The 57671-nt window shown below is 58.6% G+C and carries 47 protein-coding genes, 2 tRNA genes and 1 pseudogene (1 of these 50 only partly in view); 15 read left to right on the top strand and 35 right to left on the bottom strand.

Features of this window, described 5'->3' with window-relative positions:
- Window positions 1-54: 54 nt before the first annotated feature.
- From J1C59_RS07200 to J1C59_RS07140, 13 genes are all read right to left on the bottom strand, one after another.
- On the bottom strand, window positions 55-1719 hold the full coding sequence (locus J1C59_RS07200) for an ABC transporter ATP-binding protein (RefSeq protein WP_128084501.1): 1665 nt from the start codon (window positions 1717-1719) through the stop codon (window positions 55-57).
- Window positions 1716-2567: an ABC transporter permease gene (locus J1C59_RS07195; protein WP_128084502.1), complete on the bottom strand. Its 852-nt coding sequence runs from the start codon at window positions 2565-2567 to the stop codon at window positions 1716-1718. The genes J1C59_RS07200 and J1C59_RS07195 overlap by 4 nt, the downstream gene beginning before the upstream one ends.
- Window positions 2564-3520, bottom strand: a complete 957-nt coding sequence (locus J1C59_RS07190; protein ID WP_111140669.1) for an ABC transporter permease — start codon at window positions 3518-3520, stop codon at window positions 2564-2566. The genes J1C59_RS07195 and J1C59_RS07190 overlap by 4 nt, the downstream gene beginning before the upstream one ends.
- 41 nt (window positions 3521-3561) lie before the next feature.
- The gene (locus tag J1C59_RS07185; RefSeq protein ID WP_128084503.1) at window positions 3562-5169 is read right to left on the bottom strand and encodes an ABC transporter substrate-binding protein; all 1608 of its coding nucleotides are present in this window, start codon (window positions 5167-5169) and stop codon (window positions 3562-3564) included.
- Between the two features lie 81 nt (window positions 5170-5250).
- Window positions 5251-6528: an NAD(P)/FAD-dependent oxidoreductase gene (locus J1C59_RS07180; protein ID WP_128084504.1), complete on the bottom strand. Its 1278-nt coding sequence runs from the start codon at window positions 6526-6528 to the stop codon at window positions 5251-5253.
- Between the two features lie 10 nt (window positions 6529-6538).
- Complete coding sequence (locus tag J1C59_RS07175; RefSeq protein WP_128084505.1) at window positions 6539-7207, bottom strand: haloacid dehalogenase type II; 669 nt, start codon at window positions 7205-7207, stop codon at window positions 6539-6541.
- A gap of 27 nt (window positions 7208-7234) precedes the next feature.
- Window positions 7235-8704, bottom strand: coding sequence for an aldehyde dehydrogenase family protein (locus J1C59_RS07170; RefSeq protein ID WP_128084506.1), 1470 nt, complete (start codon window positions 8702-8704; stop codon window positions 7235-7237).
- Between the two features lie 447 nt (window positions 8705-9151).
- Window positions 9152-10609: an NAD-dependent succinate-semialdehyde dehydrogenase gene (locus tag J1C59_RS07165; RefSeq protein WP_128084507.1), complete on the bottom strand. Its 1458-nt coding sequence runs from the start codon at window positions 10607-10609 to the stop codon at window positions 9152-9154.
- Window positions 10610-10766: 157 nt separating this feature from the next.
- A complete protein-coding gene (gene cbl / locus J1C59_RS07160) occupies window positions 10767-11726 on the bottom strand; it encodes an HTH-type transcriptional regulator Cbl (protein WP_128084508.1) in 960 nt (319 codons plus the stop codon).
- 826 nt (window positions 11727-12552) lie between these two features.
- Complete coding sequence (gene nac / locus J1C59_RS07155) at window positions 12553-13470, bottom strand: nitrogen assimilation transcriptional regulator NAC (RefSeq protein WP_128084509.1); 918 nt, start codon at window positions 13468-13470, stop codon at window positions 12553-12555.
- A gap of 450 nt (window positions 13471-13920) precedes the next feature.
- Entirely contained in the window at window positions 13921-14946 is a 1026-nt protein-coding gene (locus J1C59_RS07150) for an ABC transporter permease (protein ID WP_208721843.1), read from the bottom strand.
- 23 nt (window positions 14947-14969) lie between these two features.
- Window positions 14970-16454, bottom strand: coding sequence for a sugar ABC transporter ATP-binding protein (locus tag J1C59_RS07145; RefSeq protein WP_128084511.1), 1485 nt, complete (start codon window positions 16452-16454; stop codon window positions 14970-14972).
- A 32-nt stretch (window positions 16455-16486) separates the two neighbouring features.
- Window positions 16487-17410, bottom strand: a complete 924-nt coding sequence (locus tag J1C59_RS07140) for a sugar ABC transporter substrate-binding protein (RefSeq protein ID WP_111140678.1) — start codon at window positions 17408-17410, stop codon at window positions 16487-16489.
- Window positions 17411-17913: 503 nt separating this feature from the next.
- Here J1C59_RS07140 and J1C59_RS07135 point away from each other — a divergent pair.
- Window positions 17914-17989, top strand: a tRNA-Asn gene (locus tag J1C59_RS07135).
- 75 nt (window positions 17990-18064) lie between these two features.
- On the opposite strand, the gene J1C59_RS07130 is transcribed toward J1C59_RS07135, so the two are convergent.
- From J1C59_RS07130 to J1C59_RS07110, 5 genes and pseudogenes are all read right to left on the bottom strand, one after another.
- On the bottom strand, window positions 18065-18367 hold the full coding sequence (locus J1C59_RS07130) for a transcriptional regulator (RefSeq protein WP_128084512.1): 303 nt from the start codon (window positions 18365-18367) through the stop codon (window positions 18065-18067).
- Window positions 18333-18723: pseudogene (locus J1C59_RS07125) on the bottom strand (type II toxin-antitoxin system RelE/ParE family toxin). The gene J1C59_RS07130 and the pseudogene J1C59_RS07125 overlap by 35 nt, the downstream one beginning before the upstream one ends.
- Window positions 18724-19057: 334 nt before the next feature.
- Window positions 19058-19291, bottom strand: coding sequence for a hypothetical protein (locus J1C59_RS07120; protein WP_339329381.1), 234 nt, complete (start codon window positions 19289-19291; stop codon window positions 19058-19060).
- 135 nt (window positions 19292-19426) lie between these two features.
- A complete protein-coding gene (locus tag J1C59_RS07115; RefSeq protein ID WP_128084514.1) occupies window positions 19427-20728 on the bottom strand; it encodes an LLM class flavin-dependent oxidoreductase in 1302 nt (433 codons plus the stop codon).
- Between the two features lie 36 nt (window positions 20729-20764).
- Window positions 20765-21844: an iron-containing alcohol dehydrogenase family protein gene (locus tag J1C59_RS07110; protein WP_128084515.1), complete on the bottom strand. Its 1080-nt coding sequence runs from the start codon at window positions 21842-21844 to the stop codon at window positions 20765-20767.
- A 254-nt stretch (window positions 21845-22098) separates the two neighbouring features.
- On the opposite strand from J1C59_RS07110, the gene J1C59_RS07105 reads away from it, so the two are divergent.
- From J1C59_RS07105 to J1C59_RS07095, 3 genes are read left to right on the top strand one after another with little or no spacing between them, the layout of a single operon-like run.
- A complete protein-coding gene (locus J1C59_RS07105) occupies window positions 22099-22644 on the top strand; it encodes a GNAT family N-acetyltransferase (protein ID WP_140916865.1) in 546 nt (181 codons plus the stop codon).
- On the top strand, window positions 22641-23795 hold the full coding sequence (locus tag J1C59_RS07100; protein ID WP_128084516.1) for an amidohydrolase: 1155 nt from the start codon (window positions 22641-22643) through the stop codon (window positions 23793-23795). Before J1C59_RS07105 ends, J1C59_RS07100 begins: the two co-directional genes overlap by 4 nt.
- The gene (locus J1C59_RS07095; RefSeq protein WP_128084517.1) at window positions 23792-25099 is read left to right on the top strand and encodes an MmgE/PrpD family protein; all 1308 of its coding nucleotides are present in this window, start codon (window positions 23792-23794) and stop codon (window positions 25097-25099) included. The genes J1C59_RS07100 and J1C59_RS07095 overlap by 4 nt, the downstream gene beginning before the upstream one ends.
- Before the next feature lie 4 nt (window positions 25100-25103).
- On the opposite strand, the gene J1C59_RS07090 is transcribed toward J1C59_RS07095, so the two are convergent.
- Genes J1C59_RS07090 through J1C59_RS07075 form a run of 4 tightly spaced genes read right to left on the bottom strand, consistent with a single transcriptional unit; the run spans window position 25104 to window position 29973 of the window.
- Entirely contained in the window at window positions 25104-27389 is a 2286-nt protein-coding gene (locus J1C59_RS07090) for a molybdopterin-dependent oxidoreductase (protein WP_140916866.1), read from the bottom strand.
- A gap of 31 nt (window positions 27390-27420) precedes the next feature.
- Window positions 27421-28182 (bottom strand): amino acid ABC transporter ATP-binding protein, encoded by a 762-nt coding sequence (locus J1C59_RS07085; RefSeq protein WP_128084518.1) that lies wholly within the window; start codon window positions 28180-28182, stop codon window positions 27421-27423.
- Window positions 28175-29098, bottom strand: a complete 924-nt coding sequence (locus tag J1C59_RS07080; protein ID WP_128084519.1) for an amino acid ABC transporter permease — start codon at window positions 29096-29098, stop codon at window positions 28175-28177. The genes J1C59_RS07085 and J1C59_RS07080 overlap by 8 nt, the downstream gene beginning before the upstream one ends.
- Window positions 29095-29973: an ABC transporter substrate-binding protein gene (locus tag J1C59_RS07075; RefSeq protein WP_242281389.1), complete on the bottom strand. Its 879-nt coding sequence runs from the start codon at window positions 29971-29973 to the stop codon at window positions 29095-29097. Before J1C59_RS07075 ends, J1C59_RS07080 begins: the two co-directional genes overlap by 4 nt.
- A 697-nt stretch (window positions 29974-30670) precedes the next feature.
- On the opposite strand from J1C59_RS07075, the gene J1C59_RS07070 reads away from it, so the two are divergent.
- Window positions 30671-32596, top strand: a complete 1926-nt coding sequence (locus J1C59_RS07070) for a methyl-accepting chemotaxis protein (protein ID WP_128084521.1) — start codon at window positions 30671-30673, stop codon at window positions 32594-32596.
- Window positions 32597-32944: 348 nt separating this feature from the next.
- Here J1C59_RS07070 and J1C59_RS07065 read toward each other — a convergent pair whose 3' ends face one another.
- Window positions 32945-33205, bottom strand: coding sequence for a hypothetical protein (locus tag J1C59_RS07065; protein ID WP_128084522.1), 261 nt, complete (start codon window positions 33203-33205; stop codon window positions 32945-32947).
- 404 nt (window positions 33206-33609) lie between these two features.
- Here J1C59_RS07065 and J1C59_RS07060 point away from each other — a divergent pair, with 404 nt between their 5' ends.
- Window positions 33610-34308, top strand: coding sequence for an RluA family pseudouridine synthase (locus J1C59_RS07060; protein ID WP_128084523.1), 699 nt, complete (start codon window positions 33610-33612; stop codon window positions 34306-34308).
- A gap of 12 nt (window positions 34309-34320) precedes the next feature.
- Here J1C59_RS07060 and J1C59_RS07055 read toward each other — a convergent pair whose 3' ends face one another.
- Window positions 34321-34860: a DUF2058 domain-containing protein gene (locus tag J1C59_RS07055; RefSeq protein ID WP_128084524.1), complete on the bottom strand. Its 540-nt coding sequence runs from the start codon at window positions 34858-34860 to the stop codon at window positions 34321-34323.
- A 151-nt stretch (window positions 34861-35011) separates the two neighbouring features.
- Here J1C59_RS07055 and J1C59_RS07050 point away from each other — a divergent pair, with 151 nt between their 5' ends.
- From J1C59_RS07050 to J1C59_RS07040, 3 genes are all read left to right on the top strand, one after another.
- On the top strand, window positions 35012-35644 hold the full coding sequence (locus J1C59_RS07050; RefSeq protein ID WP_128084525.1) for a TetR/AcrR family transcriptional regulator: 633 nt from the start codon (window positions 35012-35014) through the stop codon (window positions 35642-35644).
- A gap of 82 nt (window positions 35645-35726) precedes the next feature.
- Window positions 35727-37109, top strand: a complete 1383-nt coding sequence (locus tag J1C59_RS07045; RefSeq protein ID WP_140916867.1) for a D-arabinono-1,4-lactone oxidase — start codon at window positions 35727-35729, stop codon at window positions 37107-37109.
- 12 nt (window positions 37110-37121) lie between these two features.
- On the top strand, window positions 37122-37952 hold the full coding sequence (locus tag J1C59_RS07040; RefSeq protein ID WP_128084526.1) for a glycosyltransferase family 8 protein: 831 nt from the start codon (window positions 37122-37124) through the stop codon (window positions 37950-37952).
- 71 nt (window positions 37953-38023) lie between these two features.
- On the opposite strand, the gene J1C59_RS07035 is transcribed toward J1C59_RS07040, so the two are convergent.
- Entirely contained in the window at window positions 38024-39145 is a 1122-nt protein-coding gene (locus J1C59_RS07035) for a Gfo/Idh/MocA family protein (protein ID WP_140916868.1), read from the bottom strand.
- Between the two features lie 330 nt (window positions 39146-39475).
- Between J1C59_RS07035 and J1C59_RS07030 the strand changes: the two genes are divergently transcribed.
- Window positions 39476-39551, top strand: a tRNA-Asn gene (locus J1C59_RS07030).
- A gap of 300 nt (window positions 39552-39851) precedes the next feature.
- Here J1C59_RS07030 and katG read toward each other — a convergent pair.
- Complete coding sequence (gene katG, locus J1C59_RS07025) at window positions 39852-42071, bottom strand: catalase/peroxidase HPI (RefSeq protein ID WP_128084527.1); 2220 nt, start codon at window positions 42069-42071, stop codon at window positions 39852-39854.
- A 401-nt stretch (window positions 42072-42472) separates the two neighbouring features.
- The gene (locus J1C59_RS07020; protein ID WP_128084528.1) at window positions 42473-43495 is read right to left on the bottom strand and encodes an LLM class flavin-dependent oxidoreductase; all 1023 of its coding nucleotides are present in this window, start codon (window positions 43493-43495) and stop codon (window positions 42473-42475) included.
- Window positions 43496-43781: 286 nt separating this feature from the next.
- Between J1C59_RS07020 and J1C59_RS07015 the strand changes: the two genes are divergently transcribed.
- From J1C59_RS07015 to J1C59_RS07005, 3 genes are all read left to right on the top strand, one after another.
- Window positions 43782-44555 (top strand): phosphate/phosphite/phosphonate ABC transporter substrate-binding protein, encoded by a 774-nt coding sequence (locus J1C59_RS07015; protein WP_128084529.1) that lies wholly within the window; start codon window positions 43782-43784, stop codon window positions 44553-44555.
- A 104-nt stretch (window positions 44556-44659) separates the two neighbouring features.
- Window positions 44660-45574 (top strand): ketopantoate reductase family protein, encoded by a 915-nt coding sequence (locus J1C59_RS07010; protein ID WP_128084530.1) that lies wholly within the window; start codon window positions 44660-44662, stop codon window positions 45572-45574.
- A 134-nt stretch (window positions 45575-45708) separates the two neighbouring features.
- Window positions 45709-46770: a LacI family DNA-binding transcriptional regulator gene (locus tag J1C59_RS07005; protein ID WP_128084531.1), complete on the top strand. Its 1062-nt coding sequence runs from the start codon at window positions 45709-45711 to the stop codon at window positions 46768-46770.
- A gap of 94 nt (window positions 46771-46864) precedes the next feature.
- Here the strand turns inward: J1C59_RS07005 and tmaR are convergent, their stop codons facing one another.
- From tmaR to dacD, 3 genes are all read right to left on the bottom strand, one after another.
- Window positions 46865-47191 carry a PTS system regulator TmaR gene (tmaR, locus tag J1C59_RS07000; RefSeq protein WP_004571340.1) on the bottom strand — a complete coding sequence of 109 codons (327 nt, stop codon included), beginning with the start codon at window positions 47189-47191 and terminating at the stop codon, window positions 46865-46867.
- Between the two features lie 160 nt (window positions 47192-47351).
- Window positions 47352-48410, bottom strand: coding sequence for an FUSC family protein (locus tag J1C59_RS06995; RefSeq protein ID WP_128084532.1), 1059 nt, complete (start codon window positions 48408-48410; stop codon window positions 47352-47354).
- A 264-nt stretch (window positions 48411-48674) separates the two neighbouring features.
- Complete coding sequence (gene dacD / locus J1C59_RS06990; RefSeq protein ID WP_208721836.1) at window positions 48675-49838, bottom strand: serine-type D-Ala-D-Ala carboxypeptidase DacD; 1164 nt, start codon at window positions 49836-49838, stop codon at window positions 48675-48677.
- A gap of 623 nt (window positions 49839-50461) precedes the next feature.
- Here dacD and sbcB point away from each other — a divergent pair.
- Window positions 50462-51889 carry an exodeoxyribonuclease I gene (sbcB, locus tag J1C59_RS06985; protein WP_128084534.1) on the top strand — a complete coding sequence of 476 codons (1428 nt, stop codon included), beginning with the start codon at window positions 50462-50464 and terminating at the stop codon, window positions 51887-51889.
- Between the two features lie 66 nt (window positions 51890-51955).
- On the opposite strand, the gene J1C59_RS06980 is transcribed toward sbcB, so the two are convergent.
- The 5 genes from J1C59_RS06980 to ltnD all read right to left on the bottom strand — a co-directional run bounded on the left by J1C59_RS06980 (window position 51956) and on the right by ltnD (window position 57030).
- Complete coding sequence (locus J1C59_RS06980) at window positions 51956-53314, bottom strand: GntP family transporter (protein ID WP_140916869.1); 1359 nt, start codon at window positions 53312-53314, stop codon at window positions 51956-51958.
- 126 nt (window positions 53315-53440) lie between these two features.
- On the bottom strand, window positions 53441-54226 hold the full coding sequence (locus J1C59_RS06975; protein WP_128084535.1) for an HPr family phosphocarrier protein: 786 nt from the start codon (window positions 54224-54226) through the stop codon (window positions 53441-53443).
- Window positions 54226-54870, bottom strand: coding sequence for a 3-oxo-tetronate 4-phosphate decarboxylase (gene otnC / locus J1C59_RS06970; RefSeq protein ID WP_140916870.1), 645 nt, complete (start codon window positions 54868-54870; stop codon window positions 54226-54228). Before otnC ends, J1C59_RS06975 begins: the two co-directional genes overlap by 1 nt.
- A complete protein-coding gene (gene otnK / locus J1C59_RS06965; protein ID WP_140916872.1) occupies window positions 54863-56125 on the bottom strand; it encodes a 3-oxo-tetronate kinase in 1263 nt (420 codons plus the stop codon). Before otnK ends, otnC begins: the two co-directional genes overlap by 8 nt.
- Window positions 56125-57030 carry an L-threonate dehydrogenase gene (gene ltnD / locus J1C59_RS06960; RefSeq protein ID WP_128084209.1) on the bottom strand — a complete coding sequence of 302 codons (906 nt, stop codon included), beginning with the start codon at window positions 57028-57030 and terminating at the stop codon, window positions 56125-56127. The genes otnK and ltnD overlap by 1 nt, the downstream gene beginning before the upstream one ends.
- A gap of 266 nt (window positions 57031-57296) precedes the next feature.
- On the opposite strand from ltnD, the gene ygbI reads away from it, so the two are divergent.
- Window positions 57297-57671, top strand: the beginning of a protein-coding gene (gene ygbI, locus J1C59_RS06955) for a DNA-binding transcriptional repressor YgbI (RefSeq protein ID WP_128084208.1). It continues 387 nt past the right edge of the window; 375 of the gene's 762 nt are visible here — the first part of the coding sequence; it begins with the start codon at window positions 57297-57299; its stop codon lies beyond the right edge, outside the window.

Here is a 57671-nt window from a genome sequence, read left to right as displayed (position 1 = left end):
GGCGGCAGAGACGGGTAAATGTGGGCGCATTCAGTCTTGCTGAAGGGGTGCCGCTTACTCCGCTTTTAAAATCTCTTCGTGCTCGTCGAGCCATCCCTGACGCAGCTCCGGCACCGCCCGCTTCAGCCGCTCGAAATAGAGCTCGCGGGTCGGTTTATCGTAGTCCTGGCGTGCCAGCTGCGTGACGATGCGGCCGCTCTTCATGACCACAATCTCATCGCATACCGCACGCACCGCATGCATGTCATGGCTGATGAAGATCACGGCCAGCCCCAGCTCACGGCGCAGTTCACTGATTAAGTCGAGCACCGCGGCGGCGACCACGGTATCCAGCGCCGAGGTAACCTCATCGCACAGGATCAGATCCGGCTCTGCCGCCAGCGCCCGTGCCAGATTAACACGCTGTTTCTGTCCACCCGACAGCGCCCAGGGACGCCGCCACAGGACGCTGCGCGGCAGCTGCACCAGATCCAGCAGCTGCCAGAGCCGCTGCTGCCGGGCCGCCCCGCTCAGGCCGTGAAACAGCGTCAGCGGTCGCGACAGGATCCGCTCCACGCTGTGGGCCGGGTTCAGCGCCGTGTCTGCCATCTGAAACACATACTGAATACGCCGCAGCTCGTTATCCGGGCGTTTCTGCATATCGCCCGCGATGTAATGGCCGTTAAACAGAATATGTCCCTGACTCGGCGCATTCAGCCCGGCGATGGCGTGGGCCAGCGTGGTTTTGCCGGAGCCTGACTCACCAATAATGCCAATCGCCTGCCCTTTCCACAGCTGAAGATTGATTCCCGCCAGAATAGGGATTTTTGGCTGTCCGTCGCTGCCTCGCGGGCCATATCCTGCACTGAGGTCGCGCACTTCCAGCAACGGCTGGATATCGGCCGAGTCCGGGCACCAGTTGCTGGGCCGCTCTTTCTGCCGTGCGGCCTCCATCAGCTGACGGGTGTAGTCCGCCTGCGGCGCGCCCATCAGGTGTGCGGTCGAACCATACTCCGCCATTCTGCCCCGCAGCAGCACCAGGATCCGGTCAGCCATCTGCGCCACCACGGCCAGATCGTGGCTGACATAAATCGCAGTGACGCCACGCTGCAGGACCACGCGGCGAAACGCCTTCAGTACCTCCACCTGCGTCGTCACATCCAGCGCGGTGGTCGGTTCGTCCAGGATCACCACGTCCGGTTCACCGATCAGCGCCATCGCCGTCATCAGACGCTGTAACTGGCCGCCCGAGACCTGATGCGGATAGCGATCGCCAATAGTCTCCGGATCCGGCAGCGCCAGCTCACGGAACAGGCCGATCGCCCTGGCTTTTGCCTCCCTGCGGGTCAGCGTGCCGTGAATGACGACCGGCTCGATCACCTGATCCATTATTTTCATGCCCGGGTTAAACGACGCCGCCGCACTCTGCGCGATATAGGCGACTTTGTTGCCGCGAAAGGCGCGCAGCTGACCCGGCGTGAGGCTGTTAACGTCGGTGCCCGCTACGTGCACATGCCCTTCGGCTATGCGGCAGCCGCTGCGGGCATACCCCATCAACGCCATTGCGATGGTGGTTTTACCCGAACCGGATTCACCAATCAGTGCCAGTACCTCCCCTTTCTGCACCGTAAAGTGAATGTCAGAAACCAGGTCAATCTCCTCACCGCGATCGGTCTGCGCCGTCACGCGCAGTTTGTCGACGGAAATGACGGGCATTGCAGTATGTGGTGTCACGTTCATGCTCCCTCCTTCGCCAGAGTCATCGGACGCATCGCCTGCAGGCTGTCGATAAACAGATTGGCCCCGATAGTCAGGCTGGCGATGGCCAGCGCAGGCATCAGCACCGCAGGCGAGCCGTCAAACAGACCCTGCATATTTTCACGTACCAGCGTGCCCCAGTCGGCATAGGGCGGCTGCACACCCAGCCCGAGGAAACTCAGACCGCTCAGCAGCAGTACGATGTAGACAAAGCGCAGGCCAAAGTCAGTCAGCATCGGGTGCACCATGTTGGGCAGAATATCGTGGATTGCGATATACCAGCGGCTTTCACCGCGCAGCCGCGAGGCGCGCACGTAGTCCATGCTGCGCAGCGAGCTGGCCATGGCAAAGGCGATGCGGAAGGCACCTGGCCAGTAGGTAAAGACGGCGGTCAGAACCAGCATCGGCAGCGAGGAGCCAAACACCGCCACGATCATCAGCGACAGCACTTTGCCCGGCAGCACCAGCAGCGCGTCATTGATACGGCCCAGCAGCTCTTCCAGCCAGCGTCCGGTTACGGCGGCGAGCAACGCCAGCAGCGTGCCGACCAGACTGGCCAGCAGCGCGGCACTCAGCGCCAGACCGATGGAGAACTTCGCACCGTAGAGAATGCGGCTCAGCATGTCGCGTCCCAGGTAGTCGGTTCCCAGCAGGTTCTCGGTGGTCAGGCCCCCCATCAGCGGACCGCCGCCGATATCGTCAATGCTGTGCGGCGCCAGGGCGGTGCCGAACAGCGCCATCAGCAGCCAGAACAGCGACATCAGCAGCCCCAGCCGCCCTGACCAGGAGAGCGACTGCAGGAATCGCCACGGCAACAAGAGAGTATTCATGCGCTTCTCCATTTCGGGTTAAAGGCGATAGTCAGAATATCGGCCAGCAGCAGCAGCACCAGGTAACAGGCGGCAAACAGCATGACGCAGAGCTGCACCACGGGCAGGTCCCGGTTGCTGACCGCATCGACCAGCTGGCTGGCCAGACCGGGATAGCTGAAGATGGTTTCGATGATGATGACCCCGCCAAACAGATAGGAGAGGCTGAGCGAGATGGCATTGGCAATCGGCCCGACTGCGTTAGGCAGCGCGTGACGCAGAACGGCCCTGAGCGGCGAAACCCCTTTCAGCTGCGCCATCTCCAGATAGGGGCTGTCGAGCTGATTGATAATGGCGGCGCGTGTCATACGGGCCATCTGCGCCACCAGTACGCAGCAGAGCGTCAGCACCGGCAGCGCGTACGCTTTGAGGTAACTCAGCAGGTCGCTGTCCGGGCTGCCGAATGACATCGCCGACACCCAGTGCAGCCGGACGGCAAAGATCAGCACCGCCACCGTCGCCACCAGAAACTCCGGCACCGCCACCGTCGCCATCGTCGCGATGACCAGCGCACGATCGAGCCGGGAGCCGCGATTCATCGCGGCCAGAATGCCGATCAGCAGCGCCAGCGGCACGCAGATCAGCGTGGTGATAGCCGCCAGTTCAAAGGTCGCGGGGATGCGCTGCGCCACCAGCTGCGAGACCGGCAGATGACTGGCAAACGAGATGCCAAAATCACCCTGCACCAGCCCGGCCAGCCAGTGGAGATAGCGCATCAGCAACGGCTGGTCGAGGCCCAGTTGCTGCCGTAACGCCGCCACCGTTTCCGGCGTGGCGTTCTGGCCCAGGATCATCTGCGCCGCGTCACCGGGCAGCAGGCTGGTGATGAAAAACACCACCGCCGAGACGATAAGCAACGTCAGGATGCCGGCACCCGTGCGCCGGGCAATCAGAAACAGCATGTATCGGTTCATCGGCGAACTCCCTATAGGTAGCCTGATGGAGCAGGCGGAGATCAGGCGGACAGCCAGGCAAATTCATGGAAGCGATAGCCCATCATCATGCCTGACGGCCAGGGCTCGACGCCTTTGACCTTTTTGCTGTAACCATCGGTCGAGCTGATAAAGGTCGGGATGATGGTGCCGCAGTGGTCATAAATCAGCGTCTGCATGTCGCCATACATCTGCTTACGTCTGGCCTGATCGCGCTCGCCGCGCGCCGCGACCACCAGCTGATCGAACCGGGGATTTTTCCAGCCCGATTCGTTGTTCGGTGCGGTTGAGAGATAAAACTGCGAGAAGAGCATGTCCAGCGTCGGACGCGGGTTTATCGAGCCATATCCCAGCGGATCTTTCATCCAGTGCGAAGACCAGTAACCGTCATACGGCACGCGTCGCACTTTGACATTCAGCCCCGCCCCGCGCGCCATCTGCTGGATCAGCTGACCGCCTTCGTTCGCCCCTTCGATATTCGGGGTGGTAATGATCTCGACGGTGGAACCGGTCATGCCCGCTTTTTTGATATGAAACTTCGCTTTTTCCACATCCAGCGGACGCGGTTTGAGATCGGCGTTATAGAGTGGATGCCACGGCGGCACCGGGGTGTCATTACTGACGTCGCCGTAACCCTGCAGGACCGTTTTCACCAGCATTTCACGCGGCTGCAGATATTTCATCGCCAGCACGAAATCTTCGTTATTGCCCGGCTTCATGTCGGTGCGGATAATCAGGTTGGTGTACATCCCTGACTTACTCTCCAGTACGCCAAACTCCCCGCTGGCTTTGAGACGCTTACAGTCGGCGGCGGTGAGGGTTGACACCATCTGCAGATCGCCCGACATCAGGGCGTTGACGCGCGCCGCGCCGTCGGTGACGCCAATCAGCTCCACCTCATCCAGATGCGGCAGTCCCGGCTTATAGTAGTTGGGGTTCCGGGTGCCGATGGTGCGGGTTCCCGGCATAAAGGTTTTGCAGATAAACGGCCCGGTACCGATGCCTTTACTGAAATCGGTCGTGCCCTCTTTGACGATTAAAAACGGCGGCGTCGCCAGCATGTAAGGGACATCGAAGTTGGCACTGTTCAGCTCCAGCTGCACCTCGCTGTCGCTGACGGCGCTGAAGGCTTTAAACTGATCGGCCAGCTTAAAGGCGATAGAGGCGATGGCAGGATCTTTGTGGCGGCTGAGCGAGAAGATGACATCGCTGGCGGTCAGTGGTTTGCCATCGTGGAAGGTAACCCCTTTACGCAGCTTAATGTGCCAGGTAATGCCGTCGCTGGACTCCAGCGATTCCGCCAGCGCCGGTTGCGCCATCAGGTTTTTATCCAGCTCGGTCAGACCGCTGTAGAACATAAACTGGCGGGTGTAGTCGGCGCTGTTATTGCTCTTGGCCGGATCGAGCGTATCGGTGGCGGAGGCGTTCGACATCGCCGCGCGCAGTTTACCGCCCCTGACCGGCTTGTCGTCCGCCAGTGCAGCCCCGGAAAAACCGACCAGGCCACTGCTCATCACCGCACCGGCGGAGAGGATTTTCATCAGGCTGCGGCGGGACAGGGAACCCTCGGTGATCATGCGCGTCAGTGCCGGATTTACCGCATCAGCGTCGTTATTATCAAATTTACTCATCTCTCTACCCTCAATAGTCAGGCGAACCGGGAACAGGGTCTGGCGGTGCTGATGACCTGGCGACCAGCACCCGACGGGACGTTAAGAAAGGCGATCCTTTGCTTTGTAATAGAGTCCTGCGAGCGGTAAAAACCATGGCTTGCCGTGATAACCGGGCAGCGCGGGCCATGAGTCACGCTGCCAGGGATTTTCGTTGCGCTTTTCGGCCAGCAGATCGGCCATCACGCGCCCCATCCAGACCGACATCTGTGTGCCGTGTCCGCTGTAGCCCAGTGAATAGAAGATCCCCTCCTGTTCTCCCGCGTGTGGCAGACGGTCGGCGGTCATATCGACCATGCCGCCCCAGCAGTAGTCCACCCGCGCCTGGCGGAGCGGTGGCAGCATCTGCGTCAGTGCGTGATGCAGGATCTCGCCGCTGCGCGAATCGGAGGTCGGATTGCTGACCGCAAACCGCGCCCGCCCGCCGAAAACCAGCCGGTGATCGCGGGTGGTGCGAAAATAGTTGCCGATGTTGAGCGACGTCACGTAGGTCCGATCGTGAGGCAGCACCTGACGCAGCAGCGCCGGGTCGAGCGCTTCGGTCACGACAATAAAGCTGCCGACCGGCACGATGCGGCGCTGAAACCAGGGGAACGGGCCGACGTTGGAGCAGCCCGTCGCCATCAGTACTTTATCGGCCAGAATCGTGCCCTGCGCGGTGTGAATCCGATGCTGATAGCCCCTGAGGCGCTCCAGCTTCGTCACGGCGTGGTGCGGATAGATCTTCGCCCCGCTGCGGGCCGCCGCCTCCGCCAGGCCGACGCCAAATTTCCCCATGTGCATCTGACCGCCCCGCTTCTGCAGCAGGCCGCCGTGGAAATCGTCGCTGGCGATCTCGTCGCGCACCGCCGTTTTGTCGAGCAGTTCGATCTGCGGATCCACAGTGCGACGCATCAGTTCATATGCTTCCCGCAGACCGGCCATATGCGACGCTTTGCTGGCAAGTTTGAGCTTGCCGCACAGCCGGAAGTCACAATCGATCTGCTCCTCCTGAATCAGCTGCCAGACATAGCTCACCGCATCGTCAAATGCCCGGTAGAAGCGGCTGGCCTGCTCCAGACCCTGGCTCGCCACCAGCGAAGCGAAATTGTGGGCCACCCCGGTATTGCAGTGGCCGCCGTTGCGCGCCGACGCCTGGCTCATTACGTCGCCACTCTCCAGCACCACCACGCGGATACCGCTGCGCGCCAGACTGAGCGCGGCCGAGATACCGGTGAAACCGCCACCGATCACAACCACGTCCGCCTGAGCGGGCAGCGGTTCGCGGGCGGCGCCGGTAAACGCCGGGGCGGTGGCCTGCCAGAACGATTCCAGTTTCATGGGGAGTTCCTCAGAGTCCGACTACGCCGGGCAGGCCGCCGATATCGTTGATTTCGGTGTACTGGTAGTAAGGATTGGCCGGTTCATGACCGCGATTGACCCAGACTTTGTTTTTGATGCCGAGATCATGGGCGGTCATCAGGTCATAACGGAAGCTGGAAGAAACATGCAGGATCTCCTCCGGGCCGCAGCCGAGTCTGTCGAGCATGTACTCGAAGCCTTTCATCTGCGGTTTGTAGGCGCCCGCCTCTTCCGCCGTGATGGTCATGTGGATCGGTGCGCCCAGGCGAGGAATATGGTGCGGGATAAGATCCTTCATCGAGTTGGTCAGCAGCACCAGCGGAAACGCCGTGGCGACCTTCGCCAGCCCGGCGGGCACGTCGGGATGCGGTCCCCAGCTGGCGCAGTCGGTGTAGATAAAGTCACTGTCTGCTTTGTCCCAGCGGACACCCCACTTTTTGCAGGTGCGCTGAATCGCATTGCTGACCACGTCGTAATAGGGCTTCCACGCGCCCAGCACCTCATCCAGACGGTAGCTGGAAAAATCGGTGGTAAAGGCGTGCATGTCGTCCGGATCGACGCGGTCGCTAAAACAGCGCTGCGCAGCGCCCGCCATGTCGAAGCGAATCAGCGTGCCGTAACAGTCGAACGTGATAAATTTCGGTTTAAACAGTGCCATGTAACGCCCTCGTCTTGTCAGTTGCGCTTAGAAATCGATGAGTACACTCTTCTGCCGCTGGCAGGCCTGAAATGCCTGACGGCCCAGATCTTTACCAATGCCCGAGCCGAGAAACCCGCCGGTCGGAATGATAAAGTCGCCGGAGCGGCCATAGCGGTTGATCCAGACGGTGCCCGCCTCGATGGCGCGCATTGCACGCAATGCCCGCGGCAGGCTCAGGGTGTGGACACCGGCGCAGAGGCCATAGGTGTCGTGTGCCGCCATCGCCAGGCCCTGCTCCTCTTCATCAAACGTCTGCACCGTCAGCACCGGACCAAAAATCTCCTGCTGCACGGCCGGATTATCCTGGGTGAGCTGGCTCAGCAGGGTCGGCTGCCAGAACCAGCCTTCGTCGGTGCCGGCAAAACGTTCTCCGCCCACCAGCACTTCAGCGCCCTGCGCTTTCGCCGCCTCGATCACCGAGCTGACTTTCCGGCCCTGACGCTCGTCGATTAACGGCGCGTAGCGGCTCTCCTCCTGCCAGGTCACGCCCGGTTTGACGTCCCGACAGAGTTGTATCAGCCGCGCGATCAGCGGCTCAGCCATATTGCGCTGCACGATAAGCCGGGTGCCTGCCACACAGGCCTGGCCGCCGTTGGCCGTGAAGCCGCGCAGGATCCGCTGGGCCAGAATGTCCGGGTCGCCCGCATCATCAAATACCAGCTGCGGACTTTTACCGCCCAGCTCCAGCGTGACCGGCTTCATGCCGTGCTGCGCGGCATCGCTCATGATGCGTGCGCCGGTCAGGGTCGATCCGGTAAAGGAGACTTTGCGCACCAGCGGATGGGTCACCAGCGCGCTGCCGGTGACGGCACCGCTGCCCTGGACAATATTCAGCACGCCCGCTGGCAGGCCCGCCTGAATCGCCAGCTCCGCCATGCGCACCGTTGAGAACGGCGTCAGTTCAGAGGGTTTCAGCACCACCGCGTTGCCCGCCGCCAGCGCCGGGCCGCATTTCCACGACGCCATCGACAGCGGAAAATTCCACGGGGTAATGGCGGCGATGACGCCATAAGGTTCAGCAATCAGCATGCCGAGGCTGCTGTCGCGGGTCGGAAAAAGGTCGCCGCTGTATTTGTCGGCGCATTCGGCATAGAAGCGAATCGCTTCAGCGGTAAAGGGAATTTCATGCAGCACCACGTCGCTGATCGGCCGGGTCGAACCCAGCGCTTCCAGCCGGGCCAGCAGGGGATCCTGCTCAATCAGATCGGCCCAGCGCCGCAATACCCGGCCGCGTTCGCGGGGCGCGCAACCGGACCAGCCACTGGTTTTCAGCGCCTGATGGGCATCGGTCACCGCACGATCGACATCCTGCGGCGTGGCGTCCTGCAGCGTGGCATAGACCCGGCCATCAGAAGGCCGCTTTACCTGGAAAGTGGCGCCCTGACACTGACAGTGCTGACCGCCAATATAATGGCCGACGGGAAGAGAAACTTTTTCAGGGTCGAAACTTAACATGGAAGCATTCCTTATTTGTTACACCCATCAGTGGCCGGGTTATCACTTTTTATGACCACCCATTTCTGCGCTGTTAATTAACTAATGCAGAAAGTATGCCAGCCGGACAAAAAATAAAAATGCGTTTAAAACAGCGCAAAAAAATTTTCTGCCGTATTGTCCCGGGATTTTTTGCGGAATTGCCGAACCATTAAACAGATGATTTACTTCACAAAATTTATGCACCCTGCGGGTGCAACCTGCACGGAAATTGCACCAAAGCGGATATTCCGGCGAAGACGGCTCATTCCATCGCACGACACGCGGCGATTTACTGACCCGATTCACACCTCTGATAATTTTTTTACTTTTTTAAAAAAGACTATTTGACGCCGGGGAATTTCTGCTTTCCTACCGGCAAAAAAAAAGCCAGCCGGATTGACCGGCTGGCGCGCTATTATTTTTTTATTAAAGGCTGCCAATATGAAAGGTTTTCAGCTCCAGATATTCCTCTATTCCGTAACGGGAACCTTCGCGACCCAGACCCGAGTGTTTCACGCCACCAAAGGGCGCCACTTCCAGAGAGACCGCGCCGGTGTTAAAGCCTACCATGCCCGCCTCCAGCGCTTCCGCCACCCGCCACCCCCGGCGGATATTCTCGGTAAAGAAATAGGCCGCCAGGCCGTACGGGGTGTCATTCGCCATGGCGATCGCCTCCTCTTCCTCATCAAAGATAAACAAGGGTGCGACCGGGCCAAAGGTCTCTTCGTGGGCGATGCGCATCTTCACCGTAACATCACCGAGCACGGTGGGCTGAACGAAAGTTCCCCTCTCCTGGCTGATGCCGCCCGTCAGCAGCGTCGCACCCTGGCTGAGCGCATCGTCAATGTGACCCTTCACTTTTTCCACTGCACGGGCATTGATCAGCGGCCCAATCGTACTGCCAGGCGCAAAGCCATCCCCCACTTTCAGGGTGGCGACCGCCTCCAGCAGCCGTTCGGTGAAGCGGGGATAGATGTTGCGCTGGACCAGAATGCGGTTGGCGCAGACACAGGTCTGTCCGGCGTTGCGGAACTTGCTGAGCATGACGCCCGCAACCGCAATCTCAATATCGGCATCATCGAAGACGATCATCGGCGCGTTGCCCCCCAGCTCCAGGCTCAGACGCTTGAGGCTGTTGGCGCTCTGCTGCATCAGTAACTGCCCGATACGGGTCGAGCCGGTAAAGGAGATTTTGCGCACCGTCTGGCTGCGGGTCAGCGTCTCACCAATTTCCTCAGGCAGGCCGGTGAGCATCTGCAGCACGCCCGGCGGGAAACCGGCACGCTCCGCCAGCACTGCCAGCGCCAGCGCCGAGAGCGGCGTTAACTCAGAAGGCTTTACAATAATCGGACAGCCTGCCGCCAGCGCGGGCGCGACCTTGCGGGTGATCATCGCTATCGGGAAGTTCCACGGCGTGATGGCGGCAGCGACCCCGACCGGCTGTTTCAGGACCAGAATGCGGCGATCGTCGCTGGGCGCGGGAATGGTGTCACCGTAGATGCGGCGGGCCTCCTCCGCGAACCATTTTACGAAACTGGCGCCGTAGAGAACCTCGCCCCGGGCTTCTGCCAGCGGTTTACCCTGCTCGGCGGTCATGATCATCGCCAGGTCATCAGCATGATCCAGCATCAGCTGGTGCCATTTTTCCAGCAGCGCGGCGCGGCTGGCATGCGTCGTTCTGCCCCAGCTGATGCGCACGGATTCCGCGCAGGCTATCGCCTGCTCCGTCTCTGCCCCGCCCAGGGCCGGGATCGTGGCCAGGGTTTCGCCCGTCGACGGATCGTTGACCGGCAGCGTGGCGCCCTGATGGCCATCCTGCCAGCGTCCGGCAAACAGCGCCTGCTGGCGCAGCAGATCGCTGTCGTTGAGTTGTAGTCGCGACATAACATCCCCTTGTGGTAAGCAAATTCCACTTTATCGCGCCTGATGCGTGCAGGATGTTGTTGTGCCGGGTCAGAAAGGCGGGCCAGCGAGTTTTTGGCCCGGATTTGAAATTTTATGCCGTGCAGGCACCCGGCGGCTCTGCCGGGTGCGACTGAAATCAGATCTGGAAGTCGATAACCGGTTCATCGTCGCTGCTGTAGGAGAGCGCCTGACGTTTAATCTCCTCCAGCGAGAGGTTAGCATTGCAGAGTTCGAGGAACTGCCAGACATAGTTTCTTTGCAGCTGGCCGCGCTTGAGGCCAAGCCAGACCGTGCTGGGGTCGAACAGGTGCGTGGCGTCAATGCGGACCAGCTCTTCGCTCTCTTCGGTTTCACACGCCTGATCCGCCAGTATCCCGACGCCCAATCCCAGCTTAACGTAGGTTTTGACCACGTCGGAGTCCTGGGCGCTGAGCACGATATCCGGCTTCAGCCCCGCCGACTGGAAGGCCCGATCGACGCGCGACCGGCCGGTGATCCCCTGGCGATAGGTAATGAGTGGATAGCGGCTGAGCGTGCTGAGTGACACCGGCTGATTCTGCACCAGCTCATGCCCGGCGGGCACCAGCAGCGCGTGATGCCAGCTGAACCAGGGAAACGCCGCCAGGCTGCTGTTGTTGACCAGCATTTCACTGGCGATACCGATATCCGCCTCTCCCGCCAGCAGCATGGTGACGATTTCCTGCGGTGAACCCTGGTTGAGTTCGAGCCGGACGTTGGGATAGAGCTGGCGGAAGGCTTTAATCACTTTCGGCAGGCTGTAGCGCGCCTGGGTATGGGTGGTGGCAATGGTCAGGATACCGCTGGTTTCATTGGTAAAGACATCGGCCAGCCGTCGCACTTTTCCCGCTTCGTCCAGGATGCGCTCGGCAATCGTCAGCAGCGCTTTGCCCGGTTCCGTCATGCCCAGCAGACGCTTGCCGCGACGGATAAAGATCTCAACGCCCAGTTCATCTTCCAGATCGCGGATGTGACGACTGACGCCTGACTGGGACGTAAATAGCGTGTTAGCGACTTCCGTTAAGTTAAACTCACAGCGGGCCGCCTCGCGGATGATTTTAAGTTGCTGGAAATTCACGGTATTTACCTCCCTTTACATAATCTGATTCCCTGATGGTAAGAACTATTATTGATAACAGGAAATACTAAAAAATTTACCTTTATGAATTTAGGGAATAACGGGAGGAATAAGGTAGTCCTGTAAGAGGTTCAGTCAGTTCTGCTTGCCGGTGGAGATACGGCATTGATGCGTGAAACGACACCGAGCGGATTTCGTTCGCCTGGCAGGCCAGGCAGTTTCAGGCCGCCTTTGCTGGCGACCGACAAGGGAGCGCCAGTCGCCGCGCCCCCGGCTCCGGCCTGCATTACCGCCGCTTCGCGGTCCCTTCGCTTATTCCGGATTTCTCACGGACCGGCGGGACGCGACATCCCTGTCGCTCGTCCTGAAATCCCTCATACGCTCAGCGGCTCTGACGGCCTCCCTTCCCGCTGTAACGTCTTCTTTCTGTGTTAGATGCTATATCGCTTTAAGTTAACGGGCTGGCTCTGGCTTCAGGGCCAGCAGACAACACTGCATCGCAAAAAACAAAAGAACTTACAGGTGTAGGGGCGTGAGAGAAGTTTTCGCAGCGCCAGGGAAAAAACCGGAGGTATAAGGAGCCGACAGAAGATCGGCAAAGAGCCGGATCGTGAGCCACAGGGCAGAGAAGTAACCCCGCAAAGCGGGGCGCGAAGAGAACCAGAGGCCGGAATTGTCAGGAGGCGCCCGCCCGCTCGGGCAACCTGAAAGGCCCCGCTGCCTGGCGGACGAAGCCCGCTCAGTGCAAAGCCGTAGTGAAGTTCTCCCGCAACGCTCAACGGCTTTTCTGTGAACCCCCGCCACGCCTGCCCTCAACACAACGCCCTTACCCCACTAACATCAACTCACGCTCTTCACTCAGCGGCTTATTGAGTAGCGACAGCAGAATATTTTTCACGGCCTGCGCAGAAGGCGACAGTGGCAAACGGGCGGAGATATTCAGCGAAAGCGGCAGACTCAGCGATGGACTGTTGATGCGCGACATCCAGGCATCGGCTGAGCCCACCAGCGCGCGGGCGGCCGATTCCGGCAATACCGTTACGCCCATCCCGCTCGAAATGGCGGCGGTCAGCGTAGAGATCGATTCGATCTCGCCGATAATACGCGCACTCAGGCGGCGCAGTGAAAATGCCTCATCGACCCGCTTGCGCACCGCGCTGTAGTCGCGCGGTAAAAACAGGCTCATCTGCGCCACATCGGCCAGGTCAACGCTGGCGCCCGGATAGTCGGTCGCGCCCACCAGATAGAGATCTTCTTTCATCAGCGGCATGCTGCTGATTCCTGCCGTCGGCGCGCGATCGTACAGGACCGCCATATCCAGCTGACCGTTCATCACTTTCTCGTTCAGCACGCTGCCGCTGTTTTCATGCAGGTAGACCAGCACTTCCGGGAACTGATCGCGAACCGTCTGTAACAGCGGCATGGTCAGCGATGATGCCGCCGTACCCGGTGCCAGACCAATCGACACCTGACCGCTCAGCACCTGCCCGGCGTTGATGACCGCCGTCTGCGCCTGCTCACACTGGCGCAGAATCGTCCGCGCGTGACCATAAAGAATTTTGCCTGCCTCGGTCGGCGTCACACCACGCTTGGTGCGGATCAGCAGCTGCTGGTCCAGCTCACTCTCCAGCGTTGCCACCTGCTGACTGAGTGCAGGCTGGGCGATATGCAGCACTTCTGCTGCCTGCGTCAGACTGCCGATATCGACGATTTTCACAAAGTACTTCAGTCGTCTTAAATTCATCTTGCCTCCGTCACTCACCCCGAATAGCGAAAAAGGTCTTAGCCCTTCGCCCTGATAACAGAGATTTTGCAAGATGCAGGCCAGGTTTAAACATCGTCATGCGTGCAGGGCGAGGATGTTTTCTAACGGCCCGGAAAATAAGCGTTTCTGATTACCTCCTATGGGTTAATAAGGATCGTCGATAGCGCATTGCCGCGGGGAAAGCAATGGAACGCACTGTCACAGTGCAGACGCTGCGAGTCAGACGTGCAGAAAAGTGATGACGGAAATCATCACTTTCCGGGCAGTGCAAAGGTTGCACCTGCGGCCGGAGCCTGCCAGGCCTGAAAAGAGGGATGACAGCAGGGAAAAGAGTGTAAGCGCTATCAGCGCGATTACTTATTACTGACGGGAACTGATAAGAGCAAACGCTGCCCTCTTCCCGGTGCTGAAGAGGGCAACGCCTGCCGGTTAACGTTTTTTGCGGTTACGATGCATGTCGATAGAAACCGCTGCCACGATGATGATGCCTTTGATGATGTCCTGAATGTAGGCATCGACGCCGACGAAGGTGAATCCGCTTTTAATCAGCCCGAGAATGACCGCACCGATTAAGGTGCCGGTGATCCGGCCTACGCCACCCATCAGGCTGCTGCCGCCGATGACGGCTGCGGCAATCGCGTCCAGCTCGTAAGACATCCCCATGCTCGACTGGCCGCTGCTGACGCGCGCCGCCAGCACCACACCCGCCAGGCCAGAGAGCGCGCCGGCAATGGTGTAGACGATAATCAGATACTTATTAACGTTGATACCGGAGACCTTCGCCGAGGTCATGTTGCCGCCGATGGCGTAGACATATTTGCCGTAGCGGGTATGTTTCAGGGCGATGTGGAATAACAGCGCCACCACCAGGAAAATCACCACCGGCATGGCACCCTGGCCGATTGCGGTAAAGCCATCGGACAGGAAGCTGATGGGATTGCCCTGCGTGTAGTACTGCGCCAGACCGCGAGCCGACACCATCATGCCGAGCGTGGCGATAAAGGGTGGAATCCCGGTGCGGGTGATCAATACCCCGTTGACCACCCCGGCCAGCAGGCCGACGCCGATACCGGCCGCGATCGGGATAACCGCAGGCATATTCACCAGCGATGGATACATCGGCGAGAGGCTGTCAGAGGTCTGCGCCAGGCTCGCGGCCACGACCGCCGCCAGGGCAATCACAGACCCCGAGGAGAGATCGATACCGGTGGTGATAATGACCTGAGTCACCCCGACGGCGATGATCCCGATAATCGCCACCTGCAGCACAATCAGGATCAGACGGTTGGTGTTGAGCAGGAAAGACTGGTCGCGTACGTACCAGCCAAACATTTCAAAAATCAGGGCAATCCCGACCATCACCACGAAAATGCCGGTATCTTTCGGCAATTTATGACGCAGGCTGGCAAAAAAAGAGGGTTGCTGCGGGGCTGCCGGCGTGGCAGTAGCTTTCATATTGCTCATAGTGGTCTCGCGCCTCATTCGGATGCCAACGACAGAATGGTTTCCTGATCGGCGTCTTCTTTATCGAGGATGCCGGTTATACGCCCGCCGTGCATGACCATCACCCGGTCACTCATGCCGAGAATTTCCGGCAGTTCAGATGAGACCATGATGATTGCGACGCCACGGTTGGCCAGTTCACTAATTAAACGGTAGATTTCTGCTTTTGCACCAACGTCGATGCCGCGCGTTGGTTCATCCAGAATCAGGATCTTCGGTTGTGCCAGCAGCCAGCGGGCAATCAGCACCTTCTGCTGATTACCGCCACTGAGGTTGTTGATGATCTGATCCATGGTCGGGGTTTTGATATTGAGACGGCGAATCTGATCCATACAGTCCTGCGCCATCTTCACATGACTGACAAAGCCACTCTTGCCGCTGTATTCGGGCATATTGACGATGCTCATGTTTTCCATCACCGACAGCACCAGAAACAGTCCGGACTTTTTACGATCTTCGGTGAGAAAGGCCATGCCCTTCTCGATCGCGGTGGAGGGCGAGTCGATCGTCACCGGCACGCCATCAATTAAGATCTCGCCGCTGTCGAAGCTCTCCATCCCGAACAGGCTCTCCATCACCTCGCTGCGTCCCGCGCCCACCAGCCCGGCGACGCCGAGGATTTCTCCCCGCCGCACACTGAAACTGACGTCGGTAAAACGATCGCGACAGCTGAGATTGCGCACCGTCAGCACCTCATCGCCGATCGCACTGTTGAATTTCGGGAACAGCTGGGTCAGTTCGCGTCCCACCATCTGGGTGATCAGCGACTGGCGGGTATACTTCGCCGTCTGGTCGCTGGCGATCCAGCTGCCGTCGCGGAAGATGCTGACCTCGTCGGTGATGGTAAAAATCTCATCCATCTTATGGCTGATATAGATGATCGCTTTGCCCTGCTCGCGCAGGTCGCGAATGATGGTAAACAGATGCGCCACTTCGGTTTCCGTCAGTGCGGAGGTTGGCTCATCCATAATGACAATGTCAGAGTCCCAGGAGACCGCTTTGGCAATCTCGACCATCTGCTGCGACGCAATGCTCAGTTCTCCCACCATCCGTTCGGCTTTGAGCCGGATATTGAGGCGGTTCAGCAGTTCCTGTGTGACCTGATTCAGTCGGGCGTGGTCGACGAAGCCGAATTTCATCGGTTCGCGGCCCAGCCAGATATTCTCAGCGACGGTCATGTAGGGCACCAGGTTAAGCTCCTGGTGGATCATCGAAATGCCGGAACGCAACGCGTCCATGGTGTCCTGAAACTGCACCGGCTCCCCTTTAATTCTGATGGTGCCCTTATCGGGACGATACATCCCGATAAGGCACTTCATTAAAGTGGATTTGCCCGCGCCATTTTCGCCCATCAAGGCATGTACCGTTCCCGGACGCACCCGCAACGACACGTTGTCGAGGGCTTTAACGCCGGGGAAGAACTTGCTGATGCCTTCGGCTTCAAGCGCAAACGCGTTCATTTATCACCTCCGTACAGCTGGGTCGGGAACGATTATTTCAGGTTACGATTGGTAAACTGTTCCATGTTCTCTTTGGTAATCAGCTGGTAAGGGATATTGATCACTTTCTGAACCTGTTCGCCTTTTACCAGTTTGATGGCCGTCTGTACGGCACCCTCACCCTGACCCTTCGCATCCTGGAAGACCGTCGCGACCATCTTGCCCTGCTTCAGCATCTGCAGTGCATCAGGCGTACCATCCACCCCGGCGATCAGGATTTTATCCGGGTTTTTACCCAGCGCCTGCAGCGCACCAATCGCCATTTCATCGTTATTAGAGGCGATGGCGTTGATCTGATCGCCCGCCGTTAACCAGTTGCTCACCACATCTACCGCGTCGTTACGGGTAAATTTGGCGGTCTGCTTCTGCACGATCTTGATGCCAGGGAATTTCGCCGCAACCTGCTCGACACCTTTGGTACGGTCGCGGGTCGCTTCGTTCGCCAGATCCCCCATCAGGATGGCGACGTTACCTTTTCCGTTCATCGCCTTGGCCAGCGCTTCCATCTGTAAGCGTCCGGCCAGTTCAGAGTCGGAGCCGACATAGGCCATTTTGCCGGTCAGTTCCGCCTGCGGACGGCGGTTAACAAAGACCAGCGGGATGCCTGCTTTGCTCGCCTGATCCATAATCGGTTTCACCGCATTGGTGTCGACCGGGTTGACGATCAGGGCATCTACGCCCTGGCCGATAAAGTTCTGTACCTGCTGCAGCTGCTGTGAAACGTCACCCTTCGCATCTTCAACCTGCCCTTTGACGTTATCTTTCTGCATCTCTTTCTGCATTGAGTTGCGCAGAATGGTCAGGAAGTTGTCGTCAAACAGCGCCATCGAGACACCCACCGAAATATCTTTTGCCATAACCGCGGCAGGTAACATGCAGGCTAACAGTGAGGCGACAATCGTTTTTTTGATGTTCATAGGTACCCTTCTTATTTGTTAACTTGCTCAGCAGCGCTATGAGAATGAAAAATATCTTTTACATTCATCCAGTCTGACTGGCGTCTGTTTCGGGAAATTTGAGGTAAGACTTCAGGTTCTGACTATTTTTGTGATCGACCGCTCCTTTTCACAATCACTTGATCTACAGACAGTTAATTTCAGAATGCTGTTTCAGTTATGGCCGATAGTGACGACCGTGATGATAAGCAGTTTATTTGTTCCATCTAAAGTCGTTTTGAAATTTTTATCATAAAAGCACTGAAATGGTTGTTTTAACATCGGCAAACAGCAAAACTTTGACATGCCTCTAACATCTGCGGAGAAATGCCCGCAAAGTGAGATCCTGTTGGCAGTTTGAAAAGCCAGCAGATTTGGGGAAAAATCACCAATCCGCTGCTTTTACGAGCATCTGAACGCAATTCAGTAAACAGGGCTTTGACAAGCGGGATCCGTGCCGCTAATATTCGCCCCGTTCAAGCGATTCCTCTGTAGTTCAGTCGGTAGAACGGCGGACTGTTAATCCGTATGTCACTGGTTCGAGTCCAGTCAGAGGAGCCAGAATTAGAAAAGCCCGCTCAGGGAAACCTGAGCGGGCTTTTTGCTTTTGCGCGTCCGGGGTCTGCGCCCCTGTGATTACACCCGGAAACCGTCGTGCGAACCATCTGGCCGTTCTGCCGCCCGTTTCAGCTTCCCCCCTGCCGCATCGACATAGCGTTTCAGCGTGGAAAGTTTCAGGGCTCGTCCCGGCTTTTCCATGCCCGCCACGGCAGGCTGCGTGATACCCCGCGCTCCCGCCATTTCTGCCAGCCTCTTCTTCACTTTTTCACGCAGTTCAGCGAAGTGCATATTGAGCAGGATGTTTGTCGCCATAGCCTGCCCGTCGGCAACGACCTCCGGGTTTTCATCGGCAACAAGCGGTTCCAGCGTTCTGCCCATCACCTGACTCCTGGTGTTTAAGCGTCTTCAGCCAGTGTGTGCGTTCCCGATCGGCGACCAGAATCCTCTCCTGATAGCAACGCTGTTCATTGCCCGCCTTATTTCCGGCCCAAAGCAGGATCGCCGTTCGCTGTGGGTCAAATGCAAAGAACGCGCTGATCGGCTTGCCACCGCTCTGGATGCGTAACTCTTATATGTTCAGATAAACGGAGCCTCTGAGCGAATCCGCACACGGCCTGGAAAGACCGGCCCCTACTCCCGCCACATCATCAATGTTGCCAGCACGCAGTACGGTCGCTGTCATCAGGCAGAGAAAACCCGCGGTTAAATCGCTCCGTCGTTTTAATCGTCCACACAGGACATCCTCTGATACAGGTCAGGAGCTATGTAGCTGCACAGCGATAATCGAGTGTGCAGCAACGCCTCACCGGATGCCTGTGCGATGAACAGAAACGAAAAGAGGTGCCCGGCCTTTTCGGCGTGATTACATCAGGACGTCACTGTTTTGCGAGCAAGGGTGCAGTGAACGGAGCGCGGGTGAACCGGCGTGCTGCAACAAAAAGCCCGCTCAGGCATTACAGAGCGGGCTGATGAAGAAGATGGGGCCGCCGTAATGCATAGCGGTCGTAAATGTCAGCAATGTTCCTGACATGCCGGAGGCTAATGAGCGTGCCGCCATTCAGGCTGACGTTATCGCTTTTTTCGCCAGAACAGACAGGCCGCAAGCGCGGTCAGCACACCGATGAGTGGCATCGCAAACGCACCGGAAAGGAAGTTATGCTGATCGATAGCCTGTTCTTTCCGTATGTCGTTCAGTCGGGCAAGCGCCTGCTTTTCATCGGTCGCATCAATCTCTTCAGGCTCTCTCACGTAACCCTGCTCCGCCAGCTCTGCAGCACGCTTCCGTTCTGAGCTTCGCAGCACAACGGTCTCTTTGCCTCTGGTAAAAAAGCAGTGGTCTGACATCGCCTGTCCTCATCGTCCGTAGGGGAGATCACCACTATAGCGACCCGCTATCTTTTTTGGTAATTATCCACTGCGGCAGCCAGCAGGGCCCTTTTACACCGGCGGCAGCCCCAGATTCTCACGCAGGGTCGCAAACGCATACTCCTCGCGAAACAGTCCGCGACGGCGCAGTTCCGGGATCACCTGTTCCACAAACAGATCGAGCTGTTCCGGCATGATGGCGGGCATGATGTTAAAACCATCTGCACCGCCCTGCTCCAGCCATAGCTGGAAGTCATCGGCGATATCTTCAGCCGTGCCGACAATCACGCGGTGTCCGCGTGAACCGGCGGCAACGGCGGCCAGCTCGCGCAGCGTCAGGTTTTCGCGTTTTGCCATATCGGTCATCAGTCTGACACGGCTCTGGTTCCCCTCGCCCAGTGGCACCTCCGGCACCGGGCCATCCAGCGGATAGTGACTGAGATCCATGCTGAACCGCAGTGAGAGCTGGCTCAGCCCATTCTCAATATCCACCAGCGTGTTCAGCTCTTTCCAGAGTGCCTTCGCTTCTTCACGCGTGTGACCAATAATCGGCATGACGCCCGGCATGATCACCACCTGGTCCGGGCTGCGCCCCGCCGCCGCTACCTGCGCTTTTTGCGCACGATAGAAGGCCTGCGCCTCTTCCAGGCTGGCAGATGCGGTAAAGATCACTTCCGCCGTCTCCGCTGCAAGCTTCTGACCATCAGCAGAAGAACCTGCTTCGATAATTACCGGTCGGCCCTGCGGCGAACGGGTGATATTCAGCGGACCCTGAACCTGAAAATGTTCACCCTGATGATGAATTGGCTTAATCTTCTCATCGACGAAATAGCGCCCGGTCGCCTTGTCTGGCTGCAAGGCGCCCTCTTCCCAGCCCTCCCACAGTTTATTCGTTACGTCGAGAAACTCACGCGCACGAGCGTAGCGTGCAGCATGATCGGGCATATCGCTGCGGCTGAAGTTACGTGCAACGTCGGCGGAAAACGAGGTGACGACGTTCCACGCGGCACGACCCCGGCTGATGTGATCCAGCGATGAGAAGCTGCGCGCCAGCGTAAAGGGATCGCTGAAAGTAGTAGAGGCGGTCGCGGCCAGGCCGATATGCCGGGTATTGACCGCCAGCGCCGCCAGCATCGTCAGTGGTTCTAGACGCGCCATGGTCGATGGCAGACGATACATGCTGGTTGCCAGCGCATCACCGACAAAGAAGAGGTCGAATTTCCCTGCTTCGGCTTTTTTCGCCAGGGTGATCAGCCAGTCGATGTCGGTGGGATCGCCCAGCTGTTCCGTCAGGCGCCAGCCGCTGACGTGCTGGCCCACAGGTTGAACAAACAGGCCGAGGCGCAGGTGACGGGGTGAAGTGGCAGCATGCATATGTTATTCCTGATATGAAAAGTGAAAAAGCACGCCTCAGCGCGCCTGTAAAAGGGTGTCTGTTGCCCGCAGAGCCTGCTCGATTGCGCTGGCGGAGACGTTAAAAGGCAGGCGTTCTGCACTGGCTTTGGGGAATCTGACCTGCTGTGCAATATTGCGCAGTGCGGCCTGCCGATCGCCCGACAGCGCAGGCAGCACTAATGGCATGTCGTAATAGCGCAGAAGCGTAAGCAGTTCTGCATCGGGTTCTTCCGCCTGTTCCAGCAGCGACTGCACCAGCAGGCTGAACCCTACTTTTTCACCATGCAGCCAGTGATGCAGTTCTGGCTGATGTGTCAGGCGATTATGGATGGCATGCGCCAGCCCCGGCGTCGGCAGCGCATCACGCACGCTGTTTGCCAGACCGGCCAGCACGATTGAGGCATCAATAACTTTTACCAGCTCAGGCGTAACCTGCTGCTGCTGACAGGCGGCGATCGCGGCTTCGCCATAGCGCCTGAAAGCGTCCAGGGCCTGTCGCGCTGTCATTACCTTCAAATCCAGCGCCAGATCGTTCGGGTTATGCTTCTGGTAAGGCCGGAATTCATAATATTTTGCCAGCGCATCCACAATACCCGCTTTCAGAAAGCGCACATCGCTCCTGGCGATCACCTCACTGTCCACCAGCACCTGCTCTGGCATTTTTTCCAGCGGCTGACTGCGCAGATGCCCGCCCGTCTCGTCGTAAATAATCGCAAGCGGTGACCATGCCGCGCAGGTGGCGGCTTGAGTGGCGAAGTTGATTAGCGTCAGCCCCGGTAGCTGGCTGGCAGCGGCTTTGGCGGTATCCAGTACCCGTCCACCACCAATCGCCAGCAGCAACTCTGCACCCTGCTGTTCGGTTTGCTCTCTGACATGGGCAATAGCCGCTTCAGTACATTCACTCGTTAAAAAGTCCAGCTGCCAGCGAATATCAGACGCCGCCAGACTCTGGCTTAATTCGGGGTTAACCGCCTGCCACGCGCGCGGCGACGTTACTATCCGGATATGGCGGGAATAAGGCTTTATAAACTCACCGACGCGTGCACGCAGGCCCGCCTCATGTGCATAGGCTCGCGGAGAGGTAATTGCTAACACAGCGGTATCCTGATTATAAAAATTAGGCCAAAAAGGGATTCAAATACATTAAGTTGCTGACTGAAAATAGAGTTACTTCTTATTTAAATAGTACGGTAATCACTCATTTAAGCAATTGAAAACCCGCCATTCTTTATTCACAAATCTGCATGAGGTTAGTTATTTTTCACATATAGCAGTCTGACGCTTTACTGTTACTCTTCTCCTCCGGCTGAATTAATTCACTCTACGCAGCGCAATTTTCGGAAAATAACATGCAACTCGATTTTCGCCAGGTCAGAGAGGATGAAGCCGATGTTTATCTGGCTCTGATGCATGCTGCTTATGCGCCCGTTAAAGCGCTGGGCATTAAATTTGATGCCGCCACCGCTGACCGCGCGATGGCACTACACCATCTGCAGAGTCATGGCGTGTATGCGCTCTATGCAGACGAGAAGATGGTCTCTTCAGCCACCGTTCGCTATCCCTGGGGACCGCTGCCTGGCCCCTTTGGCCTGCCACATATTGGCTGGTTTGGCGCGCATCCTGACTATCCCGGCCAGCACTTTGGTCGCCAGGTGCTGGAGTGGATCGAACAGGAGATTCTGACGGGTCAGCTGCGCGCCCCGGCAGTCTCTCTGGGCACGGCCACCAGCCATCCGTGGCTGCAGGCGATGTACCTGAAGCGCGGTTTCCAGCCGATGCATACCCGCGATCTTGGCAAAGGCCATATCACCCTCTATATGAAAAAAATTCTGGATCCGGCGGCACATGATGTCTGGTTACGCCGTCAGACAGCAGAACAAGGGAGCGCACCATGAGCATCACTATTTCCGCCACATTAGACGATCAGCTAATCGCATTCCGTCATGAACTGCATCAGTTTCCGGAATTATCGAATCAGGAGTTCGACACCACAGCCCGCCTGCGCGCGCAGCTGGAAAAGCATCAGATACGTATTCTCAGTCTGCCGCTGAAAACCGGCCTGGTCGCAGAGATTGGCGCGTCAGCAGGCCCGCTGATTGTTCTGCGGGCCGATATCGACGCGCTGCCTGTTGAAGAGCAATCTGGCGTCAGCTATCGCTCACAGCGTCCTGGCGTGATGCACGCCTGCGGACACGATTTTCACAGCGCGGCGGCACTGGGCGCGGCGATCCTGTTAAAGCAAGAGGAAGAGAATCTGCCCGGTCGGGTACGGATCCTCTTTCAGGCCGCGGAGGAGACGGGCCAGGGTGCGCCGGAGGTGATTGCCAGCGGGGCATTAAACGATGCGCTGGCGATTTTCGGTATTCATAACGATCCGTCCCTGCCCGCTGGCGTCATTGGCTCAAAAGCCGGGCCGCTGACCGCCGCCGTCGACCGCTTTGAGATTGCGATTAGCGGCACTGGCAGTCATGCCGCTAAGCCGGATCAGGGTAATGATCCCATCGTTATTGCGGCCCAGATTGTTGCTGCTGCGCAGACGCTGATCAGCCGCAATGCCCCTTCTGCTGACAACGCCGTGGTCTCTGTCACCCAGATCCACAGCGGCAGCACCTGGAACGTCATCCCGGACAGCGCCTGGCTGGAGGGCACCGTTCGGACATTTTCACAATCAACCCGGCAGCGCCTTGAGCAACGCTTCCGGACGATTGTGGCGGGCATCGGGGCCGCCTTTGATGCACAGATCAGTTTTAACTGGCACGCCGGGCCACCTTCGGTGGTCAACGATGCGCACTGGGTGGACGTGGCTTTACAGCAGGCGGAGCGCAGTGGATTTGAAGCACGCGTGGTTGAGGCGAGTCCGATTGGAGAAGATTTTGCCTTCTACCAGCAGCGGCTGCCAGGCGCTTTTATGATGGTGGGTACCGGTGAACCCTATGCGCTGCATCACCCTGCTTTCCGGGTTAATGATGAGGTGCTGATCCCCACGGCGCGCTATCTGGCCAACCTTGCGCGGGCGGCACTCAGCTCAGCGGGGCGTCCCCAATGAACCTGACTGCGGCGCTGGCTGCCGCGATCCTCGACGGTCAGCCGGATGCCGCCGCGCACGAGCATGCACGCGAAGGCATCCGGGATTTTCTGGCAGTGAGCTGGCCGGTACTCCAGGGCAAGGTGCCGGATAGTGGCTTACCGGCTCTTCGTCACCTCTGGCAGGATCGTAGTTTGCGTTCGCAGGCGCTGCTGCTGGGCTATGCGGGACATGCGCTGGACTACGACGACTTTCATGCTGATTTCCGCGGTCATCCCAGCGTAGTGATCCTGCCTGCGCTCTTTGCCTGGCAGCAGTATCAGCCCAAACGCCCTGAGCAGTTTCTGGATGCCTACGTTACCGGTGTGGAGATGGCCGGTCGTCTTGGGCTGGCCGCCACTCAGCAGCACTATGCACAGGGGTATCACAATACAGCAACGCTGGGCACCCTTGCCGCGGCGGCGGCGCTGGCACGCCTGCTGGAGATGGAGAGAGAGGCTACGGCCACCCTGCTCGGCATTGCGGCGACCCAGGCCAGCGGTTTACGGGCGCAGTTTGGATCGGCGGTAAAACCGCTTCATGCAGGCTTCGCCGCTGAACGTGCCGTAACGGCGGCTCAGCTTACCCTGGCCGGATTCGATGGCCGCCAGCAGGGAGTTATTGAAGCCTTCCTTGCCGCCAGTAGCGCAGGTCAGGCGCAGCCGGAGACGGTAATTGAAAACTGGGGCAGCCCCTGGCGAATCATTACGCCAGGACTGGAGTTCAAACCCTTCCCGACCTGCGCGGGCACCCATAGCGCGGCAGAAGCCGCCCGCATTCTGCGTCAGCAGTGGCTGGCGGCGGGCAAATCTCTGGATGCCCTGCTCAGCCAGATCGTTGAGATCACCGTTGCCTTTCCACCGGGCGGTGATATTGCCGCCTCAATCCGGACGCCGGCTAACGGCATTGAAGCGCGATTCAGCCTGGAATATGTGATCGCCGCCATGCTGATTTATGGCGACCTGCGCCTGGAGGATTTCGCCGAAGGCAATCTCAATCAGCAGGTGATGCCGCTGGCCAGCCGCGTACGGCGGACGCCGGATGAGACTGCGCCGCCGGATGCCCTTAATCCTGCCCTGCGCTTTCATGTGGTCACGCTGAGGCTTTCGGATGGCACAACGCGGCATCAGCGGCGGACGCGACAGGCATCGCTGGCGGAAGGCGTGGATGTCAACAGCAAGCTCCACCGGGCGCTGGATGACGCGCCGCCCGAACTCCTTGCTGCTGTCAGTGCCCTGCGGTCAGCAGCCGACCTGCAGACGCTGACCGGAGCACTGAACCGCTAGTCTGCTATTGCGGGGGCGTGAACGCCTGAACGGGCGTAATCTCCCCGGCGAACTTTCTCACCTGGACGACGGTAATCTGTCCGCTGCATCCCTGTGTGAGCGAGGAGGTAGCGATATCCATCGTCAGCACATTAGGATTTCCGTGACGGCATAGCGGGCGGGCCGCGGTGGGATCCACCGGGTCGTACCAGGCGCCGGTGGGCAGCTGAACCACACCGGGCATAATGGTGTCGGTGAGACGGGCGCTGGCGAGCACATGACCCCGATCGTTAAAGAGTTCGATGATGTCCCCCTCCGCGATCGCCTGCGCGACCGCATCGGCCCGGTTCAGAGTGCAGACTTCACGACCGCTCCGCTTGGTGCTCTGGCTGTAATCGCCAAAATCGAGCTGACTGTGCAGCCGTGAAGCAGGCTGGTTAGCAATCAGCCAGAAAGGATAGCTGGCACTGGGCTTTTGCTGCGGCTCGCGCCATACGGGATGACCGGGACAGTCGTGATATCCAAAGCTGGCGATTACCGCGGAAAAGATCTCAATTTTTCCGTCTGGCGTTGGCAGCGGCGCGGCGTCGGGGTCGTCACGAAACGCCCTCATCATGCGGCCACCATCCTTTACCTGCGGTAGCTCCAGCACGCCCTGCTGCCAGAACTGGCTGAAGTCGGGCGTCTGTATCGCATGAGCCGCCAGTTTTTCCTGCAGCTGACCGTAGAGATGCTGTAGCCAGTCACGCGCATCGCGCCCTTCGCTGAACGCCGATTCCCTGCCCAGACGCCGGGCCAGGTCACGGAAAATCGTATAATCATCCCGGGCTTCGGCATAGGGCGCGGCCACGGGTTGCATGGCGACTAAATGGCGATCGGTCGGCGCACCACCGATATCCTCGCGCTCCAGCGTCATGGTGGCAGGCAGAACGATATCCGCATGGCGTGCCGTGGCAGTCCAGGCGCTCTCGTGAACGATCAGCGTGTCCAGCTGGCAGAATGCCTGGCGCAGCCGCGCCAGATCCTGATGATGGTGAAACGGATTGCCACCTGCCCAGTAGGCCAGCCGGACATGGGGATAGGTAAGCTGACGACCGTTGTAGTGAAATCGGGTACCGGGATGGAGTAGCATGTCGGCGATACGGGCCACCGGAATAAAGCGGTCGATGCCATTTTTACCCTGCGGCAGGGCTGGAAAACTGACCAGATTGTGATGCTTGCCATAGTGGCCGAGCGCCCCTAAGGCATAGGTGTATCCACCACCGGGCAGTCCCGGTTGTCCGAGCGCTGCCGCCAGCACCAGGCCAAGCCATACTGGCTGTTCACCATGCTCAGCACGTTGCAACGCATGAGCTACGGTGATGAGAACGCGCTTGCCGTGAAGCTGCCGCGCAAACTGACTGATGATGTCACTGCTGACGCCACAGATCGCGGCCGCCCACTGCGCGTCACGGACGATGCCATCCTCCTCACCGCGAAGGTAAGCGACCATCTGCGGCCAGCCGACACAGTAACGCGCCAGAAACGCCTCATCAGTCAGCGATTCCGCAATCAGCACGGCCAGCAGTCCGAGCATAAATGCCGCATCCGTGCCGGGCCGCAGTGCCAGCCACTCGCCCTGCGCCTCATCAGGCAGATCGCTTTTCAGCGGACTCACTGAGATAAAACGGGTTCCGCGCTGGGCGGCACGCTCTATAAAACCGCGCTCGGTATGCTCACTCAGGCCGCCGCTGGCGACCTGCGAATTCTTCAGCGCCAGACCGCCAAACGCCAGAACGACTTCACTGTGCCTGGCAATCTCTTCCCAGCTGACGCCACGTCGTGCGATCTCGTTCATGTCACCGATAATATGCGGCAGCAGGACCGAGGCCGCACCGGAACTGTAACTGTTGACCGAACGGACATATCCCCCCATCACCGTATTCAGGAAACGGTGCACCTGGCTTTGTGCGTGATGAAAGCGGCCTGCGCTTGACCAGCCGTAAGATCCACCAAAAATGCCTTCCGGACCATAAGACTCTCCGACCCGCTGAAGCTCCTGTGCCACCCGCTGACTGGCCTCTTCCCAGCTCACTGCGACATATTCGTCCGCTCCGCGACGCTCATCCGGACCTGGCCCGTTTTCCAGCCAGCCACGGCGTATCATCGGCTGCGCGACGCGAGCCGGATGATTCAGTGCCTGACGAAAGTTCTGCAATAGCGGACTGGGATCGGGATCGCCACGAAAGGGTTCAATCAGCAGTTGATCGTCACTGTTCTGGACGTGAAAAGCGCCCCAGTGAGCGCTGTGCATTACCGGTTTCTGCGTCATGCTGATTCCTGATTACCCTGAAAGACGGTGCTCAGCGCACCGTTGCAATGAAGTTTCTGACCCGTCCGTTGTCTGGATCGTCGAGAACCTGCTGCGTCGGGCCGGCTGCCACAATCCGGCCATTCTCCATAAACACAATGTTGTCGGCGACCTCACGGGCAAAGCCGATTTCATGGGTGACAACTACCATCGTGATACCGGAATGTGCCAGTTGCTTAATGACCTGCAGCACCTCCCCCACCAGCTCAGGATCAAGGGCGGAGGTCGGCTCATCAAACAGCATCACGCCGGGATCCATCGCCAGTGCGCGGGCAATCGCCACGCGCTGCTGCTGACCACCAGAGAGATTCTGTGGCCACTCATCTTCGCGGCCAGAGAGCCCCACCTGCTTCAGCAGCGCCAGCGCTTTGGTGGTGGCCTGATGGCGACTCTGCTTTTTCACCCGCATCGGCGCATCAGTGATGTTCTGCAAGACGGTACGGTGGGGAAACAGGTTGAACTGCTGAAACACCATGCCAATTTCTGCACGCTGACGGGCAATCGCACTGCTGCTGAGTTCATGCAGCGCCTGACCTTTTTGCCGGTATCCCACCATCTGGCCACCGATGCGGATTGTTCCGCCATCCAGCTTTTCGAGATGATTGATACAGCGCAGCAGCGTCGATTTACCGGAACCGGATGGCCCCAGGATTACCGTGACCGATCCGGCAGGGATATCGAGGTTAACCTCATCAAGAATGGTGACACCGGAGAAGCGTTTGGTGACTTTGCGCAGTGCGATTGCTTCAGCCATTGCTCACGCTCCTCTGGGTTTTGGGAAGTGGAGCACGCGCTAATGACGCAAACAGGCTTCGCCTCTCCCGTCGCGTCACACCGCGACCAAAGTAGCGTTCGACATAATACTGACCGACAGAGAGTACGGAAGTCATCAGCAGATACCACAGCGTGGCGACCAGCAGCAGCGGTATCACTTCATAGGTGCGCTGATAAATAATCTGCGCCGAAAACAGTACATCCTGCAGCGAGATGACCGAGACCACGGCGGTGGTTTTCAGCTGGCCGATAATCTCATTGCCCGCCGGGGGCAGGATGGCGCGCATCGCCTGAGGTAAGACGGTATGGCGGAAAATCTGCGCCGGGCGGTAACCCAGGGCGCGAGCGGCTTCAATCTGCCCGTTGCCCACGCTCTGGATACCGGCACGCACAATTTCAGCGGCATACGCAGACTGATGCATCACCAGCGCGATGACCGCCGCACTGAACGGACTGACCAGTGCATTAGACTGCGCACTCCAGATTTCCCCCCACCCCGGAATGGACAGCGCGATTCGGGGATAGAGGGCGGCAATGTTGTACCAGAGAAAGAGCTGCACCAGCATCGGCACACCCCGGAAGAACCAGGTGTAAGCCCAGCTCACCCCAGCCAGCACAGGGTTTGAGGAGAGGCGCATCAGCGCCAGCACCGTGCCAAAGGCGAACCCCAGCACCACCGATATCACGGTGAGCTGCAGCGTCATGATGACACCCTGCAGGATAGAGGGCGCCGTAAAATTTTCCGCAATCACCCCCCACTCAAAACGCGGGTTGTTAATCATCGAATGTGCCATCGCCACCACGCAGAACAGCACCACCAGCGCACTCAGCCAGCGTCCGTAGTAGCGTTTGCCCACGATTTTCAGGTCGTCAGTGTGGTCCGGAATCTCGCTCATTTAAAAATCTCTTCATTGCGCCGCGCTTCGGTTACGGCACCGAATCCGATTCCCCAGTTATCGAGGATTTTCCGGTAACTGCCATCTTTGATTAACGAATTCAGAGCCGCCTGCACGGCTGGTTCCAGCGGGGAGGCTTTTGGAAACGCTACAGAAACCGGTGCATCGCTGACGGTGATTTCGCCGCTCATGGTCAGCGGTTTGATCACTTTGGTCTGCCACAGCAGCCCCTCATAAGGGCCGAGGAAGAATGGAACCCGCCCGCTGACCACCGCCTGCACGCCAGCCGGACGATCCGGGAATATCGCGACCCTGATCGGTGGCTTACCCGCTGTCTCACAGGCTTTGCTGGCCTCTTCCAGCCGCATCACCTGGGTAGTGCCGGAGCCAGCGCCAACCTCTTTGCCGCACACATCGTTCAGGGATTTAAAAGGCGTTACACCCGCATCTTTGCGGGAGATAATGCCCAGCAGACTGGCGCTGTAGTAACCGACGAAGTCGATCTGTTTCAGGCGGGCTGGCGTGGCATTGATGTTTGACAGCGCGACGTCATAACGTCCGGTTTTCAGACCGGGAATAATATTGTCAAAGCCGCCGGTGTCGCGCCACTGCACGGCGATACCCAGACGCTCACCTACCGCATTCATGATGTCAATTTCACGACCGGCCAGCGTTTTATTATCTTCTTTATAGAAGGTCGTCGGCGGTGTGTTGGGATTGGTTCCTGCCACGATGTAACCCCGTTTGAGAATATCAGCAGGCAGCAGGCTCTTCAGCGCCGGATCCGCGTTAACATGCACGCTGCTCTCCGCAGGCACTGAGGGTTCGGCGGCAAAGCTGGCCTGTGCGCTGAGCGCCAGAGCTAACACGGACATTCCTTTTATAAATTTCACTGGAACCTTTCTCCTGATAGTTAAACTGTTCCCCCCAGAGGGAAAAATGATCGTGACCGTTCAGCGCTGAAAGTTTGATTAAACGAGGAATTCAGCACTTTTATCATTCTCGTAACCTTCGATTGTCATTCTCAGTGAAGACCGACGGCGATCACAAATGCTAAAAATGGCACTCCTTTGCTGAAATCCGGTAATAGCGAGGTGGCGCTGTTTTAAGCGGAGCGGACAGGCTGCAAATAAAGGCACAGATCCCGGCAATAAAGATCAAAAGAAACAATAACGGGTGCGGAGCTGGGGAGTTCACTGCATTAAAAGGCTAAAGATTAAGATCCTTATCATTATATTGATAAGTATCGCTGAAATCTTTTATCCCCTGCGCTCCATTTTTACACTTAATGTTGATTAAATTGATCATGATCAATGTTTTTAAAACGGTCTTAAAAATGTATTAACTTAGCTGTGCCACCCTTAAATAAATTATTATAAATCATAAATTTAAATAAAGAATGGATCCACTGGCAGACAGTTAACCTCGCCGTTAAACCCTGGGGATCTCATTAATAAATTTACCGGCTTAAAGGTAAATAAACTTAAAGGTTTTTTGATAGCGGACGATAAGAAGATCAGCCTTAAATTTAATCATTTTTCTGTTCTCTGCTTATCACTAAAGGTAAAACCTATGGGCCTCTCTCAACGCATCTCTGATATTAAAATCGGAAAAAAACTGGGCGCCGGATTTATTCTCGTCATCGCGGCTTCGCTTGCTATTACCTTTATGGCTTTCGACTGTTTCCGCAGTATCAAAGACAACTCCGCCCGGCGAACGGTGACGGTCGAGATGGTCAACACCCTCAGCAAGGCGCGCCTGAACCGCACCCTTTTCCAGTACACCAAAGATCCTAAGTTTGCCGCGCTGAACGTTCAGGCGCTGAACGAGCTGGAAACCCTCTATAAACGTCTTTCTGCCTTTGAATGGGATGAAACCGGCCAGCAGAAAGTCACCGCAATGGGGCAACTGCTCGATCAGTATCTGAAACAGCGCGAGAAGTTCGTGGCCTCCGCTCAGTCAACCAACCGCGATCTGGAATTAATTAAAACCGACCAGCTGAGTGCCGTGGCGCATCAGCTCGAATCGCTGGATCTGGCTCAGACGCCTGATGCCGCGCTCCCGGTTTTCCGCCTGGCCGCTGCGTTATTCGACGTGGTGAATACGGAAAAAACGTTTCTGGCACAACCCTCCGAGGCGGGCCGTGACGCGGTCATCGACAAATATACTGTCATCACCACCCTGAGTGAGCAGCTGAACGGCTTCAACCAGCCGGCGATCAACGATCTCACCCGCGCCGTCCTTACCATGCTGGCCCAGCAGCGCCAGCCGGTTACGCTCTACCTCGCAGCTGCAGAGAAAGAAAAAAGCGACTCCGCAGAACTGACCACCAGCGCAGAGCGACTTAACGCCGCGGTATCCGATATCTTTGCCTTCCAGTCCCACTCTTCCGCCGCCTTTATCAAGCTGGCCCAGTGGCGCATTGGTTTTGCGTCACTGATTTGTGTCGTGATGAGTCTGCTGATTGCGTGGCTGATTACCCGCAGCATTACACGTCCAATCAAAGAGACACTGAATGTGGCCCAGCGCATTGCCGAAGGGGATTTAACCACCTCGCTCAACAGCTCGCGGGGAGATGAGTTGGGCCAGCTGATGCAGGCCGTCGATGATATGAGCACCAGCCTGCAGACCATCATTACCAAAGTACGGGATGGCGTCAGCAGCGTGGCACGCGCCTCAGCCGAAATTGCGGCAGGCAATACCGACCTCTCCTCCCGCACCGAACAGCAGTCTGCCGCCGTGGTGCAGACGGCAGCCAGCATGGAAGAGCTCTCCTCTACCGTGAAGCAGAATGCGGAAAACGCCCATCATGCCAGCCAGCTGGCGACGGACGCGTCGGTTAATGCCGGACGCGGCGGGGAAATTATCCGCGACGTGATCACCACCATGAACAACATCAGTCAGAGCTCAGGCAAAATCGGCGAGATCATTAACGTCATCAACGGCATCTCTTTCCAGACCAACATCCTGGCGCTGAACGCCGCTGTTGAAGCCGCACGTGCCGGTGAACAGGGCCGCGGTTTTGCGGTAGTGGCCGGAGAAGTGCGTAACCTTGCCCAGCGCAGTTCGCTGGCTGCGAAAGAGATCGAAACGCTGATCCGCGAGTCACTCGATCGGGTGCATGATGGTTCTGACTATGTGGAACGCGCCGGAACGACCATGAATGACATCGTGCGTTCGGTCAGTCAGGTTAAGGATATTATGGGTGAGATTGCTGCGGCTTCGGATGAGCAGAACCGCGGTATTTCCCAGATCGCCACCGCCATGGCGGAGATGGATTCCACGACTCAGCAGAACGCTGCGCTGGTGGAGGAGTCATCCGCAGCCGCCACGTCTCTGGAATCTCAGGCCGATGAGCTGGAAAAAACGGTCGCGGTATTCCGCCTCTCGGCGGTGCAGCACAGCATCAGCCGGGCTGCGCCAGTCGTAACGCCACGCCTGGTGCCCGCCATGCCGGCAGCTAAAGCCTCGTCAGATGCCGGCTGGGAAAGCTTCTGACGGCAGGTCAGGCCGCTTTTTGCATCAGCCGCCCGCCAGCCCTGCAGAAATGCGGCTGGCCGGGATCGCTTCCCCGCCTGACACGTCTCTGATGAACAGGCACGTCTGCGAAGATGCAGTTGAAGTGAACGTAATGGTTGTTGGTGAGAGCTGAAACCGTCTGGCCAGCGTCTGAAGAGGTTCTGTGAGGGGCCAGGCTCAGGTAAGAAAAGGCAGTGTGGCTGGAGGAGTGTCGTCCCTGACAGTTTCTCCGGCCGGTATACGCTCTCGCGCAACCGATGAGGTCGTCCGCTTCGTCGTTTTCCGGCCGGAGCCGGACTACGTCCACTGGCGTCAGTTCAGTTGCTGCTAGTTCAGTTCGTCGTTCAGGCCTGCAAGTGTCTGCAGGTACGGCACCTGCTGTTGAGCAACCGTCGGTGACTTAAAACTACTCAGCCAGCTTCTGGCCTCGGAGATTTGCGCCAGCCGAGACGGGTTGCTTTCAGATTTCGCCATGTAACCCAGCTGAGTAAAGAGTGTTGCGATACTGATTTCTTTTTCACCCAGGGCAAGGCTAAGTGCCGCTTCACCAATAATGACGTGGCCTTTCTCGTCGTTTTGAATTAACACAGAAAATCCTCCATTAGGTACGAATTGATGACAACCTCACCAGAGACTGTAGTCGTAAAAAGAAGAACTGCCCGAATAAATCACTAATAATCGCGTAACCTGCTGAACAAATGTACTTAATGTTTTTTCCGGATTGTTCTGTTTGTCGCGCTCCGCTCTGCCTGTCAGACTTGCTGATTCTCCAGCTTGCGGGCACCCCCATGAAACTTTCTGTTCTTCTCACGCTGCTGGCGGCGACGGTCTGCTCCGTTGTGACAGCTTATGGCCACCTTGCCTCGCAGCCCGTGAGCGTCTCCGTGGTAACCGAAAGCGACGGATCCTGATCGGAGCGTCACGGCCTGACGGCATCGTCATGGGCCCGGCAATCGGGTATGATCCGCTGCCCTTTTCCTGCTGGTTGCCCGATGTCTGCCATTAACGATACGTTCATTGCCCCGCCCTGTGATGCGGCGATTACCCTGATTTTTGAGGATGCGCATCTGCTGGTTATCAATAAACCCAGCGGGCTGCTGAGCCTGTCCGGTAAAAATCCGCTTAATCTCGACTCCGTGCATCACCGGCTGGTGGCACGTTTTCCCGGCTGTACGCTGGTTCACCGGCTCGACTTTGGCACGTCCGGGCTGATGGTGGTGGCACGCAATAAGGCGATTAACGCAGCGCTCTGCCAGCAGTTCAGCCAGCGTGGCGTCAGCAAAAGCTATCAGGCCCTGCTGTGCGGCCATCTGGCCGATGATGATGGGGTGATTGAGGCCGCGATAGCGAAAGATCCGGCGCAGTTTCCCAGAATGGTGATTTGTGCAGTCGCAGGTAAACCCGCGCGTTCACGCTATCGGGTCATGGAGCGGGGATTTTTTCCGGGGAATGGCAACGGGGAATTGCCGGTGACACGGGTTGTGCTGACGCCGGAAACCGGACGCACCCATCAGCTGCGCATTCATTGCCAGCAACTGGGCCATCCGATTCTGGGCTGCGATCTCTATGGCGGCAGGTTACCGCCGGGTGCAGAGCAGGCAGCGCGGCTGATGCTGCACGCCAGCGAACTGACGCTGACGCATCCGGTCAGCGGCGAACGCATGACGTTCTCCGCGCCCAGTCCGTTCTGACCCGCCCGGGCCTTACCACATCAAATCGTCCGGAACTTTGAAGTCCGCATAGGGATCATCTTCGTCCTCAGCCTCTTCACTCAGTGCGCTGTTTAAGACGATGGCGCTGGCATCACGCTGGGCGATTTTGTCCGCCACGCTGGCCGGGATAATAGCGTACGGGTTTTCACCCTCTTTCTCCCCCGCCAGACGGGCGATGGCGAGACGGCCATTGATCAGCTGAGTCTGCGTCGGCTTATCGACCATGATCTTTTTGATCAGGTTGTTGTCGGTGAAGTTAAAGCTGATGGTGCCGCGCGAAACCTCGATTCTGTTCATTTCGATCAGCTGTTTGATCTGCGCCCGGTACTCTTTCGAGAGCACCGCCAGCTTCTGCTGCTCATTCAGCTGCTTATCCCGCTCAAGCTGGGCCTTTTTGTTATCTTCCACCGCCGCCCGGGCTTCGCGGGCCTGAACCCTGGATTTTTTCGCGGTCCGCTTAACCTTATCCATCTTTTTGCTGGATACCAGTCCCGCTTTCAGCATCTGCTCCTGCAAGGTGAGTTTTGTCATTGTCGTCTCTGAACCTGTGAAATTATTCCCCGGATTATACCCGTAATCGTCCGGACTGTACCAGGCTCCCGCATTTACGGCCCCGGCGATAGCGGGTTCCCCCTGCACACTGTGCTACCATTCCCCGGTCAAAATTATCCTGTTGAGCACCATGTCTGAATTAACAAAACGTAAAAATGACCCTGAAGGGCTGAAGAAACGCATCATTGCCGGCGCACTGAAAACCTTCGCGGAGTTCGGGATGCAGGGCGCCAGGCTGGAGCAGATTGCCGAACATGCGCAGACCACCAAACGCATGGTGGTGTATCACTTTGGCAGCAAGGAACAGCTCTACATTGAGGTGCTGGAACAGGTTTATCAGCAGATTCGCCAGCATGAAACGGGTCTCAATCTGGCGGCGATGGAGCCGGAGCTGGCGATGACGCGCCTGGTCGAGGCGAGTTTCGATTATCACGTCGCCCATCCCGATTTTATCCGGCTGGTCTGCAGCGAGAACCTGCTGCGCGGCCGCTACATCACCCAGTCGCCGCAGATTAAAACCGTTAACCGCAGCGCGCTCGATCTGCTGGATGACATCCTGTCGCGCGGCCAGCAGCAGGGGATCTTCACGACCGACGTCGAAACTCTCGATGTTCATCGCCTGATCAGCAGCATCTGTGTGCATCATGTCTCAAACCGCTATACCTTCAGCGCCCTCTTCACGCCGGACAACAGCGAAGAGGAGAGTATCCGGCGCAATCGTCAGCTGGCTGTCACTGCCACACTCCGCTATATCCGCAAATAATAGTGCGCGGCCCGGGCTCCGCTTACTCATGGTCTACGCTTAGTAAATCTATGTCATTAAACCATGTAAAAGGAACGCTGTTGTGAGCAGAGACGCACGCCTCTATCCGCTTCGCCAGACCCATGTTGAACCCGACGATGATGCGCTGTGGAACTGGGCGCAGAATGCGCAAATCGGCACACGCAACCAGGTCCGCCGCCCCGCCAGCGAAGCGGAGTTACAGAAGTTAATCCAGTCGTCACGCGGTCAGATTCGGGTGATTGGCAGCAAGCTTTCGCCGGGCCGCATGCTGAACGTCGGCAAAGACGATTTGCTGCTTGATCTCAGCGCATTGCGCGGCCTGATTGCCAGTGACGACCACAGCGTCACCTTTGCGGGCGCGACGCCGCTGGAGCAGGTTTATCGCCGCCTGACCGACATGAATCGCATGCTGGCGTCGTCACCAGGCGTCATTGCGATTCAGACGCTGGCCGGTGCGATGGCAACCGGCACCCACGGGCAGGGTTTGCAGCAGAGTTCGATAGCCGATGAGGCGCTCTCCATACGGATGGTGCTGGCCGACGGCAGCGTACGCGAGTTTGTGCGCGGCGAGGCCGATTTTCCGGCGGCGCAGGTGTCGCTGGGCGCGCTGGGGATCGTGACGGCGGTGACGCTGCGCACGCAGCCGTTCCGCATCTTCACCTGCCACAAAAATGCCGTTTCTGCCGATACGCTGGAAGAGGATCTGCTGCGCTGGAACGACGACTACATGCTGAGCAAAGCCTGGTGGTTTGTGGACGACAACCTGATGCACGTCTGGAACGCGCACGAAGCCAGTGATGAAGAGCGTCAGCGCTACGAAGAACAGGGCCGTCAGGTGGTGGAACATGAGGGTGAGGTCGACGAAAGCCTCAATGACACCATCGATCAGACGCTGGCGCACATGCACCGCGATACGCAGATTCAGGGCAAGGGCGGCAAGCAGTTTCGCACCGTCACCCGTTTCCGCGACTTCACTGATGTAACCGGGGATATCTACCAGCTCTTCTGCCGCGGGATTGCGGTGCCGCAGATCAACGTGGAAATCGGCGTGCCGCTGGCGAAAACGCCCGCCATTATCCGCCGGATCAAGGCGTGGTATGCGGAGAATCGTCCGCACATGCACTACCCGATTATCCTGCGCTGCACCGGCGCGTCATCCGCATGGCTCAGCCCGGCGGCGGATCAGCCCACCTGCTTCTTTGGCTTTGTGGTCTATTACGCCGACGACGGTTCGCTGTCGCAGGAGGGGCTGCACTTCCTGACCGAAGTGGAAAAACTGCTGGCCGAAGAGGGTGGCCGCCCGCACTGGGGCAAATATTACGATGAAAAGCACTATAACTGGCGTGAGCTCTATCCGCAGTGGGACGCCTTCCGCGCCCTGCGCAGCCAGCTCGATCCTCAGGGTCGGCTGGGCAATGACTACATCACGCCACTTTTTGACTGACTGAGGAACACTATGTTTGCCTGGGTAACGCTGTTAACACAACCCGATTATCTGGTGGGCGTCAAAGCGCTGCACCGTTCGCTGCAACAGAGCCAGAGCGCGTGGCCGCTGGTGGTGATGACCACGCCTGCGATTTCTGAGGCTGACTGTCAGATCCTGCAGGATGCGGGCTGTGTGATTAAACCGGTCGAGCCGCTCTACCCGCGTGACGACCTGGCGCAGCATTACGCGTCGGCGCAGTTCGGTGAAGTCTGGACCAAACTGCGCGCCTGGCAGCTCACCGATTATCAGCGCGTGGTATTTCTGGATGCCGACATGCTGGTGCTGAAAAACATGGATGAGCTGTTTAGTCTGGATCTCGGAGAGAATGCGCTGGCTGCCTGCCATGCCTGCCGCTGCAATCCGAATAAGATCGCCTCTTATCCGCCAGAGTGGCAGCCCGAGCAGTGCCATTATACCTGGCAGGCGCGCGGCGAAACGGCCCCTGCGGAGCTGGACGTCTATCTGAATGGCGGTTTTCTGGTGCTTGAACCGGATAATGCGGTGTTCGATGAGCTGGAAAAGCGTATTGCCGACATTGACGATCTCAGCGCCTATCCCTTCTCCGAGCAGGATCTGCTGAATGAAGTCTTTGCCGAACGCTGGAAACCGCTCTCTTATATCTACAACGCCCTGAAAACGCTGCCGTTCCAGCACAGCGGTCTCTGGCAGGATAATCAGGTGAAGAACCTGCACTATATTCTGGCCAAGCCGTGGAAACGCGATCTCAACCAGCCCGAAACTGAGCGTGACCGCTTTTATGCGCTCGACAGACTCTGGTGGGAAAAAAGCGGCCTGATCTGATGCACACGGCGGGAGACCCCGGTTTCCCGCCCTGCCCGCCTGAATCCCCTTTTGCTTTTTCGTGCCGGCTGTTACACGCTGGTCCAGCGGCGCTGCTCCGCAGACTGCGCAATGGCTTCCAGCACTTTCTGAACCTGTAAACCCTCCGCAAAGTCAGGCCACATCCGATCACCCGCCGCGATGCCGTTGATCAGGTCGCGGATCTCTACCGTTTTCTGATCGTTAAAGCCGATGCCATGTCCGGCGGAGACGCAGAAACTGGCGTAGTCCGGATGAGCAGGCCCGGTCAGCAGCGTTTTAAACCCCTGTCGCCCCGCAGGCTCATCATGCAGATAGAGTTCCAGTTCGGCCATGCGTTCCTGCGTATAGCGCAGCGTGCCTTTGGTGCCGGTAACAACATAGGTCAGTCCCATTTTTGCCCCGCAGGCGATACGTGAGGTTTCAATCACCCCGTGCGCCCCGTTGCTGAACCGCAGCAGCGCGCTGGCCTGATCCTCGTTCTCTACCGGCAGCCGCTCTCCTGGCGCTTTCGGATCCGGCCTTGAGGTAATGACGGTCATCATGTCGCCGCTGACCTCTGCAATCTCGCCCACCAGATAGTGCGCCATGTTAACGATATGCGCCGCAAGGTCGCCCAGCGCGCCCAGTCCCGCCAGCGCTTTCTGGCAGTGCCAGTCGAGCGGCGTTTCCGCGCGGGCAAGGTAATCTTCATTATGGGTGCCGTAGAAATGCACCACCTCACCGATCTCGCCCCCCGCGATAATCTCTTTTGCCAGCTGGCTGGTCGGGTTTTTCATGTAGTTAAAGCCGACCAGGGTTTTGACCCCGGCGGCCTGCGCGGCCGCCACCATCTCCTGCGCATCCGCCACGCTCAGGGAGAGCGGCTTCTCTGAATAGACATGCTTACCGTGCCGTATCGCCTCCAGCGCCATCTCTTTGTGCAGGAAGTTCGGTGCGCAGATGTCCACCACGTCAATGGCCGGGTCGCTGACCAGCGCGCGCCAGTCGCCCGTCGAGCGGGCAAAGCCAAAGGTTGCGGCCTGGCGGGCCGCCAGCTCAGGATTCACCTCGGCCAGCATCTCCCGCACGATTTCGCCTTTCAGCGCAAACACGGTCGGGGCCTGTGCATAGGCTATCGCGTGGCAGCGCCCGATGTAGCCGCTACCGATCATGCCGATTCTGACTCTGTTCATTTCAACTCCGGGAATTCAGTTCAGGTTGAAATGAAATCTACGTTTCGTCTCTGCGGCTGACAAAGCCGGAAACAGCAGTTTGTGACGGCAGTAAAAAAGTATCCGTTAAAATCACGCCTGATGCCGTCTGACAAGCGTCGTGCCGCGTCAGAACACCTCATAAACACCTCAGTTTTTCCGCCGGTTCCGGCAGTTTTATCAGCCGGCTGAGGCGCACTTTGCGGGCTTTGCGCGCCGAAGTGGCGACTATTTCAGCAGTCAGAAAGATTTATGAAAAAGAGCTTTGACATGACCAGGCGGGGCCGTTACTATGCGCCCCGTTCAAACGATTCCTCTGTAGTTCAGTCGGTAGAACGGCGGACTGTTAATCCGTATGTCACTGGTTCGAGTCCAGTCAGAGGAGCCAGATTCGAGAAACCCGCTCAGGGAAACCTGAGCGGGTTTTTTATTGGCTCGCGTTTCCCCCTTTCAGAGACTCACTTCAGAATGGCCTGTGGCCAGTCCTTTACGCCATTAACGAACGCTTCTGGCTAGTGTCGGGCCGGAGGGTGATGTCAGACGGATAAAAGGAGTGCCACGCATTCACATGCTGATGACAGAGTGCGGGCTGACGGAAAGAAGAGAATAAAAAACTGCACCCTACTCAGCTGGCATGCCAGCGTTTGGGGTGCAGTGGTCGGTCACACGGTTTCAGCCTTCAGAGCGATCAGAGTTCAAACCGATCCAGATTCATCACTTTGGTCCAGGCGGCCACAAAGTCTCTGACGAATTTTTCGCGGGCGTCGCTGCTGGCGTACACTTCCGCCGAGGCACGTAACACCGCGTTGGAACCGAATACCAGGTCGGCGCGGGTGGCGGTAAAGCGGGTTTCGCCACTGACGCGATCGCGGCCAATGAACGCCTCATTGCTGTTATCGGCGGCTTTCCATTCGGTGCGCATATCCAGCAGATTCACAAAGAAGTCAGTGTTCAGTGAACCGACATGCTGTGTGAAGATACCGTGCTGGCTGCCATCAAAGTTAGCGCCCAGCGCACGCATCCCGCCCACCAGCACCGTTAACTCCGGTACGGTCAGCGTCAGCTGCTGCGCCTTATCGATCAGCAGGCTTTCGGTAGTGGTTTTGCCATAACCGGTGCCGTAGTTACGGAAACCATCTGCACGCGGTTTCAGCAGGTTGAACGACTCAACGTCGGTCTGATCCTGACGCGCATCCACCCGGCCAGGGGTAAAGGGCACATCAATCTGGACGCCCGCTGCTTTCGCCGCCTGCTCCACACCGACCACACCCGCCAGCACAATCACATCCGCCAGTGAAGCCTTGTGAGCTTCGCGCTGAATGGCTTCCAGCGTTGGCAGAACGCGCGCGGCAACGGCATTAACGTCCCATTCGCGCTGCGGCAGCAGGGCCAGACGCGCGCCGTTGGCACCGCCACGTTTGTCACCGCCACGGAAGGTCGAGGCCGAAGCCCAGGCCACCGACACCAGTTCGCTGACGCTCAGGCCGGAGGCAGCAATCTTCTCTTTCAGCTGCGCGATGTCCGCAACGGTCGGATGGAACACCGGTGCAGGCAGCGGATCCTGCCAGATCAGATCTTCCTGCGGCACTTCAGGTCCGATGTAGCGCGCTTTCGGCCCCATATCGCGGTGCGTCAGTTTGAACCACGCGCGGGCAAAGGCTTCGTTAAATGCCTGCGGATCGTTGAGGAAACGACGCGAAATTTTTTCGAATTCCGGATCAAAGCGCAGCGTCAGATCGGTAACCAGCATGGTCGGCTTGTGTTTCTTCGCGCTGTCGAACGCATCCGGAATGATTTCCGGGGCATCCGCCGCGACAAACTGAATCGCACCGGCCGGGCTGCGGGTCTGAACCCACTCATATTTGAACAGGTTTTCGAAGAAGTAGTTGCTCCACTGGGTCGGCGTCTGCGACCAGATCACTTCCAGACCGGAGGTGATCGCATCGGCACCGACACCGCTGCCGTGGCTGCTCACCCAGCCCAGACCCTGGGCTTCGATTGGCGCGGTTTCCGGGTCGACACCCACGTGGCTGGCTGGGGCGGCACCGTGGGTTTTACCCAGCGTATGTCCACCTGCGATCAGCGCCACGATCTCTTCGTCGTTCATACCCATGTTGCCAAAGGTCGCACGAATCGCCGGGGCAGCAGAGGCAGGATCCCCACTGTGTTCCGGGCCTTCCGGGTTCACGTAGATCAGACCCATTTCAGTCGCGCCGAGCGGCGACTGCGCCAGGGATTCAGGATGACGATGTTCCAGCCAGGCGGCTTCTTCACCCCAGTTCACATCCAGATCCGGTTCCCAGACATCTTCACGACCGGCACCGAAGCCGAAGGTGCGGAAGCCAGAGTTTTCCAGCGCGACGTTGCCCGCGAGGATATAGAGGTCCGCCCAGGAGATCTTCTGACCATATTTCTGCTTGATGGGCCACAGCAGGCGACGCGCTTTATCCAGACTGACGTTGTCCGGCCAGGAGTTCAACGGAGCGAAGCGCTGCTGACCACGACCTGAACCACCGCGTCCGTCAACGGAGCGATAGGTTCCGGCGCTGTGCCAGGCCATGCGAATAAACAGGCCGATATAGCTGCCCCAGTCGGCCGGCCACCAGGCCTGAGACTCGGTGAGCAGCCCTTTGATGTCGGCTTTCAGCGCAGCGTAATCCAGTTTTGCAAATTCTTTACGGTAATCGAAGGCGTCATCAAGCGGATTGGAACGGGATGAGTGCTGGTTCAGCAGGTCAACACGGAGTTGGTTCGGCCACCAGTCGCGGTTAGTGGTGCCGCCACCCGGCGCCTGATTCGGCTGAGCAGATTTACCTGCATGAAAAGGACATTTGCTCTCGGGCGCTTCGCGATCGGCTTCGGCGATAGGCTTGGCATCTTTTGCATCTTCATCAATGGAATTGCTCATGGTCACACCTCTTTTTTGTATTTTCATCGCTACTCTATAGAGGATTTTCAGGATCGCACACCTGTCTCATCCTATCTGTTTGATAGCTTTTACCTTTTTATACGCCTTCTTCAAAAGCTGAAAACAATGAACCGACGCCGATCGCAGCGCTCACGAGGACAGCGAAGCGGCAGCCGCCCCCTGAGACTATTCTGACCGTCGCGGTTTCACAACCCGCTGATGATTGCCAGGATCACAATTCGCTGACTCTGTCACAGTCACGCAGACGGGTGTCAGCGGAGCGCCAGAGGCCGACCGGGATGCAGCTGAACAGGAGAAAAAGAGAGAGGGCGATGCGGAAAATTCGTGAAAAAAGAGGCAAATAAAGCGCGCCCGACGGTCGCGGGCACGCTGTCAGAGCCTTAACGCCAGCCGAGTTCCGGGGCGACGTACTTCAGAATCGCCTCGATCACATGGGCGTTGTAGGCCACGCCGAGCTGGTTTGGCACGGTGAGCAGCAGCGTATCGGCTTCGGCAATCGCCTCATCCTGCGCCAGTTGCTTGATCAGCACCTCAGGTTCAGCGGCGTAGCTGCGCCCGAAGATGGCGCGGGTTTTCTCATCGAGGAAGCCCACGGAATCCCGATCGTTGCCACTGCGGCCAAAGTAGGCGCGGTCCATATCATTCACCAGCGCAAAGATGCTGCGGCTGACGGAAACCCGGGGCGTATGCTGATGCCCCGCCGCTTTCCAGGCTTCACGGTAGGCGCGGATCTGCTTCGCCTGCTGAATGTGGAACGGCTCACCGGTTTCGTCATCTTTCAGGGTCGAACTTTGCAGGTTCATCCCCATTTTTGCCGCCCATTCTGCGGTGGCATTGGAGCCGGAGCCCCACCAGATGCGGTCGCGCAGTCCTTCAGAGAGCGGCTCAGGGCGCAGCAGTCCCGGTGGATTCGGGAACATCGGCTGTGGATTCGGTTTAGCAAAACCTTCACCGCGCAGGACCTCCAGAAACGCTTCGGTGTGACGGCGGCCCATGTCCGCATCGCTCTCACCCGCTTTCGGCTCGAAGCCAAAATAGCGCCAGCCATCGATCACCTGCTCGGGGGAACCGCGGCTCAGCCCCAGCTGCAGACGACCGTTGGAGATGAGATCTGCCGCGCTGGCATCCTCGACCATATAGAGCGGGTTCTCGTAGCGCATGTCGATCACGCCGGTGCCGATTTCAATTTTTTTGGTGCGTGCCGCCACAGCGGCCAGCAGCGGAAACGGCGAGCTGAGCTGACGGGCAAAATGGTGAACGCGGAAGTAGGCACCATCTGCGCCCAGCTCTTCGGCGGCTACCGCTAAGTCGATCGACTGCAACAGCACATCCTGCGCGGTGCGCGTGGCGGACTGCGACGACGGCGTCCAGTGACCAAAAGATAAGAAGCCAATATTTTTCATCTGTGTTTCTCCTGACGGGCCTGACATGCCCGTGAACAGAGGCGATTTCTGATGTGCAAAGGTTACGCCCTCTGCGCCGCTACTGATAGTCAATATCTTTCAGCGCCATATTCAGGATTTTCGACATAGCGACGCTGCGGTGTCAGCTTCGCCTGTTTCGTCGCTGAATCTGCGCTACCCTCTGATCCATGTCCCGCGTCAGGAACTCTGCGGCGGGCTTTATGCTGTTGATGGCCACGATCTGAGGTGGCGATAGATGGCCGATACCCGCCACGGGAGAACAGCGATGCATCACCTGCTCGCGTTACCGATGTACGCGATTCATCCCCCCGCCACGCACTCTCTGATGCAGGCGATAGTCAGCCTGCTGGCGCAGCACGGAACAGAGGCGCAACCCGTCTGGCCCGAAGATCTGCTGACGCACTGGCGGGATGACCGCCTGCTGCTGAGTCAGACCTGCGGGTATCCGCTGATGAACCAGCTTCCTGCGGTCGGCGTGGTCGGCACGTTTCACTATCAGGCACCGGGCTGCAGCGGGCGGGATTATCGCAGCTGGCTGGTCGCGCGGGATCCGCAGGCAACGCTGGCTGACTTTCACGGCCAGCGGGCGGTGGCGAACAGCCTGGATTCACACTCCGGCTACAATGCGTTGCGCTGGATGGCAGCGCGTCAGGGCATAACCTTTTCCCGGCTGCTGCTGAGCGGCGGCCACCGTCTGTCGCTGGCGGCGATACGGGAGGCGCGGGCCGATATAGCGGCGATCGACTGCGTGAGCTGGGCGCTGCTGGCACGCTATGCGCCGGACGAACTGCGCGGTCTGCATATCATCGGTGAAACGCCGGCCGCGCCCGGATTACCGCTGATCACGGCCGCCACGACCTCTGCGGATCGGCTGAGCATATTACGTGCGGTTCTGCATCAGCTGGTCAGCGATCCCGTCTGGCGGCGCGTCTGCGACGCCAGCCTGATAAGCGGATTCAGCCCGGTGCAGCGTCACGACTATCAGATCGTACAGGCATGGGAAGAGCAGGCCGCCGCGCGGGGCATCACCCGGCTCTGACCTGCGTGACGGATCTCTCCCCCGCCGCCGCCCTGTCGCGCTAAACGCTGGCAAGCCCGGTCACACCGTTCTAAGGTAGAGGTTTTCAGCAGAGGGAGAGTGAAATGCGCATTCTGATGGCAGGGGCTGGCGCGACCGGCGGATATTTCGGTGGCCGACTGGCGCAGGCGGGCCAGGACGTTACGTTTCTGGTACGCGAGCGGCGGTATCAGCAGCTTCGTGAGCATGGGCTGGTGTTAAATACGCCGCAGGGCACGGAGACGCTGCAGCCGCAGCTGGCTCAGGCCAGCACCCTGACGGGCCACTATGACCTGATTATCGTGACGGTAAAAAGTTTTGGCCTTGCGCAGGTGATGGATGACATTGCGCCTGCAGTCGGGCCGGAGACGCTGATCATGCCGATTCTCAACGGAATGCGGCATATCGCCACGCTGCAACAGCGTTTTGGCGAGGATAAGGTGATCGGCGGCCTGTGCAAAATCAACGCCACGCTGGGTGACAATGGCGAAGTGATCCAGATGACGCCGCTGCATCAGATCTACTATGGCGCGCTGGATGGCCATAACGATGAGCGGCTGCAGCGGGTTGATGCGGCGCTGCGCGGGGCCCGGGTCGATACCCGCTTCAGCGATAACATTATGGATGAGCTGTGGGAGAAGTGGCTGCTGCTCAGTACGCTCGGCGCAGTCTGCTGCCTGGCGCGCGGGGACACCCGGCAGATCCTCACCTCGCGCGGTGGCGAAGCCCTGTTACAGGCCGTTTTTGCCGAGATCCTGAGCGTCATCACCGCCGAAGGTTATCAGCCGCGTCCGGCAGCGACCGCCCGGATTTATGAACTGCTGAACAACCCGGCGACGCCGATGACCTCCTCCATGTACCGCGATCTGACCCAGGGCTATGATATTGAGGCCGATCAGGTGATTGGCGACCTGTTGCTGCGGGCAAAACGCCACAGCCTCGTCACGCCCCTGCTGAATGCCGTGGATGTGAACCTGCAGGTCTATCTGCAGCAGCGATAATCTCCCGGGCTGCATGACTGCGCGGGCCGGATGCCGCAGTGCATCCGGCCCGCGTGGCGGTGAAAGTGTGGCGTACAGCAGCAGCACAGCGGGAAAATTTGCTACACTCATCGCTCTATTTTATGGAGAGTTCAATGACTTCCCGCTCTGTGACCCTCGATGATGTCGCTCAACTGGCTGGCGTCTCATACCAGACCGTTTCACGTGTTTTAAATCGATCGCAACAGGTCTCTCTCCGCACGCGGGAAAAGGTTGAGGCGGCGATGCAGCAGCTCAATTATGTGCCGAATCGTGTGGCGCAGCAGCTGGCAGGCAAAGCAACGCGCACCCTGGGTCTCGCCACCAGCGACCTGGCCCTGATGGCCCCGGCGCAGATCGCCTCAGCGATTCAGCAGCGTGCCGCCAGCGCCGGGTATCATCTGGTGATTGCGATGGACAGCGGCAACGATGCGGCCGCTACCGTCAATGAACTGCTGGCACAGCGCGTCGATGGGCTGCTGATCAACCTGCCGCTGGAGGCGGAGGCGGCGCAGCAGATTCAGCGCCTGTGTGGCAGCAAGCCGGTGCTGTTTCTGGATGTGGAACCTCACGCCGCCGTGGCGCAGTGTCAGTATCCGAACGACGCTGGTGCGCGTGCCGCCGTTGAGCATCTGGTGGCGCTGGGTCATCGTCAGATCGGCCTGCTGAACGGGCCGCAGCGGTCGGTCTCGGCCCGCCAGCGTGAGAACGCCTGGCGTGAGGCGCTGGCCGGACATCAGTTAACACCGCACTGTTCGCTGCGCGGTGACTGGAGCGCACAGTCCGGCTATCAGGCGCTGATGGCGCAGCTCCCCGCGAACCTGCCGCAGGCGCTGCTGGTGGCCAACGACCAGATGGCGCTGGGTGCGATGCGCGCGCTGCATCAGTATGGCGTGGCGATTCCGGGTGAGATCTCGGTGATTGGCTATGACGATACGGCCGAAAGCGCCTGGTATCAGCCGCCGCTGACCACGGTTCGGCAGGATCTGCACGCGCTGGGCGCACAAAGCGTTGAGCGGATGCTGGCCCGGCTGCAGGGCAGAGAGCCGGAAAACGATGCGCTGAAACCCACGCTGGTGATCCGTGAGACCACGGCGGCGCCGGGTGATAAGCGGGCCGATTTCGCGGCGCTGTCGCAGCAGCTGCAGGAGATTGCCCGCAGGCTGGCAGGCGAGTAAACCGCCGGGTGACAGGCAACAAAAAACCCGCATCACCAGAGTGGATGCGGGTTCGCCTCAGACCGATCGCGCTTTCAGGCGCAACCGGCTGACATCAGGCTTTTGGGTGTTCGCCCACGCCCATCGCTTTGATTTTTTTCGACAGCTCGCGGCGCTCTTTCGACAGGTCGGCGTTCTTGATGATGTACTCATCCACGCGATCTTCATAGTCAACACGCATGCTGGCGATGATTTCCTGAATCGCCTCTACGCTCATGCCCGGCTTGATATATTCGCTCAGGTTGTCCAGCAGCAGTACGCGCTTCTGGTTGTCGCGGATTTTCTTCTCGTTGTCGACAATTTCACGCTGCAGCTTGTTTTTGCGGCGGAACATACGAACGAACTCCAGTACGTCCTGAAATGATTGCTTGGCATTTTCCATGATGGCACCTTTCTTTGAGCCTGCTGACGCAGGGAGAGAGTCAAAACGATCAGCTTAGCGGCTAGCCCGCCAGGTAAGCAATTTTCACAGCTAAATTCAGACTGGCTCTTATCTTAGCGCAAAGAAACCCGGTTTCACATTAAGTCATTGTCTGAGGTGATTATTTGCGCAGCGCCATGCGCATCAGGTCTGTCATCCGCTCCAGCTGTTTCGCCAGTTCCAGCGTCAGCCAGACGTAACCGTAAATGGGCGTCTCCTCCAGTCCGTCGTTACGCGCATCGGCGATCAGCCGCCGCAGCTCAGCGCTGATTTCGGTGAGCTCATGACTGTTCGCCACCACCTCATCCGTAACGCCCTCTGTTGCCATCACCGACAGCGCCCGCAGCGTGTTCTCGGTCATCTGCTGCATACGGCGAAGCGCGGGCGCGTTAAGCATGATCAGATGGCTCTCGCGTGAGGCCCACCAGGCATTAATCTGCATCTCAATGGTGTAAACCATATTACGGTTTATGGTCTGAATGGCTTCAAGCACCGACTTCGGGATACGCGTCTCTTTGCTGGAGGGCTCCAGCAGCGCCCGCATTTTGATGACGCTGCTCAGCAGTTTGCCCAGCGGCTTATTGAGGCGCGGCTTTTCAACCAGGTTAGGCGAAAAACCGGCGTGATAGATTTTCGCCATGGCCGCCAGGGTGTCGGAGAGCTGAATGCGCCAGTGGGTGTAGGCACGCTGCGCCCAGATCGCGGTAAACAAAAGCGCCATCAGCGATCCCAGAATGACATCGCCGCCGCGCCACAGGGCGACGGTGAAATCACCGGTCGGTGCCCCCACCACCACGCTCAGGGTGATGCCGATTAACAGCGCCATATAGGGATGTTTGCCCAGCGTCAGGTAGCCACTGATCACCATGATAAGACCGCACCAGGCCAGCATCACCGGCATGGAGATTAGCTCCAGCTTGAGGGCAATCAGGCCGGAGATGGAGCCCGCCACCGTGCCGCTGATGCGCTGCAGCGCGCGCGGAAAGACATTTCCCCAGGTCGAGATAGGCCCCATCACCACCACCAGCGTAATCAGCGGCCAGGTGCCTTCCGGGATCCCGGTCGCCCGGACAAAGATAAAGCAGAGTATAAAGGCGATGGCAATGCGCACGCCGTGGACGGAGCGATAGTGGCGATAAAACCAGAACTCCAGTTTTGAGATAGGCTTGTCAGAACGCAAAGTGACTTTCCGGTTGCGGGATGATGATGCGGCTATCTTAACCCTGAATCAGGCGCAGACTCAGCATCGCCCTGCGGTTTCAAATCGGTTTTGACGTTCCCTTACAATTATCAACATTCACCTCACATCACTGGCCGCAAGATAAAAACAACGCAACCAGGTTTTTTAACCTTTGTTGGCTGCTGGTAACAGGCACAGCTCATGTGGCAGAACGTAAAACGGGCAGCCTGCAGGCTGCCCGTTGATAAACCGGTAACCGGCTGATCAGAACTTCTGCTTCAGATAGTCTGTGAGACGGGTGATCACGCCTGCCGGTTCGACCGCGCTCAGCGCCACCAGCGGATAGTGCGCAATCTCCTGATCCTTATCCATCACCTGGATTTCACCGATGACCTCATTGGCCTTCAGCGGGGCTTCCAGATCTTTGCGGTCGATGACATATTTCGCCTTCACGTTCTGCACTTCGCTGCGCGGCAGAGAGAGATAAACATCGTCTGCGGTGCCCACATCGACCTGATGCGGATTGCCGTACCAGACGTTTTCACTGCCGATTTTCTTACCGGCGTGGAACAGCTGAACGGTGTCAAAGGTGTTCTGACCCCAGACCAGCAGCTTACGCGCCTGCTCTTCGCGACCTTTCGGGCTTTTGCCGCCCATGACAACGGCGATCAGGCGATGCTTGCCCACCACGTTTGAGGCGATGATGTTAAAGCCCGCGGTCTCGGTATGACCGGTTTTCAGCCCGTCAACATGCAGATTGTTGTCCCACAACAGGCCGTTGCGGTTGTTCTGGGTGATGCCGTTCCAGCTCAGGGTCTTCTCGCTGTACATGGCATAAAAGTCAGGCTCACCATCGATAATGGCGCGTGACAGTTTCGCCATATCAAGCGCGCTGGAGTACTGGCCCGGTGCATCCAGACCATGCACCGTTTCAAAATGGGTGTTCTGCAGGCCAAGTTTTTCGACATAGTGGTTCATCATGCCGACAAAGTTTGCCTCGCTGCCCGCCACGTAGTCAGCCAGCGCAACACAGGCGTCATTACCGGAATCGATGATCACGCCGCGGCTTAAGTCCCGGACGCTGAGCTTGTCGCCGGGCTTCAGGAACATCAGCGAGGAGCCTTTGAATACCGGGTTACCCGCCGCCCAGGCATCTTTCCCGACGGTGACCATATCATCACGGCTGATTTTCTTCTGGTCGATAGCGCGATCCACCACATAGCCGGTCATCAGTTTGGTCAGGCTGGCGGGATTACGGCGTTCATCAGGATTGCCCGCGGTCAGAACCTGGCCGGTCGTGGCGTCCATCAGGACCCAGGACGCCGCATCAATCGCCGGAGGCGTAACAGGAAAGGGAATCGCATCAGCTTGTGCCAGCGAGGTCCAGAAAACAGTAGCGGTAACGGTGAACAGCAGACGCCTTTTCAACACTTCATCCTTAATTGCACGGGAGAAAATTTCTAAATCGAAACGGAAACAGCCGCACGTTTTACGGCAAAAGCGTTGTGAAGGTTTGATTAAATTGAAAAAAAGTATGAACTGGTCTGGCCGATTGCAGGTGATGTCTGGCGGGTTCTTATTTTGGCGCTGAAGCACGTTGCTTGCGCGTCTGCGGCCGTTTTAACGCATTATTCCCCTCTGCCTGTCAGTGGTGTGACCGGATACCTTCCCTCGCACAGGCTTAACCCCGGTACTCAGAAGGAGGTCACTACCCTGCCCCCGGACTGCTTCGTTGCCTCAGGCGTGGCCGCTTCAGAATCAGCAAAAAATCGCCGCTCAGGCAGGCGCAGAAGCCAGACAGCCGGGGCCGGGATGAGCACCGACGTCTGCCAACCTGGCTGGCGTTTCTGTCACGCCGCAATATGGTTTACCATACAGGGATAGCCTCAGACGCCGCCCGGGCCGCTATACTGGCACTGCACAACGGAAGCTTTCGTCAGATAACGACATTCACTCACCCAGCGGCGGGCAACCCGATACAGAGCGAACAGCGCGCCGTTTTATCGCGCGCTGTTCATTAAGTCAGTGAACGCAATGAACGGATATGAAATTTGAATAACGACCGCGTAGAGCCTACTTTCCTCTTCCACGATTATGAGACCTTTGGCACCAGCCCGTCGCGGGATCGGCCCGCTCAGTTTGCTGGCCTGCGCACCGACAGCGAGTTCAATCCGGTGGGCGAACCCGAGGTCTTCTACTGCCGTCCGCCTGATGACTACCTGCCCCAGCCTGAAGCGGTCATGATCACCGGCATTACGCCGCAGGTAGCGATGAGCCGCGGCGTCAGTGAAGCAGAATTTGCTGAGCGTATTCATACCCTGTTCACCACCGGGCAGACCTGTGTGGTGGGCTACAACAATGTCCGTTTCGATGACGAAGTAACGCGTAATATCTTCTATCGCAACTTCTTCGATCCCTATGGCTGGAGCTGGCAAAACGGCAACTCACGCTGGGATCTGCTCGACGTTATGCGTGCCTGCTATGCACTGCGTCCGGAAGGCATCAACTGGCCGGAAAACGAGGAGGGTTTTCCCAGCTTCCGGCTGGAACATCTGACCAAAGCCAACGGTGTGGCGCATGAAAATGCGCACGATGCGATGTCCGATGTCTATGCCACGCTGGCGATGGCGAAGCTGGTTAAAGAGAAGCAGCCGAAGCTGTTTTCGTTTCTGTTTACCCATCGAAACAAAAACAAGCTGATGAACCTGATCGATATTCCGCAGATGAAACCGCTGGTTCACGTCTCCGGCATGTTCGGCGCGGCGCGCGGCAACACCAGCTGGATTGTGCCGCTGGCCTGGCATCCCGATAACCGTAATGCGCTGATCGTGGTCGATCTGGCCGGTGACATGTCGCCGCTGCTGCAGCTGGATGCCGACACGCTGCGTGAGCGGCTTTATACGCCGAAAAATGACCTCGGCGATCTGCCTGCGGTGCCGGTAAAACTGGTGCACATCAACAAGTGCCCGGTGCTGGCCCCTGCCAGTACGCTGCGGCCGGAGGATGCGGCCCGGTTAAATATCGATCGTCAGCACTGCCTGGATAATCTGGCCCTGCTGCGTCAGCAGCCCGAAGTGCGGGAAAAACTGGTTACGCTGTTTGCCGAGGCCGAACCTTTTACGCCGTCAGACGACGTGGACACCCAGCTTTATGATGGTTTCTTCAGTGATGCCGACCGCGCCGGAATGAACATCATCCGGCAGACCGCCCCGGCTAACCTGCCTGCGCTGGATCTGAGTTTTGAGAGTGCACGGGTGGCGAAGCTGCTGTTCCGCTATCGCGCGCGTAACTTCCCCGGCACGCTGGATGATGCCGAGCAGCAGCGCTGGCTGCAGCATCGCCGTGAAGTGCTTAACGGCGATCGGGTACAGGCCTTTATGCAGGAGCTGGAGAGTCTGGCTAACCTGCATGAGGGGGATGCCGGGAAGCTGGGGCTGCTGAAGGCTCTCTATCTTTATGCTCAGGAGCTGGTTTCCTGAGCCCCGGAACGCATCGACCCGGCCACCTGTGCCGGGTCAGACTTCTCTCTGTTAAAACAGCGCGAATTACAGCAGCGTCCACACCCCCCAGGTCAGCGCAAAACCACACAGTCCCATCAATGTCGTCAGTACCGTCCAGCTGCGCAGCCCGTCAGCGACCGACAGCCCGAGATAGCGGGTAACCACCCAGAAACCGGAATCATTGACGTGTGACAGCCCCAGCGCACCGAAACAGGCGGAGAGCGCGACCAGCACCAGCTGCATCTCGCCCAGTCCGGTGACGGCGGTGCTGAGCAGTCCGCAGGTTGTCACAATCGCGACCGTTGCCGAGCCCTGCGAGGCGCGCAGCGCCAGAGAGAGAATAAACGCCGCCGGGATGAGGGGCAGATGAATGGTCTGCAGGGAACCGGCCAGCGCTTTGCCGACGCCCGACTCCACCAGCACCTTACCAAACGCGCCCCCGGCTCCTGACACTAAAATCACGCCCGCCGCGGTGGAGATAGCGTTGTTCGACAGCGTCTCCAGCTTTTCTGTCGTCCAGCCGCGACGCAGTCCCAGCAGCCAGGCGGCGAGCGCCAGCGTGATCAGCAGCGCGACCGCCGGTGACCCGACAAGCGTCAGGATCTGCAATGGCAGGCTGCCTGGGGTCAGATGCGGCGGCAGCAGGGTCCCGAGCATAATCAGCAGGATCGGCAGAACGATTAAGCCCGAAATCAGCAGCGCGCCCGGCGCCTCTTTGTTGCTGTCCGGCGTCGTCTGGCCGGAGGGTTCCGTCAGCTGCAGCTGCTCCAGCACCTGAACGGAGAGGTGATATTTTTTGCGGTTTAACACTTTCGCTACGAAGTAACCGACAATGCCCGTGGGGATCGACAGGGCGATACCGGTCATCATCAGCCAGCCAAGATCCGCATTCAGCAGGCCCGCCGCCGCTGCCGGGCCCGGATGGGTAGGCACCGTCACATGCACCATCAGCATCATCCCCGCCATCGGTAAGCCGAATTTCAGCGGCGAGACGCGCATCACTTTGGTAAAACCGTAAATCAGCGGCACCACGATGATAAATCCGACGTCAAAAAATACCGGCAGCCCCAGGATGAAGGCGACGGTCGTCAGCGCAGCGACCATGCGCTGTGGCCCGCAGAGCCGGGCAAAGCGGTTCGCCAGCCGATCCGCACCGCCCGATGTCTCAATGATCGCACCCAGTATCGCGCCCAGCACGATAATGGCGGCAATACTGCCGAGCAGGCTTCCCATCCCGCCCAGAATCACTTTCATGATGTTTTCGGCCGGAATACCGGTGGTGATGGCCACAAACAGGCTGGCAATCAGCAGAGCAATAAAGGGATGGACTTTGGCTTTGATCACCAGCAACAACAGCAGAATCACGCTGACCAGCGCGATGGATAACAGCAGCGTAGTGGACATCGGAAGACCTCTGATTAATTATAATTTTCAGTAAGTTATGTTTTTTGTTAATTCAGCACTGGTGTCATTAAGCTGCAGCGATTCACCCCGTCCGGCGGACAAACGGGGGGGCATCGCTGCGGGTGATCAGTGGCGTGTGCGCCAGGGGGCGAACCAGCCCAGGCCCGCCGTGGTCGTGGTGCGCGGAACATATTCGCAGCCTACCCAGCCGGCATAGCCGACCTCATCCAGCAGCGCAAAGAGCCAGGGATAGTTAACTTCGCCCTCATCCGGCTCATGGCGATCCGGGGCCGAGGCGATCTGTACGTGGCGGTAGCGTCCGGCATAGTGGCGGATCAGGTGGCTGAGGTTGCCATCCACCCGCTGTGCGTGGAACAGGTCGAGCTGGGTGAAGACGTTGGGCCGATCGATCCGATCGACCATCTCCAGCGTCTGATACTGACTGGCGTAGAGGTAATCGGGTTTAGTGACCGGATTAAGCGCCTCGATCAGCAGATGAATGCCGTGCGGCGCAAAGCGTTCAGCCGCATAGCGCATGTTGGCGATAAAGGTGTCGACGTAACACTGACGGTCGGCGCCGGGCGGCACCGTCGCCGCCATGATGTGCACCTGCGGGCAGTTCAGCGCCAGCGCGTAACTCAGGGCGCGATCGATATCCGCCCTGGCTTCCGCTTCCCGTCCGGGGATGGCCGACACGCCCCACTCTCCCGCCGCGACGTTTCCGGGTGCGGTATTGAACAGCACCAGTTGCAGCTGATTTTCATCCAGCCACGCTTTGATCTGCGTGGCGGGATAGTCATAGGGAAACAGGAACTCGACCGCCGTAAAACCGGCTTCCGCCGCCGCCGCAAAGCGTTCAGCAAAGGGCAGCTCGGTGAACTGCGTTGAGAGGTTAGCAGCAAACTTTGGCATTATCGGCTCCTTAACTCAGCCACTTCGGCTTCGTTGAGATAACGGATCGGACGGTCGCCCAGGGTGAATATCAGACGGGCCGTCTCTTCCAGCTCTTCCGTATTGTCGGCCGCTTCCCGCAGGGATTTCCCCACGACCACCGGGCCATGGTTCGCCAGCAGGAAGGCGCGGTAGTGCGGCGCCAGCGCGGCCAGATCCGCCGCCAGTCGTTCATCGCCCGGCTTGTAGTAAGGCACCACCGGCACGTCGCCGACCCGCATCACCACGTAGGGGGTAAAGGGACGAATGCAGTTTGTGGTGTCCAGCCCCTCCAGGCAGGAGAGCGCCGTCAGGTAGTGGCTGTGCAGATGTACCACCGCCCGGCAGTCGGGATTATTCAGATAGAGCGCGCGGTGAAACGCGATCTCCTTGGAGGGCTTATCACCCGACAGCCACTCCCCCTGTGGCGTGACCTTCGACAGACGGTCGCCCTGCAGTTCTCCCAGACAGGAGCCGGTCGGGGTCGCCAGCAGATTGCCATCCTCCAGCAACATCGAGAGATTGCCCGCCGAGCCGGTGGCGTAGCCGCGCTGAAAGAAAGAGGCACCCAGACGCACCATCTCGTCGCGCGCCCGCTGCTCAGCGGAAGAGATTGATTCAGACATAAGTAAACTCCGTTTGCGCCCGGCGGAAGAAATCTTCGTCGCCAAAATTGCCCGATTTCAGCGCCAGTGAGAGCGGCTGATGAATGTCGCGAACCCAGGGTACGCCGGGAGAGATCGTCGGCCCGATGTGGAAGGCCGTCACGCCCAGACTCTGCGCCACCACGCCCGAGGTTTCACCGCCCGCCACGATAAAGCGCTGCCAGCCCCGCCGTTTCAGCTCGCGGGTGACGGCGGCAAACAGCTGTTCAACTGCCTCGCTGCTGCGCGCAGCACCATAGCGCTGCTGGATTGCCTGCAACTGCTGCGCATCCGCGGTGGCAAACAGCAGCGGCGCCAGCGTCTGATGATGGTTAGCCTCCACCCAGTCGCACAGCCGGCGGGCATAGCCCTCTGCATCCTCCAGGCAGGGCGTAATCTCCACTTCACAGGCGGGTGCCAGCTGGCGGTAGGCGGCGACCTGACGGTTGGTCATCTGAGAGCAGGATCCGGACAGCACCACGGCGCGCTCGCCCTGCGGACGGCCCGCCTGTTCAGCGCCGGTATCCGTTTGTGCGCCCGCCCACTGCCGTGCCAGTCCGATCGCCAGCCCGGAGCCGCCGGTCACCAGCCGCAGATCCCGCACGGCCTCACCCAGCGTCAGCAGATGTTCCTGATGCAACGCGTCCGTAACCACGTAACTGACGCCCTGCTCGGCGAGCCGATCCAGCGCCTCACGAACCGCGGCGGCGCCCTGATCGACCTGCGATGCTGCAATCAGGCCCGCGTTGCCACTGGCCTGCGCGCTCATCACGCGCAGCAGGTTGCTGTCATGCATCGGCGTCACCGGATGGTGCCGCATACCTGACTCCGACAGCAGCTGGTTGCCGACGAACAGATAGCCCTGATAGACGGTGCGTCCGTTCACCGGCAGCGCCGGGCAGATCACCGTCTGCGTCTCACCCAGGGCCTTTAACAGCGCGTCGGTCACCGGACCGATATTGCCCTGCGCGGTGCTGTCAAAGGTCGAGCAATATTTAAAGTAGAAACGCTGGCAGCCCTGCTGCTGCAGCCACGCCAGCGCGGCCAGCGACTGCTCAACAGCCTGTTCCGGCGGGCAGGAGCGGCTCTTCAGGCTGACCACAATCGCCTGCGCTTCCGTGATTGTTTCCCCGCCGGGGATGCCGTTAAACTGAATCGTACTCAGGCCGTTCTGCACCAGGAAACTGGCGATATCCGTTGCCCCGGTAAAATCGTCTGCTATCACACCAAGACGCATCACTTTTTCTCCCCGGCCTGCGGCAGCGTGATACCGCTGAAAATTTTAATGACCGCACTGTCATCTTCGCGTCCGTAACCGGCGTTGCTGGCTTCGGTAAACATGTTGAGCGCGGCAGAGGCCAGCGGCAGCGGGAAGTGCAGCGACTTCGCGGTATCGGCAACCAGGTTCAGATCTTTCACGAAGATATCGACGGCCGATTTCGGGCTGTAGTCGCCGTCGACAACGTGCTTCATACGGTTTTCGAACATCCACGAATTGCCCGCCGCATGGGTTACCACTTCATACATGGTTTCCAGCGGAATACCGGCACGTGAGGCCAGCGCCATCGCTTCTGCGCCGACGGCAATATGCACGCCCGCCAGCAGCTGATGTATGATTTTCACCGTCGAGCCGAGGCCGATCTCACTGCCGATGCGGTAGACGCTGGCCGCAACCGCATCCAGCACGCGCTGAAGTTTTGCGAACGCGGCGTCACTGCCGGAGGCCATCACCGTCATCTCTCCGCTGGCGGCTTTGGCCGCGCCGCCCGACACCGGTGCATCCAGCATCAGCAGCTGATAGTGCGCCAGCTGCTGTTCAATCTGCTGCGCATCCTGAGCGGAAAGCGTAGAGGAGACCATCACAACCGTGCCGGGACGAAGTTTTGCTGCCAGGCCATCCTCGCCGAACAGGATCGCGTTGACCTGCTGCGCGTTGACCACCAGCAGCAAAACGGCGTCGAGCTGGTCAGCAAACGCGGACGCCGAGGATTGCGCATCGCGCGCTCCAGCCTGGCGCAGGGTCTCCAGCGCGGCGGGATTGAGATCCACGCCCCAGGTGTTCAGCCCGGCGCGCAGACAGGATTGCGCAGCCCCCATACCCATAGAGCCCAACCCGATAACACAGATATTTTCAGCTGGCATCTCAGCCCCCACTGTTAAATTAAGTGATTATTTGTTTGTTAGTGTTAATCCTGCCAGCTTCCTGCCGGTAAAAACGTGTCTCGCCTCACAAAAAATCATCATCGATGTGAAGCGGAACAATTTTTAACATCGCCATTTCCGCCGCACCCTGCCTGCCTGGCTGGCCTTTCCGTAACGTGGAGCCTGACGCTGGCTGTTATTTTCTGTTCTGGTTGGGCCGCAGATCCCTTACAATGTGAAAAAATGGTAATTGTCAGGGAGCAGATATGATTCCGGTTGAACGTCATCAACAGATTCTTGCGCTGGTGGCCGATCGCGGCGTGGTCAGTATTGCCGAACTTACGGAGCGGCTGGGCGTGTCACATATGACCATCCGCCGCGACGTGCAGAAGCTGGAGGAACAGGGTGCCGTGCTGTCGGTGTCCGGCGGCGTGCGCTCTGCCGATCGCCTGGCGGCTGAACCCTCTCACCTGACAAAGAGCGCCCTGTTCAACGATGAGAAACGTGCGATCGGCCGCACCGCCGCACGGCATATTCCCCGTAACAGCTGCATCTATCTGGATGCGGGCACCACCACCCTGGCTCTGGCGAGGGAGCTGGTGGATCGCGACGATCTGCTGGTGGTGACCAACGATTTTATG

The sequence above is a fragment of the Pantoea deleyi genome (assembly GCF_022647325.1).
GTDB lineage: Bacteria > Pseudomonadota > Gammaproteobacteria > Enterobacterales > Enterobacteriaceae > Pantoea > Pantoea deleyi.
This window is presented reverse-complemented; position numbering and strand designations above follow the sequence as displayed.

What these genes read in the sequence shown, in the direction of transcription:
- J1C59_RS07005 (WP_128084531.1), top strand. Translation starts at nt 45,709, where the DNA reads ATGACTTCCCGCTCTGTGACCCTCGATGATGTCGCTCAACTGGCTGGC.
- J1C59_RS07170 (WP_128084506.1), bottom strand. Translation starts at nt 8,704, where the DNA reads ATGTTAAGTTTCGACCCTGAAAAAGTTTCTCTTCCCGTCGGCCATTAT.
- J1C59_RS07010 (WP_128084530.1), top strand. Translation starts at nt 44,660, where the DNA reads ATGCGCATTCTGATGGCAGGGGCTGGCGCGACCGGCGGATATTTCGGT.
- J1C59_RS07140 (WP_111140678.1), bottom strand. Translation starts at nt 17,410, where the DNA reads ATGAACATCAAAAAAACGATTGTCGCCTCACTGTTAGCCTGCATGTTA.
- J1C59_RS07055 (WP_128084524.1), bottom strand. Translation starts at nt 34,860, where the DNA reads ATGACAAAACTCACCTTGCAGGAGCAGATGCTGAAAGCGGGACTGGTA.
- J1C59_RS07190 (WP_111140669.1), bottom strand. Translation starts at nt 3,520, where the DNA reads ATGAACCGATACATGCTGTTTCTGATTGCCCGGCGCACGGGTGCCGGC.
- ltnD (WP_128084209.1), bottom strand. Translation starts at nt 57,030, where the DNA reads ATGCCAGCTGAAAATATCTGTGTTATCGGGTTGGGCTCTATGGGTATG.
- J1C59_RS07080 (WP_128084519.1), bottom strand. Translation starts at nt 29,098, where the DNA reads ATGAGCGAGATTCCGGACCACACTGACGACCTGAAAATCGTGGGCAAA.
- J1C59_RS07020 (WP_128084528.1), bottom strand. Translation starts at nt 43,495, where the DNA reads ATGAAAAATATTGGCTTCTTATCTTTTGGTCACTGGACGCCGTCGTCG.
- J1C59_RS07130 (WP_128084512.1), bottom strand. Translation starts at nt 18,367, where the DNA reads ATGGGCAGAACGCTGGAACCGCTTGTTGCCGATGAAAACCCGGAGGTC.
- J1C59_RS07200 (WP_128084501.1), bottom strand. Translation starts at nt 1,719, where the DNA reads ATGAACGTGACACCACATACTGCAATGCCCGTCATTTCCGTCGACAAA.
- otnK (WP_140916872.1), bottom strand. Translation starts at nt 56,125, where the DNA reads ATGCGTCTTGGTGTGATAGCAGACGATTTTACCGGGGCAACGGATATC.
- J1C59_RS07165 (WP_128084507.1), bottom strand. Translation starts at nt 10,609, where the DNA reads ATGTCGCGACTACAACTCAACGACAGCGATCTGCTGCGCCAGCAGGCG.
- J1C59_RS07095 (WP_128084517.1), top strand. Translation starts at nt 23,792, where the DNA reads ATGAACCTGACTGCGGCGCTGGCTGCCGCGATCCTCGACGGTCAGCCG.
- J1C59_RS07195 (WP_128084502.1), bottom strand. Translation starts at nt 2,567, where the DNA reads ATGAATACTCTCTTGTTGCCGTGGCGATTCCTGCAGTCGCTCTCCTGG.
- J1C59_RS07085 (WP_128084518.1), bottom strand. Translation starts at nt 28,182, where the DNA reads ATGGCTGAAGCAATCGCACTGCGCAAAGTCACCAAACGCTTCTCCGGT.
- J1C59_RS07115 (WP_128084514.1), bottom strand. Translation starts at nt 20,728, where the DNA reads ATGCATGCTGCCACTTCACCCCGTCACCTGCGCCTCGGCCTGTTTGTT.
- J1C59_RS07015 (WP_128084529.1), top strand. Translation starts at nt 43,782, where the DNA reads ATGCATCACCTGCTCGCGTTACCGATGTACGCGATTCATCCCCCCGCC.
- J1C59_RS07150 (WP_208721843.1), bottom strand. Translation starts at nt 14,946, where the DNA reads ATGAAAGCTACTGCCACGCCGGCAGCCCCGCAGCAACCCTCTTTTTTT.
- J1C59_RS07040 (WP_128084526.1), top strand. Translation starts at nt 37,122, where the DNA reads ATGTTTGCCTGGGTAACGCTGTTAACACAACCCGATTATCTGGTGGGC.
- J1C59_RS06975 (WP_128084535.1), bottom strand. Translation starts at nt 54,226, where the DNA reads ATGCCAAAGTTTGCTGCTAACCTCTCAACGCAGTTCACCGAGCTGCCC.
- katG (WP_128084527.1), bottom strand. Translation starts at nt 42,071, where the DNA reads ATGAGCAATTCCATTGATGAAGATGCAAAAGATGCCAAGCCTATCGCC.
- J1C59_RS07035 (WP_140916868.1), bottom strand. Translation starts at nt 39,145, where the DNA reads ATGAACAGAGTCAGAATCGGCATGATCGGTAGCGGCTACATCGGGCGC.
- J1C59_RS07180 (WP_128084504.1), bottom strand. Translation starts at nt 6,528, where the DNA reads ATGAAACTGGAATCGTTCTGGCAGGCCACCGCCCCGGCGTTTACCGGC.
- J1C59_RS07105 (WP_140916865.1), top strand. Translation starts at nt 22,099, where the DNA reads ATGCAACTCGATTTTCGCCAGGTCAGAGAGGATGAAGCCGATGTTTAT.
- J1C59_RS07070 (WP_128084521.1), top strand. Translation starts at nt 30,671, where the DNA reads ATGGGCCTCTCTCAACGCATCTCTGATATTAAAATCGGAAAAAAACTG.
- J1C59_RS07060 (WP_128084523.1), top strand. Translation starts at nt 33,610, where the DNA reads ATGTCTGCCATTAACGATACGTTCATTGCCCCGCCCTGTGATGCGGCG.
- J1C59_RS06980 (WP_140916869.1), bottom strand. Translation starts at nt 53,314, where the DNA reads ATGTCCACTACGCTGCTGTTATCCATCGCGCTGGTCAGCGTGATTCTG.
- J1C59_RS07175 (WP_128084505.1), bottom strand. Translation starts at nt 7,207, where the DNA reads ATGGCACTGTTTAAACCGAAATTTATCACGTTCGACTGTTACGGCACG.
- J1C59_RS07090 (WP_140916866.1), bottom strand. Translation starts at nt 27,389, where the DNA reads ATGACGCAGAAACCGGTAATGCACAGCGCTCACTGGGGCGCTTTTCAC.
- tmaR (WP_004571340.1), bottom strand. Translation starts at nt 47,191, where the DNA reads ATGGAAAATGCCAAGCAATCATTTCAGGACGTACTGGAGTTCGTTCGT.
- J1C59_RS07075 (WP_242281389.1), bottom strand. Translation starts at nt 29,973, where the DNA reads ATGTCCGTGTTAGCTCTGGCGCTCAGCGCACAGGCCAGCTTTGCCGCC.
- J1C59_RS07185 (WP_128084503.1), bottom strand. Translation starts at nt 5,169, where the DNA reads ATGAGTAAATTTGATAATAACGACGCTGATGCGGTAAATCCGGCACTG.
- nac (WP_128084509.1), bottom strand. Translation starts at nt 13,470, where the DNA reads ATGAATTTAAGACGACTGAAGTACTTTGTGAAAATCGTCGATATCGGC.
- J1C59_RS07145 (WP_128084511.1), bottom strand. Translation starts at nt 16,454, where the DNA reads ATGAACGCGTTTGCGCTTGAAGCCGAAGGCATCAGCAAGTTCTTCCCC.
- otnC (WP_140916870.1), bottom strand. Translation starts at nt 54,870, where the DNA reads ATGTCTGAATCAATCTCTTCCGCTGAGCAGCGGGCGCGCGACGAGATG.
- J1C59_RS07100 (WP_128084516.1), top strand. Translation starts at nt 22,641, where the DNA reads ATGAGCATCACTATTTCCGCCACATTAGACGATCAGCTAATCGCATTC.
- J1C59_RS07050 (WP_128084525.1), top strand. Translation starts at nt 35,012, where the DNA reads ATGTCTGAATTAACAAAACGTAAAAATGACCCTGAAGGGCTGAAGAAA.